Annotated in this window: 55 protein-coding genes and 1 tRNA gene (2 of these 56 running past the window's edge); 25 read left to right on the top strand and 31 right to left on the bottom strand. The window is 65.2% G+C overall.

Going from position 1 to position 56,145, the window contains the following annotated elements:
• Window positions 1-104, top strand: partial view of an AAA family ATPase gene (locus P2T57_RS15950; RefSeq protein ID WP_276300208.1) — the 3' portion only. 847 nt of this gene lie to the left of the window's left edge; the window shows 104 of its 951 coding nt (coding positions 848-951); its start codon lies off the left edge, out of view; its stop codon occupies window positions 102-104.
• A gap of 87 nt (window positions 105-191) precedes the next feature.
• Window positions 192-368 carry a hypothetical protein gene (locus P2T57_RS15945; protein ID WP_276300207.1) on the top strand — a complete coding sequence of 59 codons (177 nt, stop codon included), beginning with the start codon at window positions 192-194 and terminating at the stop codon, window positions 366-368.
• Between the two features lie 521 nt (window positions 369-889).
• Here P2T57_RS15945 and P2T57_RS15940 read toward each other — a convergent pair.
• The 6 genes from P2T57_RS15940 to P2T57_RS15915 form a co-directional block, all read right to left on the bottom strand.
• Window positions 890-1,390, bottom strand: coding sequence for a DUF7519 family protein (locus tag P2T57_RS15940; RefSeq protein ID WP_276300206.1), 501 nt, complete (start codon window positions 1,388-1,390; stop codon window positions 890-892).
• Window positions 1,387-2,664 carry a DUF58 domain-containing protein gene (locus P2T57_RS15935; RefSeq protein ID WP_276300205.1) on the bottom strand — a complete coding sequence of 426 codons (1,278 nt, stop codon included), beginning with the start codon at window positions 2,662-2,664 and terminating at the stop codon, window positions 1,387-1,389. Before P2T57_RS15935 ends, P2T57_RS15940 begins: the two co-directional genes overlap by 4 nt.
• Window positions 2,661-3,434 (bottom strand): DUF308 domain-containing protein, encoded by a 774-nt coding sequence (locus P2T57_RS15930; RefSeq protein WP_276300204.1) that lies wholly within the window; start codon window positions 3,432-3,434, stop codon window positions 2,661-2,663. The genes P2T57_RS15935 and P2T57_RS15930 overlap by 4 nt, the downstream gene beginning before the upstream one ends.
• Window positions 3,431-4,378 carry a DUF4129 domain-containing protein gene (locus P2T57_RS15925; protein ID WP_276300203.1) on the bottom strand — a complete coding sequence of 316 codons (948 nt, stop codon included), beginning with the start codon at window positions 4,376-4,378 and terminating at the stop codon, window positions 3,431-3,433. The genes P2T57_RS15930 and P2T57_RS15925 overlap by 4 nt, the downstream gene beginning before the upstream one ends.
• A gap of 447 nt (window positions 4,379-4,825) precedes the next feature.
• Window positions 4,826-6,436: a hydantoinase B/oxoprolinase family protein gene (locus tag P2T57_RS15920; RefSeq protein WP_276300202.1), complete on the bottom strand. Its 1,611-nt coding sequence runs from the start codon at window positions 6,434-6,436 to the stop codon at window positions 4,826-4,828.
• The gene (locus P2T57_RS15915) at window positions 6,433-8,442 is read right to left on the bottom strand and encodes a hydantoinase/oxoprolinase family protein (protein ID WP_276300201.1); all 2,010 of its coding nucleotides are present in this window, start codon (window positions 8,440-8,442) and stop codon (window positions 6,433-6,435) included. Before P2T57_RS15915 ends, P2T57_RS15920 begins: the two co-directional genes overlap by 4 nt.
• Window positions 8,443-8,832: 390 nt before the next feature.
• Between P2T57_RS15915 and P2T57_RS15910 the strand changes: the two genes are divergently transcribed.
• Window positions 8,833-8,955, top strand: coding sequence for a hypothetical protein (locus P2T57_RS15910; protein ID WP_276300200.1), 123 nt, complete (start codon window positions 8,833-8,835; stop codon window positions 8,953-8,955).
• Window positions 8,956-9,058: 103 nt separating this feature from the next.
• On the opposite strand, the gene P2T57_RS15905 is transcribed toward P2T57_RS15910, so the two are convergent.
• Entirely contained in the window at window positions 9,059-12,259 is a 3,201-nt protein-coding gene (locus P2T57_RS15905; RefSeq protein WP_276300199.1) for a type 2 lanthipeptide synthetase LanM family protein, read from the bottom strand.
• A gap of 274 nt (window positions 12,260-12,533) precedes the next feature.
• Here P2T57_RS15905 and P2T57_RS15900 point away from each other — a divergent pair, with 274 nt between their 5' ends.
• Window positions 12,534-12,683 carry a hypothetical protein gene (locus P2T57_RS15900; protein WP_276300198.1) on the top strand — a complete coding sequence of 50 codons (150 nt, stop codon included), beginning with the start codon at window positions 12,534-12,536 and terminating at the stop codon, window positions 12,681-12,683.
• Window positions 12,684-12,753: 70 nt separating this feature from the next.
• Here the strand turns inward: P2T57_RS15900 and lanM are convergent, their stop codons facing one another.
• The 3 genes from lanM to P2T57_RS15885 all read right to left on the bottom strand — a co-directional run bounded on the left by lanM (window position 12,754) and on the right by P2T57_RS15885 (window position 17,847).
• On the bottom strand, window positions 12,754-15,909 hold the full coding sequence (gene lanM, locus P2T57_RS15895) for a type 2 lanthipeptide synthetase LanM (protein ID WP_276300197.1): 3,156 nt from the start codon (window positions 15,907-15,909) through the stop codon (window positions 12,754-12,756).
• Between the two features lie 181 nt (window positions 15,910-16,090).
• Window positions 16,091-16,933 (bottom strand): ABC transporter permease subunit, encoded by an 843-nt coding sequence (locus P2T57_RS15890; RefSeq protein ID WP_276300196.1) that lies wholly within the window; start codon window positions 16,931-16,933, stop codon window positions 16,091-16,093.
• Window positions 16,930-17,847 (bottom strand): ABC transporter ATP-binding protein, encoded by a 918-nt coding sequence (locus tag P2T57_RS15885; protein WP_276300195.1) that lies wholly within the window; start codon window positions 17,845-17,847, stop codon window positions 16,930-16,932. The genes P2T57_RS15890 and P2T57_RS15885 overlap by 4 nt, the downstream gene beginning before the upstream one ends.
• A 163-nt stretch (window positions 17,848-18,010) precedes the next feature.
• Between P2T57_RS15885 and P2T57_RS15880 the strand changes: the two genes are divergently transcribed.
• Entirely contained in the window at window positions 18,011-20,227 is a 2,217-nt protein-coding gene (locus P2T57_RS15880; protein ID WP_276300194.1) for a type II/IV secretion system ATPase subunit, read from the top strand.
• 49 nt (window positions 20,228-20,276) lie between these two features.
• On the opposite strand, the gene P2T57_RS15875 is transcribed toward P2T57_RS15880, so the two are convergent.
• Window positions 20,277-20,744, bottom strand: coding sequence for a hypothetical protein (locus P2T57_RS15875; protein ID WP_276300193.1), 468 nt, complete (start codon window positions 20,742-20,744; stop codon window positions 20,277-20,279).
• Between the two features lie 93 nt (window positions 20,745-20,837).
• On the opposite strand from P2T57_RS15875, the gene P2T57_RS15870 reads away from it, so the two are divergent.
• A complete protein-coding gene (locus P2T57_RS15870) occupies window positions 20,838-21,944 on the top strand; it encodes a hypothetical protein (protein WP_276300192.1) in 1,107 nt (368 codons plus the stop codon).
• Between the two features lie 172 nt (window positions 21,945-22,116).
• Here P2T57_RS15870 and P2T57_RS15865 read toward each other — a convergent pair whose 3' ends face one another.
• Window positions 22,117-23,115: a GNAT family N-acetyltransferase gene (locus P2T57_RS15865; RefSeq protein ID WP_276300191.1), complete on the bottom strand. Its 999-nt coding sequence runs from the start codon at window positions 23,113-23,115 to the stop codon at window positions 22,117-22,119.
• 191 nt (window positions 23,116-23,306) lie between these two features.
• Between P2T57_RS15865 and P2T57_RS15860 the strand changes: the two genes are divergently transcribed.
• The 10 genes from P2T57_RS15860 to P2T57_RS15815 all read left to right on the top strand — a co-directional run bounded on the left by P2T57_RS15860 (window position 23,307) and on the right by P2T57_RS15815 (window position 31,580).
• Complete coding sequence (locus tag P2T57_RS15860; protein ID WP_276300190.1) at window positions 23,307-25,208, top strand: type II secretion system F family protein; 1,902 nt, start codon at window positions 23,307-23,309, stop codon at window positions 25,206-25,208.
• Complete coding sequence (locus P2T57_RS15855) at window positions 25,205-25,966, top strand: DUF7289 family protein (protein WP_276300189.1); 762 nt, start codon at window positions 25,205-25,207, stop codon at window positions 25,964-25,966. Before P2T57_RS15860 ends, P2T57_RS15855 begins: the two co-directional genes overlap by 4 nt.
• Window positions 25,959-26,426 (top strand): DUF7266 family protein, encoded by a 468-nt coding sequence (locus P2T57_RS15850; RefSeq protein WP_276300188.1) that lies wholly within the window; start codon window positions 25,959-25,961, stop codon window positions 26,424-26,426. The genes P2T57_RS15855 and P2T57_RS15850 overlap by 8 nt, the downstream gene beginning before the upstream one ends.
• Window positions 26,423-27,100: a DUF7263 family protein gene (locus tag P2T57_RS15845; RefSeq protein ID WP_276300187.1), complete on the top strand. Its 678-nt coding sequence runs from the start codon at window positions 26,423-26,425 to the stop codon at window positions 27,098-27,100. The genes P2T57_RS15850 and P2T57_RS15845 overlap by 4 nt, the downstream gene beginning before the upstream one ends.
• On the top strand, window positions 27,093-27,518 hold the full coding sequence (locus P2T57_RS15840) for a DUF7262 family protein (RefSeq protein WP_276300186.1): 426 nt from the start codon (window positions 27,093-27,095) through the stop codon (window positions 27,516-27,518). The genes P2T57_RS15845 and P2T57_RS15840 overlap by 8 nt, the downstream gene beginning before the upstream one ends.
• Window positions 27,506-28,057 carry a DUF7261 family protein gene (locus P2T57_RS15835; protein WP_276300185.1) on the top strand — a complete coding sequence of 184 codons (552 nt, stop codon included), beginning with the start codon at window positions 27,506-27,508 and terminating at the stop codon, window positions 28,055-28,057. The genes P2T57_RS15840 and P2T57_RS15835 overlap by 13 nt, the downstream gene beginning before the upstream one ends.
• Window positions 28,058-28,272: 215 nt before the next feature.
• Window positions 28,273-29,046 carry a hypothetical protein gene (locus tag P2T57_RS15830; protein ID WP_276300184.1) on the top strand — a complete coding sequence of 258 codons (774 nt, stop codon included), beginning with the start codon at window positions 28,273-28,275 and terminating at the stop codon, window positions 29,044-29,046.
• A 38-nt stretch (window positions 29,047-29,084) separates the two neighbouring features.
• Complete coding sequence (locus P2T57_RS15825; RefSeq protein WP_276300183.1) at window positions 29,085-29,900, top strand: hypothetical protein; 816 nt, start codon at window positions 29,085-29,087, stop codon at window positions 29,898-29,900.
• Window positions 29,890-30,450 (top strand): hypothetical protein, encoded by a 561-nt coding sequence (locus P2T57_RS15820; RefSeq protein WP_276300182.1) that lies wholly within the window; start codon window positions 29,890-29,892, stop codon window positions 30,448-30,450. The genes P2T57_RS15825 and P2T57_RS15820 overlap by 11 nt, the downstream gene beginning before the upstream one ends.
• A gap of 212 nt (window positions 30,451-30,662) precedes the next feature.
• Window positions 30,663-31,580 carry a lamin tail domain-containing protein gene (locus P2T57_RS15815; protein WP_276300181.1) on the top strand — a complete coding sequence of 306 codons (918 nt, stop codon included), beginning with the start codon at window positions 30,663-30,665 and terminating at the stop codon, window positions 31,578-31,580.
• A gap of 24 nt (window positions 31,581-31,604) precedes the next feature.
• On the opposite strand, the gene P2T57_RS15810 is transcribed toward P2T57_RS15815, so the two are convergent.
• From P2T57_RS15810 to P2T57_RS15750, 13 genes are all read right to left on the bottom strand, one after another.
• Window positions 31,605-31,766, bottom strand: a complete 162-nt coding sequence (locus P2T57_RS15810; RefSeq protein ID WP_276300180.1) for a DUF7535 family protein — start codon at window positions 31,764-31,766, stop codon at window positions 31,605-31,607.
• Between the two features lie 114 nt (window positions 31,767-31,880).
• Entirely contained in the window at window positions 31,881-36,296 is a 4,416-nt protein-coding gene (locus P2T57_RS15805; RefSeq protein WP_276300179.1) for an outer membrane protein assembly factor BamB family protein, read from the bottom strand.
• Between the two features lie 67 nt (window positions 36,297-36,363).
• The gene (locus P2T57_RS15800) at window positions 36,364-37,020 is read right to left on the bottom strand and encodes a DUF8054 family protein (protein ID WP_276300178.1); all 657 of its coding nucleotides are present in this window, start codon (window positions 37,018-37,020) and stop codon (window positions 36,364-36,366) included.
• A complete protein-coding gene (locus P2T57_RS15795) occupies window positions 37,017-37,790 on the bottom strand; it encodes a nucleotide-binding protein (protein ID WP_276300177.1) in 774 nt (257 codons plus the stop codon). Before P2T57_RS15795 ends, P2T57_RS15800 begins: the two co-directional genes overlap by 4 nt.
• 144 nt (window positions 37,791-37,934) lie before the next feature.
• Window positions 37,935-38,699 carry an adenosylcobinamide amidohydrolase gene (locus tag P2T57_RS15790; protein ID WP_276300176.1) on the bottom strand — a complete coding sequence of 255 codons (765 nt, stop codon included), beginning with the start codon at window positions 38,697-38,699 and terminating at the stop codon, window positions 37,935-37,937.
• The gene (locus P2T57_RS15785) at window positions 38,692-39,702 is read right to left on the bottom strand and encodes a threonine-phosphate decarboxylase (protein WP_276300175.1); all 1,011 of its coding nucleotides are present in this window, start codon (window positions 39,700-39,702) and stop codon (window positions 38,692-38,694) included. The genes P2T57_RS15790 and P2T57_RS15785 overlap by 8 nt, the downstream gene beginning before the upstream one ends.
• The gene (locus P2T57_RS15780; protein ID WP_276300174.1) at window positions 39,689-40,744 is read right to left on the bottom strand and encodes a nicotinate-nucleotide--dimethylbenzimidazole phosphoribosyltransferase; all 1,056 of its coding nucleotides are present in this window, start codon (window positions 40,742-40,744) and stop codon (window positions 39,689-39,691) included. Before P2T57_RS15780 ends, P2T57_RS15785 begins: the two co-directional genes overlap by 14 nt.
• Window positions 40,741-41,304 (bottom strand): NTP transferase domain-containing protein, encoded by a 564-nt coding sequence (locus tag P2T57_RS15775; protein WP_276302122.1) that lies wholly within the window; start codon window positions 41,302-41,304, stop codon window positions 40,741-40,743. The genes P2T57_RS15780 and P2T57_RS15775 overlap by 4 nt, the downstream gene beginning before the upstream one ends.
• Window positions 41,304-42,095 carry an adenosylcobinamide-GDP ribazoletransferase gene (locus P2T57_RS15770; protein ID WP_276300173.1) on the bottom strand — a complete coding sequence of 264 codons (792 nt, stop codon included), beginning with the start codon at window positions 42,093-42,095 and terminating at the stop codon, window positions 41,304-41,306. The genes P2T57_RS15775 and P2T57_RS15770 overlap by 1 nt, the downstream gene beginning before the upstream one ends.
• The gene (cbiB, locus tag P2T57_RS15765; protein ID WP_276300172.1) at window positions 42,086-43,030 is read right to left on the bottom strand and encodes an adenosylcobinamide-phosphate synthase CbiB; all 945 of its coding nucleotides are present in this window, start codon (window positions 43,028-43,030) and stop codon (window positions 42,086-42,088) included. The genes P2T57_RS15770 and cbiB overlap by 10 nt, the downstream gene beginning before the upstream one ends.
• Window positions 43,027-43,650: an HAD family hydrolase gene (locus P2T57_RS15760; protein ID WP_276300171.1), complete on the bottom strand. Its 624-nt coding sequence runs from the start codon at window positions 43,648-43,650 to the stop codon at window positions 43,027-43,029. The genes cbiB and P2T57_RS15760 overlap by 4 nt, the downstream gene beginning before the upstream one ends.
• 153 nt (window positions 43,651-43,803) lie before the next feature.
• Window positions 43,804-44,376 carry a cupredoxin domain-containing protein gene (locus P2T57_RS15755; protein WP_276300170.1) on the bottom strand — a complete coding sequence of 191 codons (573 nt, stop codon included), beginning with the start codon at window positions 44,374-44,376 and terminating at the stop codon, window positions 43,804-43,806.
• Between the two features lie 250 nt (window positions 44,377-44,626).
• On the bottom strand, window positions 44,627-45,829 hold the full coding sequence (locus P2T57_RS15750) for a M24 family metallopeptidase (RefSeq protein WP_276300169.1): 1,203 nt from the start codon (window positions 45,827-45,829) through the stop codon (window positions 44,627-44,629).
• 172 nt (window positions 45,830-46,001) lie between these two features.
• Between P2T57_RS15750 and P2T57_RS15745 the strand changes: the two genes are divergently transcribed.
• The 3 genes from P2T57_RS15745 to P2T57_RS15735 are packed head-to-tail and all read left to right on the top strand — an operon-like array spanning window position 46,002 to window position 47,581.
• Window positions 46,002-46,499, top strand: a complete 498-nt coding sequence (locus tag P2T57_RS15745) for a hypothetical protein (RefSeq protein ID WP_276300168.1) — start codon at window positions 46,002-46,004, stop codon at window positions 46,497-46,499.
• 1 nt (window position 46,500) lies between these two features.
• Window positions 46,501-47,163: a hypothetical protein gene (locus P2T57_RS15740; protein WP_276300167.1), complete on the top strand. Its 663-nt coding sequence runs from the start codon at window positions 46,501-46,503 to the stop codon at window positions 47,161-47,163.
• Between the two features lie 43 nt (window positions 47,164-47,206).
• A complete protein-coding gene (locus P2T57_RS15735; RefSeq protein WP_276300165.1) occupies window positions 47,207-47,581 on the top strand; it encodes an Ig-like domain-containing protein in 375 nt (124 codons plus the stop codon).
• 127 nt (window positions 47,582-47,708) lie between these two features.
• Here P2T57_RS15735 and P2T57_RS15730 read toward each other — a convergent pair whose 3' ends face one another.
• The gene (locus P2T57_RS15730) at window positions 47,709-48,050 is read right to left on the bottom strand and encodes a hypothetical protein (RefSeq protein ID WP_276300164.1); all 342 of its coding nucleotides are present in this window, start codon (window positions 48,048-48,050) and stop codon (window positions 47,709-47,711) included.
• A gap of 110 nt (window positions 48,051-48,160) precedes the next feature.
• Here P2T57_RS15730 and P2T57_RS15725 point away from each other — a divergent pair, with 110 nt between their 5' ends.
• Window positions 48,161-48,694, top strand: a complete 534-nt coding sequence (locus tag P2T57_RS15725) for a redoxin domain-containing protein (protein ID WP_276300162.1) — start codon at window positions 48,161-48,163, stop codon at window positions 48,692-48,694.
• A gap of 4 nt (window positions 48,695-48,698) precedes the next feature.
• Here P2T57_RS15725 and P2T57_RS15720 read toward each other — a convergent pair whose 3' ends face one another.
• Window positions 48,699-49,214, bottom strand: a complete 516-nt coding sequence (locus tag P2T57_RS15720) for a DUF21 domain-containing protein (protein WP_276300161.1) — start codon at window positions 49,212-49,214, stop codon at window positions 48,699-48,701.
• Between the two features lie 144 nt (window positions 49,215-49,358).
• On the opposite strand from P2T57_RS15720, the gene P2T57_RS15715 reads away from it, so the two are divergent.
• Complete coding sequence (locus P2T57_RS15715) at window positions 49,359-51,188, top strand: sodium:proton antiporter (RefSeq protein ID WP_276300160.1); 1,830 nt, start codon at window positions 49,359-49,361, stop codon at window positions 51,186-51,188.
• A 292-nt stretch (window positions 51,189-51,480) separates the two neighbouring features.
• Here the strand turns inward: P2T57_RS15715 and P2T57_RS15710 are convergent.
• Window positions 51,481-51,554, bottom strand: a tRNA-Tyr gene (locus tag P2T57_RS15710).
• Between the two features lie 312 nt (window positions 51,555-51,866).
• Between P2T57_RS15710 and P2T57_RS15705 the strand changes: the two genes are divergently transcribed.
• From P2T57_RS15705 to ftsZ, 3 genes are all read left to right on the top strand, one after another.
• Window positions 51,867-52,478 carry a double zinc ribbon domain-containing protein gene (locus tag P2T57_RS15705; protein WP_276300159.1) on the top strand — a complete coding sequence of 204 codons (612 nt, stop codon included), beginning with the start codon at window positions 51,867-51,869 and terminating at the stop codon, window positions 52,476-52,478.
• 186 nt (window positions 52,479-52,664) lie between these two features.
• Entirely contained in the window at window positions 52,665-52,847 is a 183-nt protein-coding gene (locus P2T57_RS15700) for a ribbon-helix-helix domain-containing protein (RefSeq protein ID WP_276300158.1), read from the top strand.
• Window positions 52,848-52,849: 2 nt separating this feature from the next.
• A complete protein-coding gene (gene ftsZ / locus P2T57_RS15695; protein WP_276300157.1) occupies window positions 52,850-54,163 on the top strand; it encodes a cell division protein FtsZ in 1,314 nt (437 codons plus the stop codon).
• 63 nt (window positions 54,164-54,226) lie between these two features.
• On the opposite strand, the gene P2T57_RS15690 is transcribed toward ftsZ, so the two are convergent.
• Complete coding sequence (locus tag P2T57_RS15690) at window positions 54,227-54,385, bottom strand: hypothetical protein (protein WP_276300156.1); 159 nt, start codon at window positions 54,383-54,385, stop codon at window positions 54,227-54,229.
• 19 nt (window positions 54,386-54,404) lie between these two features.
• Window positions 54,405-55,397, bottom strand: a complete 993-nt coding sequence (gene ncsA, locus P2T57_RS15685) for a tRNA 2-thiolation protein NcsA (RefSeq protein WP_276300155.1) — start codon at window positions 55,395-55,397, stop codon at window positions 54,405-54,407.
• A 276-nt stretch (window positions 55,398-55,673) separates the two neighbouring features.
• Here ncsA and P2T57_RS15680 point away from each other — a divergent pair, with 276 nt between their 5' ends.
• On the top strand, window positions 55,674-55,889 hold the full coding sequence (locus P2T57_RS15680; protein WP_276300154.1) for a DUF8027 family protein: 216 nt from the start codon (window positions 55,674-55,676) through the stop codon (window positions 55,887-55,889).
• Here P2T57_RS15680 and P2T57_RS15675 read toward each other — a convergent pair.
• Window positions 55,886-56,145: the 3' end of a Brp/Blh family beta-carotene 15,15'-dioxygenase gene (locus tag P2T57_RS15675; protein WP_276300153.1), read on the bottom strand. 832 nt of this gene lie beyond the right edge of the window; the window shows 260 of its 1,092 coding nt (coding positions 833-1,092); the start codon falls outside the window, past its right edge; its stop codon occupies window positions 55,886-55,888. The genes P2T57_RS15680 and P2T57_RS15675 overlap by 4 nt on opposite strands.

Here is a 56,145-nt window from a genome sequence, read left to right as displayed (position 1 = left end):
CGCACAGGGTTGTCCTCACGCCCGACGCGCAGGTCAACAACGTGGACAAGTCCGCCGTCGTGGACCGCGTGCTGGACGACGTGCCGGTGCCGACCGTCGAGTAGCGCCGGATTGCGCCGCGGCGTCCGACTCGGCTTTACTTTCACTCCGCTTGGCTCGGGTTTACATCAACTCCCCGACCACCTGCGGGTATGGACAGAGACGCCGACGGGGAGGAGGCGGAGGAGTCCGAGGAGCGAGAGGTAACAGACGACGAGGAGGTAACAGACGAAGACAAAGGACTCGCGGACCTCGACCCGAACGCCGAGGAGCAGGCCCGGAAGGTCGAGCGCCAACTGCGACGGCTTCAGCGTGAGATGCGCGGATAGCCAATTTGAGAATTGTATTTGTTTGTTTTGCTAGCTTAATTCGTTCTTTAGCTTGTGTCTCTATTGCTCTCAGATTTTGATTGCTCGGAGGTTTCGGTGGAGAATTTCGACTGCTCGGGAGACGCCGACACCGAGGAGGTAGCATCAGGCGTGAGCAAAGCCGTCTACCGCTCCGCGACCGCACCGCAACCGCGGGCCACACCCTCCCCAACCGATTGCGCTTCTCGGCCGGGGCCTGCGATGTCTGTGAACTGCGTTCACAGATCAGCGAGACGCGAAGCGTCTCGCAAGCCTCATCCCTCGCGCGGTTCGGCGCGGCACCGGAAGACAAACCGCGTCTTCCGAGCCCTGCTTCGCTTCGCTCAGCAGGACGACGAGACGCCGCGCCGTGGGAGACACGCTCCCACGAGCCTTGCCTCACTTCGTTCGGCAAGACGCCAGCACGCGCCGAGTTCTCAGTCACACCAAGCGCAATCAGGCTGAAAGACAGTCAGCGAAGGACGTGAAATCGAAACCGCGTCTCAGGTCCTGAGCGCCGAGGTCAGCACCACCGCGGCCAACAGCAGGAACACCAGCGCAGTCACCGGTTGCCCGCCCGAGGAGACCAGATACACCCCGTACCCAAGCGCCCCCGCGCCGACGCCGACCACGGTGCTACCCGCCGCGTGGGTGGCCTCCAGTTGGGTCGTGTCGGCTGTCCGGCCCAACTGCTCGCCGACGTTGATGGCCTGCTCGCCGAAGTCCCACGCCAGCACCGTGGCGATGACCCCCGGCAAGAGGAGGTAGGCCGCCCCCGAGAGCAGACCCCCGACGAGCGACCCGAGGAGCAACACCCCCGCGCCGAGCGTGATGCCGCGCCGGGACCCCGCGACCACGCCGACCGTCAGGAGCGCGAACCCGGCGAGGCCGCCCGCCAGCGCGGTGGTCGAGGACAGCGCACTGGCCCCCGCAGAGAGCGCCGCCGCGCTGATTGCCAGCGCCGACGAGAGGCGGGCGGGCGACCGGTCGATTTCGCGGGTCACACCGACCCTCCCGTGACGCGGGCCACCCGAGCCAACGCGACGCCGAATGTCTCGTCGGTGTCCCAGTCCACGACCCGGATGCCGGCCTGCCTGAGCTTCGAGACACGGTGTTTGCGCTGTGTCCGGGCGAACCGCTGGCCCGAGGTCGCGGTCGCAGTCGGGTCCGGACTCACCACCGTCACGAGGTGGCCCTCGGCGTCGATTCGCCGGGCGACCTCTGCCCCGAAGTCGTCGCACAGCGGCGTGACGAACACGACCTGCGTCGAGGCCGGCAGTCGCTTGCGAATCTGCTTGAGCCGAGTCGTCGGGTAGAACATCTGGTCGGAGGGGACCGGCGAGAAGGCCGGATGGGTCGCCAGCAGGCTCCGAGCGCGGGCCTGATGGTCGTGGCCAGCGCCGGGCGCGAGCCAGCACATCTCCGGGCCGAGCGACGCCAGCCCCACTCGGTCGCCCGCATCCAGCAGTTTGGTGACGATTTTGCCCGCGGCGTCCACGCCGAACTGGACCGCGTTGCGCTCGTCGTCGCCCCGCGAGAGATACGACTTCTCGCGGGTATCTACCAGCACGACCACGCTGGCCGCGCGCTCCTCGCGGAAATCGACGGTGGTCAACTCGCCGGTCCGAGCCAGTCGATTCCAGTCCACCCGCGAGAGTGGGTCGCCCGGCCGGTACTCTCTGGTCGCGTGGAACTCGACGCCCGACCCGCCGGTGTCGGTCGTGACCCGACCGGTGTACTGGGTGGTCTGGGCGCGGAGCGGCACGTCCACAGTGGTTCCGAGTTTCGGAACGCACCTGATGGCCGTCTCGCACTCGACCTCGGTCTCGACCTCGATTGCGCCGCTGAAGTCTCTGGTAATCGCAATCACGGGGTCGAACTCGTGTTCCCCGCGCTCGGCCTCGACGGTGTATTCGAGACTGGCGCGCTTGCCGGGCCTGAGTGCGGTCCCGAGGCGTGCCGACCCGCCAGTCACGGGCAGGGCGTCGGGAATCCCGTCTACGATTCGGAGGTCCGGGAGCATCGAGTCACCGACGTTCTCGACGGTGAGTCGGACCTCCACCTCGTCGCCCGGCAGGGGTTCGTCGTCGCTAATCGTCCGGGTCACGTCCAGTTGGGGTTCGGGCGTGCCTGCGGTCCGGGCGTAGGCCGCGAACGCGACGCCGACGACGCCCGACAGCAGGACCAGCGGGCGACTGAACAGCACCCCGAGCGACCCCGCCAGCAGTGCCACCGCGCTGACTCCTCGCCACCGGTTGGTTTCACGAATCGACTTCATGCTTCGACCTCCGTCTTCCGGGCCGAACCGTCGCGCTCTCTCCCAGTCGCCTCGGCGTCGTCAGTCGGACCGTCGCCTGCTCGGGTCGCTGACTCGTCGCTATCGGTTCCGTCGCCACCGGTCCTCCCGGTGCCGGACCTCCCGCTTCCATCGCTTCCGCCACCGCCATCGCTCCTGCCGCCTCCATCACTCGCGTCGGCCTCGACGCCGGCGGCCCGCGCCACCGCGTCGGCGGTCCGGCGAATCCGAAACTGGAAGGGCGACTCGCCGCTGGCCGCGATTTTCATCCGGTCGAGGAGGGGCGGGGAGGGCGCGTCGGAGCCACCGAGGAAGGTCGCGGCGTGCGGGTCGTCGGTCCACGTCCCGGCGTCGAGCAAGTCGGCGGCCTCGTCGCGCGAGCAGTTCTCCCGGTCGGCGACGGCGGTCAGCGCGGCCTCCTCCAGCGCGTCCCGGAGGTCGGCCCGCTCGCGGATGAGGACCCGGCGGGGTCCCGAGCGCAGTTCGGCGACCGTCTCGTCGAACTCGTCGCCGGGGGTCGGCATCGACTCGACTGTCTCCACGTCGGGGGTCTCGGCGGCCCGCAGGTCGGTGGCCTGCCGAGAGCGGACGACTCGAATCCCCTGAATCAGGGCCAGCAGGCCAATCATCGTGACTGCGGCGTAGCCCGTGCCGATGGCGCTGGCCAGTCCGGGTTGGAAGACGAATAGCAGGCCCACAGCGACCGCGACGATACCCGCAGTGGTCAGAATCGGGTGGTCGTCGTCGCTCATCGACCATCACCCGCGTACTCGTCCTCGATTCTGCGCAGGGCTTCGAGCGCCTGCTCCTCGCGTTCTTCGGTCGGGGCCTCGCCGCCGTACCGGACCTCCTCGAACAGCGAGGTCAGTCGGTCCACGTCCTCGCGGGCCATCCCGGCATCGACCGCCGCGCCGGCGAACTCGGCGGGCGTGCTGGACCGGGGATTGGGCACGTCGAGGTGGTCGGTCATCTCGTTCCACGCCCGGAAGACCTCGTTGTCCACGTCAGTCGTGGTCTCGATTCGGTCGGCGGCCTCGCCCGCGGCCCGACCGACCGCCGCCACGTCGGTCGAGTCGTCGGGTTCGGCGAACTCCTCGTCCGGTTCGGGGTCGTCGCCGCTGGAGGAGACGAACAGGAGCGCGACCGCCGCCAATAGGGCGACGGCTAACCCGGCCATCAGCAGGAACGAGGGGTCGGTCACCGTCGTCCCGGTGCTACTGCCGGGCGCGCCGCTCCCGCCGGAGGGGGCGAGCGAGACGTTGCCCCGGTTGAACAGCGAGGACCGAGCGTCTTGGGCGGGGTCGGTACAGAGGGTCAGGATGGCGTGGGCGAACAGCAGGGGGATGCCCACCGGCCCGGCGTAGGCCACGACCCCGATACCGCCGAGGCGGCGGTAGGCGACGTAGCCCCCGAGCGCGAATCCGCCGAGGATGGCCGCGATAGCCCACCACGTGTCCAAGACGGCGTAGCAGGGGATGTCCATCCCTAACGTCCCGGTCGCGTTCGTCGTCTGGTTGCCGAGTTCGAAACTGGGCTGACTGCCGTTCTGGACGCCCTGACTCGACGCGGGCGGCCCGATGCCGAATCCGCCCGACGAGTCGGTCGTCACCGCCGAGTTCAGCGTGGCGGCGGCGATGCCCAGAGCGACGACTGCCAACAGCGCGAGCGCGACGGGGCGTGCGGTATCACGGTCCACGGAGGGAGGTAGCAGGATTGATAACTTAGAGGTTCTGCCTCGTCTGCGAGAATCGACGTTCGTTTATCGGCTGTGAGTCGGAAATTATGTTTCGAGTCGTCGGAATCAGTCGCTTCGCGCCGACGATTTCTGGACCTCCCCGAGCGACGAGGAGCGTTCAGGTCCGGAAACGCTACTGGCGACTCAGCGCATCGCCGCACCGCACCGACCGCGACTGCGGTCCTCACGCCTCCCCAACCTCCTCGCTCACACCCTCACTTCGTTCGGTCGCTCACTCGTCGCTCGCACGCGAGGTGCGGCCTTCGGGCCGCACCAACGCGCGCCAGAAAGCGAAAGGACACAAAAAGCGGATACGAACATAACTAAGACAATCTCTAAGACTACTATTGTGGTGTTAAAAACACCAAATTATTTCTAAGAGAGAAGGAGGACGAGAATGTTCCCTACTCACGTTTCGTCAGTTACTTTCCCGTCTTCTCGGTCGCGCTCACGGGCCGCGTCGTCTCGTTCCTGCGGGTCGCCGTACCCGCCGCCGCCGGGCGTCAGCACGGTGACGGTGGTCCCCGCTTCGACTTCTCGGGTGGTCTTCGCGCCGACGCGCTCGCCGTCGATGCGGTTCTCCCCGAGCGCGCCCGATTCGCCACCGTTCCGGCCTTGAGGAGCGTGGCGTCTGCGCTCGGTGAGGAGCGACACGGTGGCGTCCTCCTCGACGGTCACGCTTCGCTCCAGTCCCAGACCGCCGCGGAACTCGCCCGCGCCGCCGCTGTCGGGCCGGACCGCGTAGCGTTCGACCCGGAGCGGGTACTCGGCTTCCAGCGCCTCGACCGGCGTGTTCAGCGTGTTGGTCATCCCGACCTGCACGGCGTCCATGCCGTCCTTGGTCGCTCTCGCGCCGAATCCGCCCGCGATGGTCTCGTAGTAGGTGAACCCGCCCGCTCTGCTTCCGATTATCAGGTTGTTCATCGTGCCCTGCCCCTCGGCCGGGACGCGCTCTGGGGCGGCCTCTGCCAGCGCCCGAAACACCGCGTCGGTGACGCGCTGACTCGTCTCGACGTTGCCCCCGACCACCGCCGCGGGCGGCGTCGGATTGAGCAGGCACCCCTCCGGCGCGCTGACAGAGACTGGCGCGTAGCAACCCTGATTCGGTGGAATCTCGGGATTTGTCACGCACCGGACCGCGAAGTAGACCGCGCTCTTGGCCACCGACAGCGGCGCGTTGAGGTTGCCCGCTACTTGGTCGGCGGTACCCGAGAAATCAACCGACAGCGAGGACCCCTCGATTTCGACCGCGACCTCGATTGGCACATCGTCGTCGGTCACGCCGTCGCCCTCCAAGAAATCGGTGGCCCGGTACTCGCCGTCGGGCAGGGCGGCCAGTTCCGCCTCGATTCGCTCGCGGGAGTAGTCGATTACGGCGTCGAACGCCGAGAGGAGTCGGTCGCCGTGGTCGCCGAGAAGTTCGCCGACGCGCTCGTCGGCCCGGTCGTTGGCCGCCATCTGGGCGCGGAGGTCGGCCCGGCGCTCGTCGGGTGTCCGGACGTTCGCCAGCAGGAGAGCCATCACGTCCTCGCAGATGTCGCCGTCCTCGGCGAGGCGGACCGGCGGCAGGCGCAGGCCCTCTTGATAAATCTCTCGCGCGCCCGCGGGCATGCTCCCCGGACTCATCCCGCCGACGTCGGCGTGGTGGGCGCGAGAGACCGCGTAGCCGACGATTTCGCCATCTGCTTCGTCGGGCGCGAGCGGCGACACCAGCGTCACGTCCGGCAGGTGGGTCCCGCCCTCGAAGGGGTCGTTGACGACGAAGGTATCGCCCGGTTTGGGGTCCAACTCCCGGACCGCTGTGACCGCTTCTGGCATCGCGCCGAGGTGGACCGGGATGTGTTCGGCCTGCGCAATCATCCGGCCCTCGGCGTCGAACAGCGCGGTCGAGCAGTCTCGGCGCTCCTTGATGTTCGGCGAGTACGCCCCCCGAATCAGGACTTGGCCCATCTCCTCGGCCACGCTCTCCAGTTGGTTCCGGAGGATTTCGAGTTCCACGGAGTCGATGTCTCCCGTCATTGTGCCACCTCCGTTTCCAGCACCAGCGTCCCGTCGGCCTGCACTTGTGCCCGCCACTCGGGCGGCACGACCACCGTGCTGTCGGCCTGCTCGCAGATGGCCGGTCCAGCGAACTCCTCGCCGGGCGGGAGCGCCTCTCGACGGTAGACCGGCGTCTCGCGGAACTCCCCGCCGAAGTTGGCCTCGCGGGAGGCGACTTTCGGGTCCTCGTCGGCCCGGTAGGCGACCGCTGGCGTCTCGCGGGCGACGGTGGCTCGCGCCCGGAGACCGACGAGTTCGACCTCCTCGTCCATCCGGTAGCCGTGGGCCGTCTCGTGGGCCTCGTGGAATCGCTCGGCGACCGCACGAGGGTCGAACGATTCGCCGACCTCGACCGGCAACTCGAAGCTCTGGCCCGAATACCGGAGGTCGGCGTGCCGCGAAAGTGCGGCGGCTTGGGGGTCGCGCAGGTCGGCCCGCGCCTCGTCGGCGAGGCCCGCGAGGACGGACTCGATGTCCTCGCCGTTGGCGTCGGCGAGAGGAGTCCGGTAGGTCCGAACCGCGTCGCGGGTCTCGTCCGCGGACAGCAGGCCGAACGCCGAGAGGACCCCGCAGGCCCGCGGAATCACGACTTGGCCCACGTCGAGGCGGTCGGCGAGTCCAACAGCGTGCATCGGTCCCGCGCCGCCGAACGCCGCCAGCGCGAAGTTCCGGGGGTCGTGGCCGCGCTCGACAGTCACGGCCCGGACAGCTCGGGTCATGCTAGCGTTGGCCACTCGGTAGACGCCGCGTGCGGCCTCGACAGGACCAGACAGGTCCGCCTCGTCGGCGAGTTCTGCGAGCGTCTCGCGCGCTGACTCGGCGTCTAGCGAGAGTTCGCCGCCCAGCGCAGTGTCACCACCGAGATAGCCCAGCACGACGTTCGCGTCGGTGACGGTGGGTTCGGTGCCGCCCTTCCCGTAGCACGCCGGGCCGGGGTTCGCGCCTGCCGACTCGGGGCCGACCCGGAGCGCGCCGCCCGAATCGACGTGGGCGAGGCTTCCGCCGCCAGCGCCGACCGTCGTCACGTCCACCATCGGCGTGCCGACCGGCCGACCGCCGATTTCGGCCTCGGTGGTGCGCTCGACTTCGCCGTCTCTGACGAGACTCACGTCGCTGGAGGTCCCGCCCATGTCGAAGGTGACGAGGCCCTTCGCGTCGGTCGCACCCTCTGCGGTCGCGTCCGCCCCGACCACGCCCGCCGCGGGACCGGAGAGACAGGTCGTGACGGCGTGGTCCCGGACCGTCTCGGCGTCGGCGATGCCCCCGTTCGACTGCATGATTGAAGGGGCCGGGACGCCGGCCTCCTCGGCGCGTTCGACCAGTCGGCCGAGGTAGGCGTCGATTTTCGGCGTCACGTAGGCGTCCACGACTGTCGTGGAGGTTCGTTCGTACTCCCGGAAAGCGGCTAAGACCTCGTGGGACGCCGAGACGGGGGCGTCCAACTCGTCTCGCAGAATCTCGGCGACCGTCTGCTCGTTTTCGGGAGCGGCGTAGGCGTGCAGAAGCGAGACGGCCACGCTGTCGGCGTCGGACTGGCGAATTCGGTCTGCGACCTCGCGGACCGAATCCGGGTCCGGAGTAGTTTCGACACCCTCGGGGGTCGCCCGCTCGGCGACCTCGAAGCGCCTGCGCCGGGGGACGAGAGGGTCTGGTTTCTCGGCGTCCAAATCGTAGAGCGCGGGCCGGTCCTGTCGGCCGATTTCCAGCACGTCGCCGAACCCCTCGGTTGTGACGAGCGCGGTCTTCGCGCCGGTCTCTTCGAGGAGCGCGTTCGTAGAGACAGTCATCGCGTGCGAGAAGGCGTCGATGTCTCGCGGTTCGAGGTCGGCCTTCTGACAGGCTTTCCGGATTCCCTCCAAGACGCCCGCGCTCTGGTCCTCGGTGGAGGGCACCTTCGCGGTGACGAGACGGTCCTCGGCGGTCAGAAGCACGACATCGGTGAAAGTGCCGCCGACGTCTGCGCCGACGCGGATGCGGTCGGTCACGGGACCGACCCCCCTGTGGAGCGGTGGCGGTGGTTCATGAGACTTGGATTTCGCCATGGGCGGTAATAGTTGACGTTTGCGGAACCCCACCCCGAGGGACGGCGGCCATCCGGTGGCGTCCGCTCCCGAATAGCGGCCCGACTACCGGATGGCTACGGCCGGATGGAGATAGTAAGAAATGATTTGGAGTCTTAAAGCAATAAATACGTTACTTTAGGAATTGAATTATTCTTTGAGGAAATGATAAAACGACGTGACCCGCTCACGGGAGTCCCCGAACCGCGGCCGCCGAGGGACAACGGCATCCGGAACGGTCGCGGGCTGACTCATCGAGACAGATAAATTTTATCCAAAAGTACTATGTTTAATTATAATCTAGCATGGCATGCAATGTCACAAGACGTTACCACTTCGCTCGAATCGCAGTACGAACAGAGCCACGACGAAACCGACGAGACGGTCGCGGGTTGCGACACGCTCTACGACCCGGTGTGTAGCTACAGTAGCGAGTAACGACCCGAATCGTCGGTCCGAAACCGACGTCGCCTTGGTCGGAGACGCCGAACTATTCTGCGAGGAATCGAGTCGAGGAGTCGTTGCTACGGGAGCGGCGCTCTCATAGCAGTCGCGTCACTCTCGGCAGGTCGGTTTCCGTCCCGCGGGTCGCCAACCGGAGCGCGACGTAGCCGACCCCCGCCAATCCGGTGAACAACCCGAGGTTAGGTAGTTCCGGAAGGTGGACGCCTAACCGAAGCCGACCTTCCCGGCGAGCGCGTTCGAGCGCCGCCGAAAACAGCGTCTCGCCCTGCTCGACAAGGGCTTGGTTGTCGAAGGCCTCGCCGGCCTCGACCATGAACAGCGCCCGACCGACGGAGCCACAGCACACCGAATCGTCCACGCTGAGGCCGGTCCGCAGACTGTCCCGGAGCGCGGCGTCGAGCGACTCGTCTCGGGCGTCCTCGGGGACCGCCATGCGACCGACGCCGACCCCCGCCGCACCCTTACACCATCCCCAGATGGTCTCGCTTTCGGCGTGCTGGTCGCCGTCCCGCCAGCTTTCGGCGTCGAATCGGAGCGCCTCACGACCGACTCGGGCGTACTCGTCGTCGCCGGTCGCCTCGCCGAGTCTGGCCAACGCGGTCCCGATGCCGCCGACGCCGTGCGCGAATCCGGGCCGGTAGTCGTCCGCTCGCCCGTTTCCGGTCGTCGGCACCCGGTAGCCCGCGTCGGTCTCGACGGCGGCGTCGAGGAGACGGTCGCCACACCACCGCGCTCGGTCCAGCGCCGCGCCGTCACCTGTTCGCTCGTGGACCGCCAGTTGGGCGAGGAGTTCGCCTGCCGCGCCACCCATCACGTCGAGGTCCTCGTCGGCGGCGACCTCCTCTCGCGTAGTCCGACCGGCGGCCCTCCGTCCCCAGTCCACCAAGTCGTCGTCGCCGAGGAGGTCGCCCGCCGCGACCAAGCCGTACGCGACTGACCCTTTTCCGGTCGTGCCGCCGATACCGAGGTGGTCGTCCTCGCCGGTTTCGAAGGTCGAACTGACGGGTTTCAGGACTCGCCTGCTCCGGTCTGCGAGTTCCTCCTCGCCGAGGACGACCGCCGCCGCCGCGAGAAACACGCCGACGCCCGCGGCCCCCTCGTAGAGGTTCAGTTTCGATTCGTGGACTCGAACGGGGTCGCTTCCCGGCGACCCGACCAGTTCCGCCCACTGCTCGCTCCCGTCGGAGTACGTCGTCGTGGCCTCGCCGAGCGCCGCCGCCGCGTTCGACGCGACTGCGGCCGGTTCGTCGGCGTCGGGCACCCACGTCCCTCGGTCAGCGGGCGGAGCAGATACCGGGTCGGGAACCGACGGTCCGTCGAACGCGAGGTCCAGAACGTGGAGTTGCGCGTCGATTCGGTGCCGGTCGAGGTCGGCGATTCGCTGACGAGCGCGGGCCAGCGGCGACCGGTCGGCGAACGCGCCCTGTGATTCGCCGCGGGCGTCCCGGAGTTCCCGCCCGGTGGCCGAAACCGTGAACCGGGGAACGGTGAACCGCCGGAGCGCCGACTTCTCGGCGTCCACGAGTTTCCAGAGGTCGTCGCCACTGTCACCGTCACCACCGCTACCGTCGCCCCCGCCAGCGTCGTCATCGCCACCGTCGCCGTCCCGCTCGGGAACGAACGTCTTGTAGAGCGATTCGAGCGCCAGCGACCGCTGGAGACCCGACCGGAGTTGCGACGAGTAGGTACACTCCACGAGTTTCGACCCGTAGTGGCGCGTCGGCCGGAGGAGGTACCGGAACTCACAGCCCTCGAACGCTTGAAGCGGCCCATCGGCGGCCAGTAACGCCTCTCGGTGGTCGCAGACGGTCGCCGTCACCTCGCTGAATCCGCGTTTGAGCGCCGGGAGGTGGGATTCTACAGGGACGATTTCGCCGTCGAGTCGGGGCAGGTTCGTCCCGTCCAGATGCTCGTCTGACCGGAAAATCAGGTCCATCGCGTCGGTGTTTGGCCGGACGAACGTGGTCGACTCGCGTTCGACCTCGACCGAATCCAGTTCCGAAAGTCCGTGGTCGGTGAACGGTTCGACGCCGTCGTCGTTCAGGTCGCTCGTGAACGGGACCAGCGTGGTTTCGAGGACCGTGTTCTCCACCAGCGACGACACCGCGGGCGACGTGGGACCGCTGGGGTCGTCGAACCCCGGCGAGAGGACCGTTTCGAGGTCCACGACGATTGGCTGGTCGCCCGACGCGACGACGTTCTCGCGGTGGAAGTCGGTCGAACCGAGGAGGAAGGCCAGTCCGGTCAGCACGCCCATCCGCTCGTAGTAGCGTTCGACCGCTGTCGAGGAGTCACACGGCCGGTGGGAGACGAACTCGGCCCACCCGTACTCGCCGCGGTCAAGCACCGTCGGCGCGTCGAGGTCCGGGGCCGAAACGCGGTCGTTCACCCAGTCGAGGAGTTCGCCGAACGCCGCTTCGTCGGCGACCGACCGCGGCTTGTACACCACCGAGCAGTCGGCCTCGAAGTGGACGCCCCACACGATTTCGCCGTCGCCGTGGGGGTCGTCGGACAGCGCGGTCAGGTCCGCGACTCGACCGAGGTCCTCGCCGTCGGCGAACGTCCGGGAGAGGGCGTCTCTGTCGGCCGAGATGCGGTCGGACAGTCGGCGGGCGAGTCGGACCCACTGGTCGGCGACGACGCCGAGGAGTTCGAGCAAGACGGGGTACGTCTCGAAGACGGGTTCGTAGTCGGCGTCTCGGACGCCAGCGACGAACTCGTCGTACACCGCCGTCGAATCCCCGCGGTCCTCGAAGTCGGTGTCGGGGTACTCGACCTGCTGGTGGGCCTTGAACTGAATGAACAGCGGATGCCGGAAAGCGGCCGTCAGGCGGTCGAACAGCCAGTCGTCCAGCGATTCGCGCGCGGTCGGTGCGAGGTCGGCCTCGGGCGAGAAACGGTCGCTCACGGCCACGGCAAGCGGCGCGACCAACTGGACGAACGGCGAGTCGGCGTGGCGCGCGACCAGCGACTCGACCGCCGCGGAATCGCACTCGACCGCGCGGTCCACGACTCGCTCGGCGGTCTCGAAGGCCGGCGGAATCGTCACGTCGGCGTCGGACGGCGCGTCGAGGTCCTCGCGGACAGTTTCGGGCGTGAGACCCGCGAGGCCGAGTCGGTCTCGGAAGGCCGCTTCGGAGTCGAAGACCTCGCGCCAGTCTGCCACGAGGTCGGCGGGAGCGGTGTCGGCCGGAAGTGGGGTCTCCTCGGTCGCATCCACGAGTGCGGCCAGCGAGCGAGACCGGACTGCGCAGTCGGCGAGAAGGCTCTGTCGCATTCGTGGCCGGAACGTGACCCGGAGCGTGGTTAAGTATTTTCCGTCGCCATCGGAGAAATAAACGAGGTCCGTCCGGAGAACCCTCGACAAGAGAAATAATAAGCATGCCTAAATAAATTAGTATATTGCTATAAGCAGTATTTATATTTCCTAGATTTCCATTCTTCCCACAGAGCGATAGCTTGTCGTCCGATAGACAACTACCGCTTCGTGATATATTTCTATTATTTTATAGAAAACTTTTATTGTTACTCGTACCCAATCATGAGATGCGATGACACGAGACATTAGTGACTCCCTCGAAGCACAGTACGAACCGGCCCACGACGAAACCGACGACCGCGCAGTCATCGGCAATTCGAACTGTCACATCTCCGACGACCCGGTGTGTATGGGTACGGACGACGACCGGATGGAGTTCTGAACCGGCCACGACCGAAAATCGGCGCTTCGGACGGTCGGAATCTATTTTGTGTCGTTCGGCGACCCCCGTCTCATTCGAGTCGCATCACGTTCGGCAGTTCGACTCCCGCATCGTTCGCCTCGATAGCGAGCGCGACGTACCCGATACCCGCGACGCCGGTGAACAGGCCGAGTCGAGGGAGCATCGGGAGGTGGTTCGCAAGTCGGAGGCGACCCTCGCGTTCGGCCCGGTCTAGCATCCGCTCAAACAGTGCTTCGCCGCGTTCGGTCAGCGATGGCTCCTCGAACACGTCCCCCGCGTCGAGCAGGAACAGCGCGCGGCCCGCCGACCCGCAACACAGCGAGTCTTCTCGGCTCAGTTCCGTCCTGAGGTCCGAGCGGACGGCAGACCACTCCGCCGACGAGGCGCTGGCAACTCCCATCTGACTCGTCCCGACTCCCGCGACACCGTTGCACCACCCCCAGATGGTTCCGTCGCCGGTCTCGCCAGCGTGTTCGTCCTCGGCCGCGTCGTTCGCCGGCTTTCGGCCGCGTCGCCAGAGTTCGAGGTCGAACCCGAGCGCATCCCGTCCGACTCGGACGTAGCGTTCGTCGCCGGTAGCGTCTCCGAGTCGGACGAGGGCGTTCCCGATGCCGCCGACACCGTGGGCGAACGCGAACCGCGAGTCCGAGTCGGCGGTCGTCGGCACTCGATAGCCGGACGCCGTGTCGGTGGTCGCGCCGAGGAGCCGGTCGCCGCACCACCGCGCTCGTTCGAGGGCTTCGCTGTCGCCGGTGCGCTCGTAGACCGCGAGTTGGGCGAGGAGTTCGCCCGCCGCACCCTCCATCACGTCGAGGTCCTCGTCGGCGGCGACCTCCTCGCGGGTCGTCCGACCGGCGACGGTGCGAGCGCGTTCTGTGAGGTCGGCGTCGCCGAGCAGGTCGCCCGCCGTCGCCAACCCGTAGGCGACCGACCCCCGACCGACGATGCCACCGATGCCTCCCACGACGGAGGCCTCCTCGGTCTCGGGTGCGGTCGGTTTCAGGAGGCGTCGGCTCTGTTCGGCGAGGCCGGCGTCGTCCCGGACCGCGGCGACCGCCGCGAGGAACAGTCCGACCCCGACGTGGCCTCGATAGAGGTCGAGGGTCGGCTCACGAACGCGGAACTGCCCCGCTGACGACGACCGGGCTAGCTCCGCCCACCGGAGGCTTCCGTCCGGATAGCGAGTCGTCGCGTCGTCTATCGACTCCACGACGTTCGAGACGACTGCCTCCGCCGAGTCGGCGCTCGGTACGGCGTTCGACCGGTCGGACTTGGGGGCTGAGACCGGGTCCGAAACCGTCGAATCGGTGAACGCGAGGTCCACGAGTCGGAGTTGGGTCTCGACCCGGTGGTCGTCGAGGGCCGAGACGCGGCGACGAGCGTGGTCGAGCGGCGACTCCGCTACGGTCACACCCTGTAGATTCCCCCGGCCATCACGGAGTTCGTGACCGGTCGCCGGGACCGTGAATCGCGGAATCGTGAGCCGACTAATCGACTCTTTCTCGGTCGGGACGAGGCCCGCAAGCTCCTCGTCGTCCGTCCGAGGCACGTACACCGAGTACAGCGACTCCAGCGCGAGCGACCGCTGGAGGCCCGACCGAAGCCGCGACGAGTAGAGGCTCTGGGACAGTTTCGAAGCGTAGTGGCTCGTCGGTCGCGGCAGGTACCGGACCGGACACCCCTCGAACGCGGCGAGCGGTCCCAACGGTCCGAGAAACGCCTCGCGGTCGGCAAGTATCGCGTCGGTCACCGCTCGGAACCCGCGTTTCAGGTGGTCGAGATGCGCCGACACGCTTCGGACCTCGCCGTCGAATCGCGGGAGGTTCTCCCCGTCGAGTCGGTACGGCTTGTCGAACCCGAGGTCCATCGCGTCGGTGTTCGGCCGTCGGAAATTCGGTCGCTTCTCCCGGCGCTGTTCGCCCGCGAGGTCGGTCAGTCCGGCGCTGGTCTGTCCGTCGTTCTGGTCGCCAGTCTCCTTTGCGAACGGAATCAGTACCGTGTTCAGCACCGAGTCCTCCATCAGCGAGTCCATAGCCGGCGAGACCGGCTTGTTCGAGGACCCGACCTGCGGAGAGAGCGCGGTCTCTTGGTCCACGACGACCGGATGCTCGCCCGACGCAACGACGTTCTCGTGGTGGAGGTCGGTCGAACCGAGAACGAACGCCAGCGCGGTCAGCGCACCCATTCGCTCGTAGAATCGCTCGACGCCGCCCGGCGAATCGCACTCGGAATGGCTCACGAACTCCATCCAGCCGTATTCGCCGCGGTCCAGCACCGCCGGGGCGTACAGGGCCGGGATTTCGGCGTGGGCGTTCGTCCAGTCGAGGACCGCGCCGAACGCCGCTTCACCGCCGACAGACCGCGGTTTGTAGACGACGGTGCAGTTCTCGAAGTCGAGTCGGAGGACGACCTCACCCTCGCCGTGGGGGTCGTCCGAGAGCGGCGTCACGTCCGTCAATCGGCCGAGGTCCTCGCCGTCGGCAAATGTTCGTTCGAGAGCGTCCCTGTCGGCCGGTATTCGCTGGCCGAGGCGGCGGAGTAGCTCGTGCCACTGGTTGGTGACGACGCCCAGCAGTTCGAGCAAGACAGGGTACTCCTCGAAGATGGGTTCGTAGTCCGCGTCTCGGACGCCAGCGACGAACTCGTCGTAGGTCACGGTCGAACCACTCGCATCCGAAAACTCCCGGTCGGGATACTCGCGCTTCTGGTACGTCTTGAACAGGATGAACAGCGGGTGCTGAAACACCGTCGTCAGGCGGTCGAACAACCAATCGACCAGCGACTCGAACGCGGCAGTGTCGTGGGCAACGTCCAGCGAAACCGAGTCGCGGGCGGCGGCGGCCAGCGGCGCGACCAGATGGACGAACGGCGAGTCGGCGTGGCGCGCGACCAGCGACTCGGCCGCCGCGGAATCGTACTCGACCGCGCGGTCCACGACTCGCTCGGCGGTCTCGAACTGCTCGGGAATCGACTCGTCCGAGGACGACTCGTCGGCGCGGAGGCTTTTGCGGACATCTTCCACCGAGCGGTCCGCGAAGTCGAGTCGCTCCCGGAACTCGTCGTCGGAGTCGAAAACCTCGCGCCAGTCGGCGAGCAGGTCGTCGGGGTCCTCGTCGGGCGGAAGTGAGGTCTCCTCGGTCGAATCGAGACGTGCGGCCAGCGAACGCGACCGGGCCGCACAGTCCGCGAGAAGCGTCTGTCGCATGAGTGACCACGTGTCCCGGAAGTCGGTTAAGTATTTTGTCGGTCCGCGTCCGGGAAATAAATCCGGTGTCGGCACCTGATTCCGGGTCGAATTCCCAATTAGAAACAATCGAGTGCCTTAGAAAAATAAAGAGATTTTCTAAACATAATTTCGTATTGCTCTCGGAGCGAGTCGAATCGGTTCATCCGATGTCGGCCCGCTGGAACCGCCAGTAGCCAAGTGCCACCGGCACGACCAGCCAGACCACCAGAATCACCAGTCCGAACCAGTTCTGGACGTAGAACGGGGCCGACGACCCCACCAGCGACTCGACCGGAACGACGGGACCGGCACCCGAGAACACGATGTCCGCGCCCTGCGAGTAGGCGTTTTTGGGGTTCAGGACCTGCACGAGGTAGTACCACGCCGGAAGCTGGGTCGTGGTCGGACCCGGCAGACTGCCCTCCGCGAAGTAGTAGACGCCGAGCGGTACGAAGTCCCAGACGACCTGAAACAGGAAAAACGCGCCGATGGCCAGCGCCATCGCCCGCGACCGGGTGGCGGTGAACGCCGACGCGCCGATGGCGATGCCGACGAAGGTCAGGCCGAACAGCACCGTCACGAGCGTCAACAGGAGGAAATCGACGATTGCGAGTTCGCCGAACAGCACGAGGAGCGTCACGGCCGCGCCGGCAAAGGCCACGAGGATGCCGGCGGTCACGACCAGCGTTCGCCCGACCAACTTCCCGAATACCACGTCCCAGCGGGTGTGTGGCAGACCCAGCAGAATCTTGATGCTCCCCGACTCGCGCTCCCCGGCGATGGCCAGATACGCGACCACCAGCGCCGTCAGCGGGATGATGAGACCCGAGGGCGCGGTCAGGAACTGGGTTGCGTCGGGCAGACCGGGCGTCCCGCCGAGGACCGCCTTTCGAATGTAGACCGCGCCCGCGGTGAAAAGCAGGAAGACCGCGGTGATTGCCCAAAGCATCCGGGAGCGCACCGCGTCCTCGAAGTCCTTGCGCGCGACCACCACCCAACTCATGCCGTGACCTCCTCGGTGGTGTAGGCCGCGAACAGGTCTTCGAGCGACGCCTGCTGTGTCGAGATGTCGGTGACAGTTGCGCCCTGCTCCTCGACGCGGTTGATGACCTGCGATTTCACCGTCGGGTCGGTGACTGTCACGCGAATCACGTCGCCGCCCGCCGTCACGTCGCTGACGGCCTCGATTCCGTCGAGGGTGAGATTTTCGGGCACTCGGTCAACCGCGAGTTCCAGCGTCGAACCGGACCCCATCGACTCCCGCAGGCCCTCGATTGTGTCCTCGGCGACCAGTCGGCCCTCGCTCATGATGCCCACCCGGTCACAGACCGCTTCGACCTGTCCGAGGATGTGACTGGAGAAGAAGACAGTCGTGCCCGCGCTGGCCTCGTCGCGGACGAGTTGACGCATCTGGCGCGCGCCGTTGGGGTCCAACCCGGAGGAGGGTTCGTCCAAAATCAACAAATCCGGGTCACCGACCAGCGCCATCCCGAGCGCGAGTCGCTGGGCCATTCCGGTCGAGTATCCGCCGGCCTTCCGGTCTGCGGCCTCCGGCGAGAGGCCTACCCGGTCCAGAATCTCGGCGGGGTCGTCGTCGGCCTCCTTCGAGTCCACCGCGAACTGGACGTGCTTGCGCCCGGTGAGTCGGTCGTAGAGGTCGAAGCCCTCCGGCAAAATCCCGATTCGCTCGTGAATCCGCTGGGTCTCGTCTTGGGCGTCGTGGCCTAACACGGTCGCGGTCCCCTCGGTCGGCCTAAGGTAGTCGAGCAGGACGTTGATGGTCGTGGACTTACCCGCGCCGTTCGGGCCGAGGTAGCCGAACACCTCGCCCTCTTTCACGGTCAAATCGAGGTCCTCGACCGCGACCACCTCGTCGCCGAACCGCTTGGTCAGGCCTTCGGTCTGGATAGCGGCCATGTACCCATTTCAACGTGTTTCGCTTCAAACTTCCCTTCAGTTTTCCCACACTCCAGAGCGAGATTTTTCGACCGAAAGCGGCCGACTCTCTCACGGCGTCCGCGTTCGGTTCCCAGTAGCCCAAACTAAAGGTTTAAATTAAGGCACGTCACGAACGCAGGGTATGGACGACGCCTCGTCGGTGACCTCCTCGGACGCCGACACCGCTTCACCCGGTCGCGTTCCACCGCCGAAACCGCCCGACGACCCCGAGGCGTGGTACGCGCCGGACGTTCGCGCTCAGTACGAACTCCTCCCCGGCGTGGTCGCCACCATCACCGAGACTGACGAGGAGTTCGACTATCACGTTCGAGAACCCCCGCTGTCGCCCGTCGGCGAGGACGCCCTCGCCCGAGTCGAAGACCACTTCGCCGACGCCAACCTCGCCCGGCCGCTGACCCGCGAGGGGGCCGACGAGCGCATGACCGCCGGGTTCGACCCCAAATACCGCAGAATCGTGGACCGCCTGACCGACCTGCCGCCCGAGGCCCGTCGGCGCGTCGAGTACTACGCCCTCCGGAATCTGCGGTGTCTCGGCGAGTTGACGCCGCTCGCGCTGGACGAGGACATCGAGGTGGCCGACACGGCGGGCGACCGACTGGTCGTCCACACCGACGACTACGCGCCCGCCGACACCGACCTGCCCGCCGACGCCGACTTTCTGGAGCGGTTCGCCAGCGAGCGCGTCGAGACCCACACCGTCGATTTCCGGGAGTTTCAGGTGCCAGTGGTTATCTACCGCGAACACTTGCTGGCCAACGACTCTTTTACCACCAAGTACGCAGTACAGGAGCCAGACCTGCTTCCCGGCGACGAGGAGCTAATTCAGGAGTGCAAGGACCGAATCTGGGAGACCAACGTCGATGGCGTGGTCGAGGACCGGGCCGGGTTCGTCCGCGAGCGTGCCAGAACGTTCCTCTCGCGCCGACTTACGGCCCGGAATACGCGGGCATGGCTAGACGCCGCCAGATACCGAGTCCGGACTGCACTGGCGGAGTACGAGTTGGCGGTACCGCCCGTTGACCATCGGTTTTCGACCGACCGACTCTCGGATTTGGTCTACTACGTGATGCGGGATTTCGTCGGGCACGGCAAGTTGACGGTCCCGATTCGTGACGACCTGTTGGAGGACATCGAGGCCAACCGGGTCGGCGAGCGAATCAAGGTCGTGCCGCGGGGCCGGGAAATCGGCCACGGCGAGCGCGCGCCGACCAACCTCCAGTTCGACGACGAAGCCGAGTTCGCCAACGTCGTGACCCAGATGGCGGCCTCCGACGGGACCGAGTTGAACGCCTCGAACCCGAGCGCGAAGGTGAACCTTCAACCCGAGGGTGTCCCCGAGGAAGTCACGATTCGGGCCGCCGTCGCGCTCGGGGTCATCAGCGAGGACGGCCCCCACATCTCCATCCGGAAGCAGGCACCCGAGGCCATGACGCCCGTGGACCTGCTGGAGTCGGACAGCCTCTCGACCGAAATCGTGACCCTGCTGTGGCAGGTCTACGAGCATCACGGCGTCGTCCTCTTTTCAGGACCGACCGGGGCCGGAAAGACGACGCTGATGAATTCGCACATGCCGTTCATCCCCTACCGCGACCGGCCGATTTCGATAGACGAAGGCTCGCGCGAGGTCCGTCTGCCCCACGAGACCGGCGTTTCGCTGACGACGCGGGACCACGAGAGCGACTACAAGCGCGTCACGATGGCCGACCTCATGACCGAGTGCAACTACCTCAACCCGGACGTGGAGGTCATCGCCGAAATCAACACGCCCGCGAGTTTCCAGACCTTCGCTGAAAGTCTGAACACCGGTCACGGCATCATCGGCACGACCCACGCTGAGGACGTGGAGAAACTGGTCAATCGCGTGGTCGAGCAGGGCCTGCCGCCGTACCTCTTGCAGGAGTTGGACCTCGTGGTCTTCCCCCGCAAGGTCGATGGCGACCGCTACGTCGGCGAGGTCGTAGAGCTACTGACCGAATCGGAGTACGCGGACCTCGACACGCAACGAGCGCGGTGCGGTGCCATCGAGAAGGACGAGACCACCGTCTACTGGAACACCGTAGCGTGGCGCGACACCGAGGGCAATTTCCACGTTGCTTTCGACAATTCAGAGTTGGGTGACGACGGGTCGGAAGGTCGCTTCCGGTTCTTCGAGCGGTTGGCGGAACGGACCGACCGCCCCGTCGCGGAGGTCGAACGCGAGTTCCAGCGCAAGCACCAGTACGTCCAGTACATGGCTCGGGAGGGCATGGACGACTTCGACGAGTTGTTCGAGTTCCTCGCCGATTTGCGCAACGACGAGGCCGCGACGGTGGAGCGGGTGAAACGGGGAGAGGTTTGAGATATATTAAATAAAAATATTTAGATTACTTTAACCGCTCTGATTCTGCCTATTTTGTTCTAGCTTCATTATAGAAATCAGCATATATACCAAACGTATCATCGGAGCGACTGAGAACCGAATACTCAATATATTTATAATCATGAATGGAATTGTCCCATTGGTCCAAGACTTCTGATAACGAGAGCGATATGGAATTTCCTTCTGCAGTTATAACTTCTATTCCGTATCTTCCCTCTTTTTCCATCCATGGTTTTTCTATTGTTTTGTAGTCCGCCTTACCTTCTTTTAGGGGCGCCAACTGTATATCATCCTTATACATTAGTCTATCCCCATTGTATATTTTAAGTCTAAATTTTGTGTGAGAATTATTTGAATTCTCAAGATAGACACTATCAAGAATATAACTAACTGACTTTTCATTTAATTCATGGTAGATTCCAGAACAACCGGCAGATACTGTTAGTCCAAAGGTAGCGAGGTTTCTGATCATATTCCTTCGGGAGCAAGAATTCATGTTAGTTAGTTATCTATAGATGGTCTTATGTCTTTCTATGAAGTTTATTTCACATATTAAGATATATATTTATCTGGTAGGATTCTACATGTGATGCGAGAAGAAAGTGATTCCATCAACCGTCGAAGCGCATTAAAGAAAATCGGTCTAAGTGGGGTAGCTCTCACTACGGCGGGAATAAAATTCAGCCGAAATGCTACCGCGGCAAAGGGTAGCTGTGAGACTGATTTCCCGAAAACACCGCAGGAACAGTGGTCAACTGAAGCAGTCCACAACTATGCATACAGCAAATACGACTTGTACCAATCAACCGCAGTCTCTTGGTACTGTTCATGGGACGGTGGAAGGGGCTGGACTCACGATGTAGACGTTGGCACTGCTGCCAGTGGTCAATGGGACGATGGAGCCCCCTACGGAGCCATCAGCCGGAATAAGCTTGAGGTTTACCCTAGTGACTACGACAAAGGCGGTTACGTAAACCCAGATAGCAGAGACGATCTCCAAGGAATGTATCCTTCTCCCCAGACCGGCGCGCTAGAGGATTTCATTGAAGTCACTACCGACCTAGCAATTGGAACGTTAGGTGCTCCGGCGGCCTTCGCTGTCGCTGTAGACGATGTCGCTGAAACGTTCGAGCCGTATCCTGATGGACAATCGAGTATCTACAACGGGAACGGCTTCCGGCTTAAGAATAATACTGGGACTTTCCAAGATCCGTGGACTGATGCGGGCCACTACCAACGGATGATTTACTATTCTGGTAGTGAGTCAGAAATTGATGACGAACTCAACATCATCTCGGAGATGTTTGACCAATCGGGCATCTACACACGGATAAAATACCAGATGCTGTTCAATAAAACGGATCAGCCGGGTACGATTGCTAACGACGAGTCCAGCCAATCTAGTACTTCGTCGGTAGAAGCGAAAGACGAAGAACAGACACAGATTAGAAAAGCCTCTGAAATGACACCCGAGGAGCGTGAAACATATGGCGTTAAAAAAGTCAACAAGGATTCGCCTTCCGCAATAGCTCGCAGGGCAAAGAGGGTAGACGGAGAACTACCGGAGTGGATCGCAACTAACCTGCCGGTTTCAGTTCGGGCCTACAAGCAAGAAATAGACAGTGGAGAGGTAGTTTCTGAAACGGAGATTCCCGTCACAGCTCACAAGGAATCCGATTGTAATGCTAACAACTGATTCTATCCGGACGACGTCATAAGACCAGAGCGAACGTAGCTGAATATTTTTTGTGACGGCTGAGATTTTACTGGCGGATTAGAGTCAAGTGGCATGATTGTAATAATACCGAGTGACAGATAGATCATAAATTCCTCGCCCCCATCTGGACCTACAGCTTATTCCAATCGACTTACAACTCCACCGCCATCATCACCTCGTCCACGAACTCGCCGTCGATGCGGTAGTGGTCGGGCCGAACCGCCTCGACCCGCCAGCCGTGATTCCTGAGGAAGTCGATAGCCGCCCGGTTCGTGCCGGGGAGGCTCTGGTAGACCTTCCGGTAGCCGTTGGCCGCGGCCCAAGCGACCGCGATTCCCGAGAGCCGGCTTCCGATACCCCGCCGTCGGAAGTCGGGACGTACGCCGACGGTCAGTTCGGCGGTGTGGTCGAGGTACTCGATTCTGGGCAGGGTCAGGTGCGCCCAGCCGACGAGTTGGGAGTCGCTCGTCCGTCCATTTCCCGTCGGTCTGTCGCCGGTCAGCCCGTTGCCCGTCGTCCTGTCACCCATTTCCCCGTCACCCACCGCCCTGTCCTCGACGGTGGCGACGAAGAACAGCCGCGAGCGAGTGTCGGTGTCGCGGATGACTGTCTCCTCGGAAGCGAGTTGCGCGGCCACGCTCTCGGCGACGACGTAGGTCCGGTCGTCGGTGACGGTCCGGATGAGGCCCACGAGGCCAGCGAGGTCCTCCTGTCTGGCCGGGCGAATCGTCACGTCGAGGCCGCCGAGCCGGTAGGTTCGCTCGACTTCGGTTCCATGGGCGACCCGGAAAGTCCCGGCGTCCGCTTCGAGATAGCCGTGCTGGACGAGCCACTGGATGGCGATGGCAACCTCCTCGGTCGGCAGGTCGATTCGCTCGTGAATCTCGTCGTCGGACGCGACGCCCTGCCGTTCGACGTAGCGGTAGACGCGCTTCTGGGCCTCGGTCTCGAAGTCGAGGACCGCGAACGCTTCCAGAAGGTCGTCCTCGACCGGCGACTCGAACGCCGATGCTCCTCCGCGTGGACGCGGTTCGGAACGGGTGGCGCGAGGAGGCCCGTCTGACCGTCGCCACGCCGGACCCGTTCGCTGGCGGTCCCTCGGCCCGCCGTACTTGGGCAGTCGAGTCGGGTCGTCGGACTGGTCGTTCATAGAACCCGGTTCGACGCGCCCGCTTAGAAACGTTGCTTGTCGGTGACATTGCACACGGTCCTGACGTGTGCATTCGCTGACCTCGAACCGACCGGGAGTCTCCTCGGTCGGAGCCTCGAATTATTACGAGACCTTAAATACCAGAACGAGTGCAGTTACTCGCATGAACACCACGCGAGGAGGACCCCCGAGTGAACACGTCCCCTAGCGCCAACCAAGCGACGCCGGCGCTCTCGGTCCTCGACCGTGCGCTCTACGCCCTCTTTTCTCGGCACGCCGATTCGTCGCGCCACGACGCCGACCGCAAGCACTACCGGGCGACCGGCGTGACGACGAGTTTCGACGTGTACCTCTCGCGGACCTACGGCCTGTCGTGGTTGGCCTTCGCGCTCGTCGCGGGGTGGACGTTCGTCGCGGTGGTCGCGCTCCCCGACGCAACTCTCACAGCGGTCGCCGACTTCCTGCGCCGAGGAGTCCCCGGTCTCGAAGCTATCGGCGTCCCCGCAGTCTCCCGAACGACCACTGCCGCTGGGGCGGGCCTCGCGGTCGGATTCGCCGGTAAGCGAGCAATCGTCGCGCTGGGCGGGCGCTACCTCAAGTGGACCGCCGACGCTCGCCGGTCGAACATCGAATCGACCCTGCCCGGCGCGGTCCGGTACCTCCACGCGCTCTCGTCGGGGAGCGACGACGGGTCGGCGATGCTCCGGAAGGTCGCCGACCGCGAGCAGGCATACGGCGAAACCGCGGTGGCCTTCCGGAAGGCGCTGAACAAGGCGACCCTGACAGGGAGTCTCGGCGAGGGCCTGCGAATCGTGGCCCGCGACACGCCCTCTCGGGACGCGCTGGCCCCTTTCCTCGTGAAGTTCCGCGAACACTCCCAGCAGGGACCCGATGCGCTGGCCCAGTACCTCCAGATGGAGAGTCGGATGCTGTCGAATCGGCAGTCCAGAAGCCGAGAGCAGGCCAGCGACTTCCTCGAACTGCTGGCGGAGATGTTCGTGGTTCTGCTCGTCCTGCCGGCCCTGCTGGTCATCGTCGTGACCGTGATGAGCGTCCTCGCACCCGGTTTGAGCCAGACGACCGCCACGCCGGCCGGTCCCGTCTCGGCCCGAGCGATGCTGGTCTACGGGAGCGCCGGGTTCATCCTCGTGGTCGGTGCCGGTGCGGCCCTCGTGGTCGCTACCCTCCGGCCACACGACCAGTCGGGCCGGGGCTACGAGCGTCCGGAATCAGCGCTCGGGACGCTCACCAGCACCCTCCGGAATCCGGCGAGCGCGCTGGTCGTCGTGGCTCCGCTCGCGGTCGTCTTCGCGGCGGGCCTCTGGACGCTCGACTACCGACCCGTGAACGTCGCGCTGTTGGGATACGTCGCGTTCGCGCTTCCGGTCGGACTGGTCGCGCTCCGGCGGGCCAAACTGGACGACGCGAAAGACCGGGAAATCAAGGACTTCGTTCACACCGTCTCGGGCCACGTCAGCCTCGGCAGACCGTTCTCGGAGGCCGTCGAGCGAGTCGCGGACGACGTGGATTTGGGCGCGTTGGACGACGACGTGGCGGACCTCGCGTTCAACGCGAACTTGACGACGAGGGATGGCGACTTGCAGGCCGACGCGCTCTCGAAGTTCGTCGGACAGGTCGGGACGCCGCTGGCCGACCAGACCATCGGTCTCGTCACCGGGGCGCTCGACGCCGGCGGCGATGCCGAGGCCGTCTTCGAGACGCTACAGGTCGAAATCGGGCGACTCTACCACGAGCGCAAGGCTCTGCGGTCGAACATGCTGGTCTACGTCGCGGTCGGGTGGACCACGGCCCTGCTGGTCGTCGCTATCATGGTCGCGGTCAACGCCTACGTCCTCGATAGCTTCGCGCAACTCTCGTCGGTCTCGACCGCCGACTCGGGCCTCGCGCTCGACGCCGACGCGGTGCAACCGGCCCGCGACCGACAGCGATTCTACGTCGTCACGCAGGCGACGATGCTCGCCTCCGGGTGGTTCGCGGGTTATGCGAGCAGGGGGTTCTACGAGGCCCTCCTCCACTCGGCGGCGCTGGTCGGTGTCGCCTACTTCGTGTTCGCGGGGGTCGGAATGATATGACGGGACGGAGGCCCTCAAACCGCGCCCAGTCGAACGTCGTCGGCGTCGCCATCCTGCTCGGCGTGGTCGTGGTCGCACTCGGGACGCTGACCGCGGGTATCGGCACCGTGGTCGAGCAGAACGCCGCGTCGGCAGACGCCGCCCGAGTCGCTACCGACCTCGACGACGCACTCGAACCCGTGGCGGCGACTGGGGTCCACCGCGGTCGGGTCTCGTTCAGCGACGGCGAACTGCAAACCGTCGAGCGCGAACTTCGGGTGCTGAACGAGTCGGGCGCGGTTCGGACGGTAGAAGCCGACTCGCTGGTGTTTACCGCGGGTCAGCGCCGGGTCGCCTTCCTCGCCGGAGCGGTCGTCCGCGGACCGCCGGGGAACGCCAAGGTCCGGACGCCACCGCCGATTACGGCCTCCCGCGGTGCAGACGGCGGGGACGACCCCGACGCCAAGGGCGTCCTCGTCGTCGGCGCGCCGAAACTCGACGGTACGGTCGGGTTCTCGGCGACCGGCGGCGGGTCGGTGGTTCTTCGGACCAACGTCTCGCACCACCGGACCGCACTCGGCGACGGCAAGTATCGGGTCGCAGTCGAGACGGCAACGCCCGGCGCGTGGCGGCGGCACTTCGAGGCCCAGAACGCGACCGTCACGACCCGCGACTTCGACGGCGACGGCGTGACGAGCGTCGTCGCGGCCTATCCCGGCGAGCGCGTGGGCTACCTCGTGGTCCACGACCTGCGACTGGAGGTCGGTCACGGTGGATAGATTCGACACGCGTGCGGTCTCGCCGGTCGTCGGCAAGGCGATGGAGGCCAGCATCGTCGTCCTCTACGTCGGCGTGCTGACAGCGACGCTCTACGGCGGCGTCGTTCCGGAGTATCGGACCGCGGCAGGCGCGGAGGTCGGCGAGCGCGTGCTGGCCCAGTCGGCCGAGCGAGTCCAGCAGGCCGTGCCGACCGAGACCCGCGCGGTCCGCGTCCGGGCGGAGGTCTCGCTTCCCCGAACCATTCGCGGCGAGACGTACGCAATCCGAACCGAGAATCGCACGCTGGTCCTCGACCACCCCGAGGACCGCGTGGGCGGCCGCGTCACCCTCGCGCTCCCTGAGACGGTCGAATCGGTCGCGGGCGAGTGGTCGAGTCGGGACCCCGCGGTCGTCGCGGTGCGAAACAGCGAGGAGGGCCTCGAAGTCCGACTCGAATCTCGTGAGGAGGCGGACTCGTGAATCGCGCCCAGATGAACCTGCCCGCGCTGGCGGTGGCGCTCCTCGTCGTGACCACGGTGACGGTCGTGAGTTTCGGGATGGCCGACCGGGCGTATCTGAGCGCCGAGCGAGACGCCGACGAGCGCCGGATTGCGGTCGCGCTCTCGGAGCGACTCGTCTCGCCCGAGTCTGACCTGACCGCCCGCGCCAACGTCCTCGACGCCGGCGAAATCGAAGGCCTCGACGCCACTCGACTTCGGGAGTCGTTCCCCGTGAGCGACGGGACCGACGTGCGGGTCCGCCTCGGCGACCGGACGCTCGCAGGCGCTGGCGACCCGACCGGCGGGACGACGATTCGGCGCATCGTGCTGGTCGAGCGTCGGTCGGCGGTGACGACCGCGCCGACCCTCTCGGCGACGGAGCCATTGGTGACGTTGCCCCGCCGGTCTCCTCGGGTGGAGATTCGACTGAACCCGCCCGGCGAGAGCAATGTAACTGTTGTGAAAGCAAACGAAAAGGTTGTTCTACGCAACTCGTCGGGCCTGCGCGGGACGTTCACGGTCGAACTCTCGCGGTTCGAGACCACCACGCTGGCCTTCGAGGCCGACGGCCCCCTGCCGACCGGGAGCGTCGAACTCACCAACTACCCTGCCGAGACCAGAAAGGCTGTGCTGGCGGTGACGGTCGATGCGTAGCGGGAACAACGCGGGCGAGCGAGGACAACTCTCGCTGTCGGTCGTCGAGGCCGGAATCGGCGTCGTATTGATTCTGGCTGTGGCGATGGGGTTCGCGCTCGGGGTGTCGTCGCCCGACGACCGGTCTGCCCAGTTGGACCTCTACGCCGAGGACGCCGTGACGGTCCTCGCGGGCGAACCCCCGCGTCACGGTGGCGCGACCCGACTCTCGGAAGTCGTGCGCTCGCCCGACGCCTTCGACCGCGAGCGGGCGGACCTCCGTCGGCGGGTCGCCCGCATCTTGCCCGACAATCTCATGTTCCGGGTGCGGACGCCCCGCGGTGCGGTCGGGTTCCGCAAGCCAGCGGGCGTGGCACTCGGGTCGGCGACGGTAACGACCGCACACGGCGACGTGACGATTTGGGTGTGGTACGCGTGACCGACCACCCGCGGTTCGACCGCGAGCGCGCCCAACTCGTCCTCACGGCGGCCGCGCTGGTCGCCATCGCGCTCGCGCCGGTCGTGGTGGCCTACCTCCAGTTGGGCTTTCAGGCCGACGTGACCGCGAGCGCCGAGTACGACGCGCCGGACCGGAACGCCGAGCGAGTCCTCTCGCGGGCGGTCCACGACGCCGGAACCGACGTGCCCGCGACGTTCGCGTGGGACCAACGCGAGGCCGCAGTGGCCGGTGTTCGGTCCGCGCTGGGGCCGAGATTGGACGCGCTTCGCTCCTCGCGGGTCGAGTCGGGCACGGTGTATCAGGTCGAGTACAACCGGACCGCGGCCGAGGAGTGGCGTCAATCGAACTGCCCCGGTGGGCCGAACCGGCAGTTCGGGGCGTGCGAGGACCGGCGGGGCGTGGTCGTCCAAGAGCGGGCCGGTCGGACGCACGCGCTGGCAGTCGCGTTCGACGTGCGGATAACGACAGAGCGCGCGACCACCGAACTGACGCTGGTCGTCCAAACGGTCGGTGGGTGAGAGAGCGTCGATTCGGGGCCTCGCGGAAACAATCCTGATTCTGTCACACCTAGGAATCTGATACGCCGTTCGGATATGACACCGGCTGAGTAGAAATAAGTCGGTGTTTTCCCAGCCTTCATGACCTGAAACGGCGTTTTACTCGTAAAGTATATTCGTAATCTTACTCGTAAAAATATATATGTGGGGAGTGTCTTGTCCGAAACGAGATAGAAATGACAGGCACGAAGTTCAAGCGGACGGTCGCCGTCTTCGCGGCTCTCGTCGTTCTCGCGTCGGGAATCGCGGCTCCCGCGGCCGGACAGATTCAGAACAGCGCGTCAGCCGCCAACTCCACCCAGACGACGGCCGCCCAGACGGGTGCGCAAGACGAGTGTGGCTCGATGTCGTCGCCGCCGAGCATGTCGCAGGCACAGCTCTACGCGCCCCAGAAGACCATCAAGGCGTCCCAGCCCGGTAAAATCTCGGGCGGCTTCCAAGTGGACCCGACCGCGACCTGCCCCGTCGTCGTCCACATCACGATGAGCGTCCCGAGCGGCATGAGCATCGAAGGCTCGTCGGACCTGTTCTCCGGCGGTGCCGGCATGGTGTCGGGCAACTTCGAGGTCCGACCCTCGGGCGGCATCAAGGACATCAGCGCGGACGTTTACAGTTCCAACACCGGCAAGCGCACGGTGACCGCGGACATCACCTACTGGCCCAAGGGCCACAAGGACATGGCGCAGGAAATCGACGGCATGTCGTTCACCTTCGACGTGCAGGAACCCATCGAGTCCTCGGGCACTGGCGGTAGCACCGAAGGCGGCGAGGGCGGCGACAAGACGACGGCCGCCGGCACCGGCGGCAGTGACGGCGGCGAGGACGGGAACGGTCTCCCCCTCCCGACCAACGTGATAGTCATCCTCGGCCTGATGACCCTCATCGGCGTCGCCTTCCTCACCATGACCAAGATGAGTCCCCGCGACATCAACATCGGAGTCAACAAGTGACTGTCCGCTCCGGGCAGACAAACTCACGGTAACAACCGATGTTCGACCGCTTCTTCGGAGACGACGACTCCGACGACGACCCGACCCCCGACGTGGAAGTGCAGACCAACGCCGACGCGTGGGGAACCAACGTGAACGTCGGGACCGGCGACCCCTCGGGCGTGCTGGACAGCGATTCGTGGTTCACGACCCACACGTTCGACGTGGACGCCGAGGAGTCCTCGGCAGGAACTGCACCCCGGACCGACACGGAACCCGAGGTGTCTCCTCGGGGGCCGCCGGTCGGGACCACCGAACCACGTGGCACGTTCGCCTTCCCGGCGTCGAAGCCGTTCATGCAGGCGCTCGAAACGCGAGGCAAGAACGGTGCCCACGAGCGCGTCGAGACGGTGTACGTCTTGACCGGCCAGTCGGAGACCACGCCGACCGAACTGTTCGGACTCGACGACCCCGAGTTCTACCAGTCGGCGACCCGGAGTAGCGTGACCACGCTCGAAGGGAAAGTCGCGCGCCGGGTCGCGGCGTCGTACCCCGACGGCGAGACGCCCAACGTCGTCGCCCGGTTCCACACCCATCCGGGCGGGACGACGACGCCGAGCGACGTGGACGTGAAGAACGCCGAGGACGTCAGAAAGTGCTACGAGCAGGCGTTTGGCACCGACGACTTCGAGTTCTTCCACGGCATCCACGCCTACGTCGAGCAGTCGGGCGTCCCCTCGGTCGGCGAGCGACACGACCCCACGACGGCCGGCGGCGGCCTCTCGTGGCGGGGCGAGCAGTACCGCCACGAACTCGCGGTGTTCGGTCCGCAGTTCCGAAAGACGCGAGACGTGGTGATTGCAGATGAGTCGTGACGATTCGGCCGGGACCAAACTCGAATCCGCGCTCGGGGCGCTCGACCCCGAGACGCGGACCGCGCTCGAACGACTCGCCGAGAACGACCCGGCGCTACTGCGCGAGACCCTCTCGGATTTGGGCTACCTCGACGCCGAGTCCGAATCGGTCGAGACCGTCGAGAATCGGGAGGCCGTCGAACTCACGCCGGTCCAGCGACGCCTCGGGGAACTCCTCTCGGCGATGGGGAACCCGCGAAGCACGACCGACATCATCGAACTGCTCGGCGACGAACACCCGTCGTTCTTCGACGAGTACCAGTCGGCGAAACACCGGCCGTGGATGTCGAACCAACTGAACGCGCTGGTTGACGCCGGGGAACTCGGCCGGTATCGGGACGGGCGGACCGTCCTCTACACGCCGAGCATCGCCGACGCGATTCGCCACTGGGCGCTCAACAACGACTACTTCGTGTCGGATTTGACCGTCCGGCACGTCGGGCGAATCACGTCCGACACCAACATGCCCCGCTTCGCGGTGCGCGAGGGCCTCGAAGAACTGACGGAGTAGTCCGAGCGCGGCGTCGGACCGGCGGGAGTGATTCTCCGCCCGCCGTCGCCCCGCGCCGGCAGTACTACCTCGACCTTCTCGAAAGAAATGCGGATGTTGCTTAGAAGTCTAATTACAAGTTCGAAGCACGTCGTTACCATTCTCTATTGGTAACGATACTCGCATTTTATTTCATAGAAAAGGATAAGAAACTAACGCTCCTTCGACAGCGTGTGCAATTCGACACGCACTCCTTCACGGTCTTCGTCGTTGCCCTGCTGGTCGCCAGCGTGGCGGCCCCGGCGGGCGCAGTGAGCGTACAGCCAGCAGACTACTCGACCAGTTCCATCAGCGGCACCCAAGAGGCCACCGTCGTCGAGGTGACGGACGGCGACACTGTTACCGTCGAGTACGACAACGGAAGTACCGACGAGGTTCGTCTCCTCGGCGTTGACACGCCCGAAGTCTACGGCGACAACTCCCCGAGCGAGTTCGAGGGCGTCCCGGACACCGAAGACGGCGCGACTTGTCTCGGCTACGAGGGCGAAGTTGCCAGCGCGATGGCGAAGAACCGCCTCCTCGGCGAGCGCGTCACCCTGAAGTTCGATTCGGAGGCCGACCGGCGGGGCTACTACGGTCGCCTGCTGGCCTACGTCTACATCGACGGCGAGAACTTTAACTACCAACTCATCGACCACGGTCACGCGCGGGTCTACGACAGCACGTTCAGCAAGAGCGGCGAGTTCTACGCGGCCGAGGACGACGCCCAGAACGCGGGCATCGGCGTCTGGGCCTGCACCGACCCGGCGAGCCAACTCGGCGAGGTCACCATCGAGCGGTTCCACCCCGACCCGGTGGGCGACGACTACGCGAACATGAACGAGGAGTTCGTCGTCCTCCAGAACCGCCAGAGTTCCAGCGTGGACCTCTCCGACTGGCGAATCCGGGACGAGGCCGGGAACGATTACGACGTGCCCGCCGGCTTCGACCTCAATTCGGGCGAGGTCGTGACCCTCCACACCGGAACCGGGTCAGACACCGCCACCCACCTCTACTGGGGTCGGACCGACTACACCGTCTGGAACAACGGCGGCGACACCGGCTACCTGTACGACGAACACGGCGATTACGTCAACTCGAAATCGTACTGACGACGCCGGAATCCCCAATTTTTCCTATTCGCTTTCGCCGCCCATCCCGGTCGCGAGCCATAGCACGAGCAGGAAAGGCGAGACCGGGAGCAGGATGAGCGCGACGCCTGCGGCGATGATGTAGCCGATGAGGCCCATCTGGCTGTTCGGTGTTTGGCCCTCCATCTTAGACACTTGTTCTGTCATGATATCGGCGCTACGCATTCGACCGGGAAAGGCGTTACTTTAACTCTCCGTCCAACCCCACTGTTCCGCCCGGCCATCGGTGGACGAACGGCAGGACCGCGAAAAGTACCGACGCTACTCGCGGTGTGCCCTGACGACTACTGCGACCGCCAGTGCCACCGCGGCGACCACGGGACCGAATCCCGGAACCGACTCGGAGCTATCGCGGGTCTGCTCACCGATTGCCGTCCGCGTCGCGGTCTCGTTCGCGTCCTGTAGCGGGGCTTCCGTGGTCGCCTCGCTCCCGGCCGTCGTCGCGTTCGTCGTTTCGCCCCCCGATGCCGCGACGGACTGGTTCGCGCCGACGCCGACCAGTCCGAGACTGTCCGCACTCGCGCGGAAGGCGTATTTCCCGCCGCGTTCGCCGAGAGATACGGTTTCCAGTGCATGCCACGACCCGTTGCGGTAGCGATAGGCCGTCACCTCCTCGGGGTCGGTGTCGTCTGCGGGCACGCGAAACTCGACGGTCGCGTCCGCGAGTTCGTCGTTCTCGACGTACGTCGGAGCGGTTTGCAGGAATCCCAGCGACTCGTCACTCGGGAGCGAGGAGGCACTCGGCGCGGACGCCGCAGTCGCCTCGACGAAGAACCGGGGTTCGGGGTCCTCGCTCTCCGGCGTAATCCGGAGTTCGTGGAAGGTGGCAAACCCGGTGCCGAGACCCGACAGCGAGACGCTGGCCGGAGCGCCGGCCCGCGCACTCGTAATTCTGGCTCTGACGTGCGTCTCGGTTTGCTCGGCGACTTCGACCGACACCGAGGGCGGCGGAACCGAAGAACCGCCACCACCGCCGCCACCGCCGCCACCACCGCCACTCTCGCCGTTACCACCGCCGCCGGACTCCTCGACCGTGACCGACCAGATACCGTTCACGGTGTTGCTGACGTTGTCGGTCGCTGTCACCGCAACGTTGTGGGTGCCGGGCGTCACGTTCTGGCTGTAGACCACGCTGTCACCGCTGACGGTCAGGTTCGCAGAGACGTTCTGTCCGTCCACGGCGACTGAGACGTTCTCGGGGTCGAGACCGGCACGCGTGTCTGTCACGCTCACGTCGAGCGTCGTGTCCCCCGAGTTACCGGCAGTCTCGACGCTAACGTCGGGCGCTGTCTCGTCAACGTAGACGGTCGCGTACCGGGCCGGACCGAACAGCGACATGTTATCGACCGGGACGAATTGGAAGGTGTGGCGGCCGGTCGAGAACGACGAGAACGACAGGGTAACGTTCGGCTTCTCGGGAGTTCGGGTGGAACTCCCGTCGATGCTCACCTGATACCGGTCGAATCCGCTGTGGGGGTCGGTCGCGTTACTGGCCGTGACCGTGAAGTCGCCGTCCACCCACCCGTCCGGAACCGAGAGGTTCGGTGCGGTCGGTGGTTCCGTATCCACCTTGACGGTGGTGTTATCCACGAAACCGGCGTTACCGCCTTCGTCTACGGCTCTGACCTGCATTTCGAGTCTTCCGCTCTGGTCGGTATCGAACGTGTTCCAGCCACTCGTGTCGCCGACGTTTCGCCACTCGCCGTTCCCGAATCGAATCTCGTAATAGTCAACTGCGGTCTGGTGGTCGAACGCATCGTCCCAGTACACTTTGGCGTCCGTGGACCAGTCACCGCCTGACGTCAGGTCGCCGACTGCCGACGGCGGCGTCTGGTCGCTGACCGTGACGGTCGTCCGAGCAGAGGTCGAGACTCCATCGCTGTCGGTGACCCGGAGCGTGACTTGCTGGTTGCCGATTACGTGGAAGGTGTGTTCGACCGTCTCGCCGGTCTTCTCGAACGTGTCGTCGTCGTCGAGGTCCCACTCGTAGGTAGCTATCGGTCCGTCGAAATCGGTGGAGCCAGTGGCGTCGAGCGTCGTCTCCTTGCCTTTCCCGACCTCCGACGGCACGTCGATTTCTGCGACCGGCGCGTGGTCGGACTCCTCACCAGTGAGTTTGTACACCGAATCGTTCGTGCGGTCGAGACCGACGTAGACCGATTCGTTTCCGAGTGCGGGGGCCGACGCGACCGAGGGCGTGCCGTCGTCGGGAATCTCGTGGAAGTACCGACTACTCCCGGTGGTCGCGTTCGCCGCGAGGATTCCGTTTTCGGTGCCGACGAAGACGGTCCGCTCGGCGACGACCGGCGACGTTTGGATGTCGTAGGGCTTGTCGGTAACCGACCCGTTCCCGGTCTGCAGGTCCAGTTGGAGTATCCCGTTCGAGTTCGAGTCGGACAACGGGACGTACACCGTTCCGTGAGCGATGGCCCCAGACCCGATAGGTTCAGTGGACACGTCGTGGCTCCACTCGACCTTCCCAGTTTTAGAACTGAGTGCGTAAACCGTTCCATTCTCGGCCGACGGGTTCCGGTCCACGACGACCACTCTGTCGTTCACCATCGAAGTCGGCGTGGTGAGTCCGCCCGACTGGTCGAGGACACTCGTCCACTCGTGGTTCCCCCTCACTCTGTCGAGGGCGTGGACCGCCCCGTCGATGCTGACGAAGGCGGTATCGTCGCCGACTGTCGGCGCGGACGCCGTGTTCCCGCTGACCGAGTACTGCCAGTGAGAGTGGCCTTCGCTCATGCTGAGTCGCCACAAACTGACATTCCCGTCGTTTGCGGTCGTGACGTACCCGTCGTAGTGTGCGAAGATGGGCGACCCGACAACCGGGTCATCGAGCGACAGGTTCCAGACGAGCGACCCGTTTCGTGCATCGACGGCGTAGAGGTCGCCGTTGGCGTCGCCGACGTAAACGGTATCGTATCCGAGCGTCGGCGACCGAAGCGAGGAGTTGGCCTCGAACGCCCACTGCTCGGTTCCGTTTGTCGCGTTCAGACCGTAGAGCCATCCGTTCGTACTCCCAGCGTAGATAGCGTCGTTGGCAACTGCGGCCGACGTCACAACCGGGTCGTTCTGTACTGCGCTCCATCCGGTCGAAGGGTTGTTCGCCGGCGGAGCGATGCCCGAGATGTACCCCGTTCTGGCGTTGCCCGCTTGCTTGGTCTCCCATATCGGATTCACGGGTTCGCGGACCGTGACTGTCCTCCGAGTCGAGTTCGTTACCCCGTCATCGTCAGTGACCCGGAGCGTGATCGGATATTCGCCCGTCGTATCGAACGTGTGTTCGGTGTTCATGCCGGTCGCCTCGAACGTGCCGTCGTCGTCGAGGTCCCACTCGGCCGAGACTATCGAACCGTCGAAGTCGGAACCGCCCTCGCCGAGGAAAACCGTCTCACCGACCACGTACTCGTTCTCGGCCTCGATGACCGCGTTCGGCGCGTAATCGAAGTCCTCGCCAGTGAGTTTGTACACCGAGTCGTTCGTGCGGTCGAGGCCGACGTAGACCGATTCGTTTCCGACTGCGGGGGCCGACGCGACCGAGGGCGTGCCGTCGTCGGGAATCTCGTGGAAGTACCGACTACTCCCGGTGGTCGCGTTCGCCGCGAGGATTCCGTTTTCGGTGCCGACGAAGACGGTCCGCTCGGCGACGACCGGCGACGTTCGGAGGTCAGAGGCCGTCGGAGTCACGGACCCGCTCCCGGTCCGCAGGTCCAGTCGGAGTATCGCGTTCGAGTTCGAGTCTGACAGCGAGACGTACCCCGTTCCGTGCGCGGCGGCACCGGACCCGACGGGTTCGGTCGTGGTCTCGTGAGACCACTCGACGTTACCCGCCTGCATACCGAGGGAGTACACGGCTCCGGTCTCCGCAGACGGATTTCGGTCGGCGACCATAATGGCGTCCTCGCTGGGAATCTTCGTCGGCGCGGTGAGTCCGCCCGACTGGTCGAGGACGGTCGTCCACTCGTCGTTCCCCGAGGCCCTGTCGAGGGCGTGGACTCCCCCGGTGGCGCTGAAGAAAACAGTATCGTGGCCGACTGCGGGCGCGGATGCCGCGTTCCCGCTAACCGAGTACTGCCACTCCGAGCGACCATCGTCCGCGCCGAGTCGCCACAAACTGACCGTCCCGTCGTTTGCGGCCGCGACGTACATCGTCTGTTCGGCGACGACCGGCGAACCGACGATGCGCGTCCCGAGCGACCGATTCCAGACGAGTGACCCGTTTCGCGCATCGACGGCGTAGAGGTCGCCGTTCGCGCCGCCGACGTAGACCGTCCCACCAGCGACCGTCGGCGACCGGAGCGAACTGTTGGTCTCGAACGCCCACTGCTCGGTCCCGTCGGTCACGTTCAGACTATACAACCGTCCGTTCGCACTCCCGGCGTAGACGGCCTCGTTGGCGACTGCGGGCGAGGAGCGCACCGGGTCGCTCTGGACCGCCGTCCACGCGGCCACCGGGTTGTTCGCTGGCGGGGCGACGCCCGAGACGTACCCCGTTCTAGCGTCGTCGCCTTGCCACGTCCCCCAGACCGCGGAGACGTTGGCGGTCGTGTTTCCCGTGTTTCCGGCCGCGACGACGCCGGTAAAGACCAGCGGTGAACTGAACGCCGACGCGACGAGGAGAGACGCGAGGAGAATCGAGAGAACGTTACGAAGCGGGTACTTATCCGACATATACTGATTCAGATATGACAGAGAGTGTAATATCTTTCGGCCTCCACCCGGTCCTCATCCCGACCGTTCACCGTAGCTGTCCGTCCAATCCCCACTGTTCGGCCCGGTCTCGGGCCTCCTCGCGGGCACGGTCCCGAATCGCCTCGATTTTCTCGTCGTCCTCGAGAAACGCCTCCACGGCGTCCAGCGACTCGTCGGTCCCAGTTGGTGTCTCGTCGGTGTCACGACTCTCGCCGTCGGGACCGCCGGACCACTCCGGCGGTGCCACTGCGCGAGTTCGCTCGGCCAAGTCCGGGTCGCCCGCCAACCTGTCGGCGGGCATGCCGGGCGGGACTCGCAGGTCTGGCCGAGTACCGTCCGCAGAGTCCTCGAACGCATCGAACTCGGTGAGGTCGTCTCCCGGCAGTTCCCGGAGTGCAACGTCGTAGGGTCCCGGTCCGGCGGCGTCGGCCAGCGCCTTCGGCCCGACCCGGCCGGTTCCGGTGTGGTAGGCGAAGCGCGGCACGCCCTTCTCGAAGGCAACCACGCCCGCGCCGTCGGCGTCCAACAAGAGCGCGTCCTGCGGTTCGAGGACCGCGTAGCCAGTCAATTCCCGGTCGAGTGCGGTCGAGAGCGGACCTGACAGGTCGGACTCGACCCGCGAACGGACGAGGGTCCCCGCCGGCAGGTCGGGCAAGTCCGACCCTGCCGAACTGTCACGCTGGTCTGTCTGCGAGCGAGTCATGGCGAGTCGGGGACGACCGCGCTCCGGAATCGGTCGGCCACCTCGCCCGACTGGCCCGCCCGCACGTCGAGACTCCCAGCGGCCTCGCGGTAGGCCTGCGCCGCCTCGCAGTCCGGGGCGTGAGCAAGCAGGGGTTCGCCCGCCCGGCGGGCCGACCGCGCGGCGTCGGCGTCGGGCACCGTCGCCAGCGTCGGCCCGTCGAAGTAGCGTTCGGTCTTCTCGGCGACACCGGCGGCCTCCTCGGGGTCGTGGACCTTGTTGAACACGACGCCCGCGGTGTCGGTGCCGTAGGAGTGGGCGTACTCCTGCACCTTGAGACCGTCGCTGAGCGCCGGAATCGTCGGTTGGAGGACCACCACCACGCGGTCGGCGAGGACGACGGGCAGAACCGCGCTCTTGGACCCGAGCGCGGCGGGCGAGTCCAACAGGAGAACGTCAGTGCCGTCCGCGAGTTCGGCGACGACCGACCGGAGTCGCTCGGGGTCGGCCTTCTCGAACGCTGAGAGACTGGTTCCGCAGGGGACGACCGACATGCCGAACCGGTCGTAGACCGCCTGTGAGACCTCTGCGTCGGCGTCCTCGACCAGCAGGTCGTGGAGGGTCACGTCCACGTCGGTCAGGCCGGTGTGAAACAGCAGGTTGGCCATCCCGGTGTCGGTGTCCACGATAGTCACGTCGTACTCGTCGGCAAGCGCCATCCCGAGCGCCACCGTCGTCGTGGTCTTGCCAGTCCCGCCCTTGCCGCTCGCCACCGCGAAGGCCTCGACCATCGAACCGAGATTGCGCGCGATGCGTTAAAAACCTACGTGTACGAAAATTAGTCTGCAGTGTGGGTTGTCGGGTCGGTTCGCGGATGGGCCGACCGGCCCGCAGATGGAACTGTTTACAGATTCTCCGGCATTAAATACGTTTTCTTAAGCAATATCTACATTTGTCTCCGACGGCGCGAACACCTCTGCCCGCCGGTCGGTCACGACGCCGTGGTCGGCGTCGGCGACCGACTCGGGAATCGTCGCCTCGGTCGCCTCGCTGTAGCGCGATTCGAGGCCCGCCCGGACCGCTTCCCTGACGCAGGCCCGAGTACAGGCACCGACTTCGGTCGCGGCCCCGGAGAAGGCGGCCTGCTCGCCCGCCGGGTCGCAGGCGACGATAGCGGCGTCACTGGTCGTCCCGGTAAACCCGGTCTCGGCCAGCAGAACTGCGGTCTTGGCCTCGGTGGCGACCGCCAGCAGGTTCGCCAGCGCGCCATCCGCCAGCGACCGCTCGGTGCCGACCAGCAGGTTGACGGTTCCGATGTCGGGCGTCGTGCCGGAATCGAGGTCGGGCCGACTCCTCGCACCGGTCGAGAGGTCGTCCGAGTCCATCGGGAGCGCGGCCGGGTTCGAGATACCGACGGTCGCTACCGCCGAGACCGGACCGCATCGGGCACCCCGAGCGTGCCGGAGTTCGACGCCAGTAAGCAAGCACGGGCCGGATTCGCCGAACCCGGCGCGCTCGCGGCGCTCGGTGAGGTACGAATCGAGGTCGGTCCGGTCGAAGCCCTCGGGCACTGAGACGTTGTACGCAGAGTCGCCCCGTCGCTCGCCGCCGTTCCACCCCGACGAGAGCCACCGCGCTCCCTCTCGGCGCACCCGGAGGACGCCCTCGCTGACCGTGGTTCCGAAAACCTCCTCAGACACCCGCCAGCACCTCCAGCAGGCGGTCGTTCTCGTCGGGCGCTCGGACCGCGACCCGGACGTGCGAGTCGAGACTGCGGAAGGTGGTCGCGTCCCGGATTGCGACGCCCGCCCGTCTGGCGCGCTCGACGACTTCCGCCGGGTCGCGCTCGCCCGTGTCGAGCAGGAGGAAGGGGGCCTCGGACGACCGGACCTCGAACTCGTCGGCGAGCGCGTCGGCCATCCGGGACCGCTCCCGGCGGACGCGCTCGCGGGTCTCAGCGACGAACTCGCGCTGTCGCAGACAGTACGCGCCTACCTTCGCCGACGGGGTGCCGAGGCTCCACGCCCGCCGGACGGTGGCCAAATCGTCGCCCACCGTCCCCGCACCGACCGCGAATCCGGCCCGCAGACCCGGCAGACCGAACAGTTTGGTCAGCGAGCGCGCGACGGCGACGCCCTCGGTGCCCGCCATCGAGGACCGGTCGGTGAACCCCAGAAAGGCCTCGTCTACGACCAGCAGGGTGTCGCTCGCCCGGCACCGGTCGGCGAACTCGCGGAGCGCGCCGGAGTCGTAGGCGTCGCCGGTCGGGTTGTTGGGGTTGCAGACCACCGCCGCGGCGAAGTTCTTCGGGTCAACATCGAGCAGTTCGTCGTGGGGGACGAACTCGGGGACCCCGCCCTGCAGTCGGACCTCGCGGGCGTACTCGCCGAAACTCGGGTAGGGAATCGCCACGGCGTCGCCGGGCGAGACGCCGGTGGCGAACGCGAGGCGAAGCGCCGCCAGACCGCCCGGCGTGGGGACGACCTCCTCGGGATTGCACCCTGCGAAATCGGCGGCGGCAGTCCGGAACTCGGGGTAGTCGTCGTCGGGGTACGACCGGGCCGAATCGAGCGCGTCGGCGTAGACCGATTCGGTTCCCTCCGGCGTCCGCGGGTTGGTGTTGGCGCTGAAATCCAGCAGGTCCGGGTCGTCGCTCCCGCCGTGGGGCACCCGACCGACCTCGCGGACGCTATCGGGGTCCATCGGCGGATTCCGGGGCCTCGGCCGTCTCCGGGCGGTCCAGCAGGTCGTCGTACACGGCCCGAACTCGGTCGCGGACCGCGCCCATCTCGATTCCGGCCCGGTCGGCCAGCGCCAGCGACCCGCCCATCCCGACGCCCTCCTTGGCCTCGCCCGCGACGAACCGCGCCAGCGCGGGGTGATTCGTCCCGTCGAATCCGGGGTCGGTGACGGTCAGTTCGAGGTCGAAATCGGGGACCGCCCCGCGCAGGTCGGCGCTCTCGTCGTCGGCCAAGAACTTGGTCGTGGCCAGCGAGAGGGGCGCGTCGAGTCCGGCGTGACGGGCGAGCGCGGCGACTGCGACCATCTGCGTGCCGCCCGCCAGCGTGACCGCCGTTCCGGACCGGACAGCGCCGACGACGAATCCCGCGGCGCTCGCAAGCACCGGGTCGCCGACCCGCCGGACCGCGAGTCGGGGGTCGCTCTCTGCGTCGCCGGGGGCCAGTCCACTGGCGTCGAGGGCGTCGGCGACCACCTCGCGCTTCCGGTCAAGGGGGTTGTCAGGGAGCGACGACGAGACCCCGCGCTCCTCGCCGAGCGCGGTCAGCACCCCGAGCGCGGTGGTGGTCCCGCCCGGAATCGTCTCGGCGACGAGGACCTCCTCGTCGGGAATCTGGCGACCGAACTCGCGGGCCGCAGTGAACGCGCCGGGCGCGGTCGGCACCGGGTCCTCCTGCCGGATGTCCTCGCCTGCTCGCGCCCCGACCGTCACCGTCGGCGCGGCGGTCGGTTCTGCCAGTCCGGCGTCCACCACGGTCGTCTCGAAGTCCGCCAACTCCCGGACCGCGCGGGTCACGACCGCCGGGGTCGGACACCCAGTCGGACTGACCGGGACCTCGGGCGCGCGGACCGGTTCGCCGTACTCCAGAATCTCGGCGTCCGCGCTCGGCGTGTGGACCATGGCCTCGGGGTCGGCCCCCGCGGCGCTCAGCCCCTCGATTTCGGCGGTCCGGGTGGTCCCGGCGAACAGCACCAGTCTCGGCGAGGAGTCGGCCGTGTCGGTCACAGCAACTCCTCCGCTAGCTCTGCGTCTGAAAGTCGATTCACGTTGACAGCCAAGCGTGCGTCGTATGTCTCGTACATGGTATCCTCCGTCGATTCCGCGACGACGTTGACCCCGGTCGGCGCGAGTTCCCGGCCGTCGGCCTCGCGCTCGAAGGTCGTGTCCGCACTCGCGCCGAGCGCCCGCTTGAGCGAGGCCGGGACGCAGACGGTTGTCGAACAGTGTTCCCCGCTTCCGTGCGCATCGAGGACCGCGTTCACGGCGTCGTCAGCCAGCAGGGGCAGGTCGGCCGCGACCGTGAGAACCGGGAGTTCGACCGCTTCGAGCGCGACCTGCAAGTCCTCGACGTAGCCCTCGCCCGGCGTCTCGATAGCCGCCAGCGAGTCCTCGTTGGCGACGAACTCGCGGGTCTCGGGGGCGTCGGGCGAAACGACCGCGTGGACGGTCTCGACTCTGCTGGCTTCGAGGGCGTCGGCGACGCGGGCGACCATCGGTCTCTCGCCGACCTCGAACAAGGGTTTCTCAACTTCCGTGTCGAGTCTGGTCCCCCGGCCACCGCACATCACGAGAGCGTCCACGCGACCACCCCCAGATGCAGACCCGCGATTCTGCCCAGTTCGTTGGCCGCGCCGAACACGTCGCCGTTGACGCCGCCGAGGTTCGCCCGAGACCACCCCAACAGCGCCATCGCTGTGGCGACGGCCCCGGCGAGCGCCGCGATTGCCGGGACCCCCAGCAGGCCGACCGGCACCGCGGCCAGCGCCGGAGCGACCAGTGCTGTCGGGGCGTTGTCGGTGAACGCCGACCCCAATCCCTCGAAGGCGGGCGACCCGAGGCACGCCAGCGCGGCCATCCCGAACTTCGCGCCGACCTCGGCGGAGACGGCGATTCCGACCGCGACCGGGACGCCGACCGCGGCAGTCGGCGGCGCGACCGGGGGCGCGTCGGCCAGCGCGAGACCGGCAAGTCCGAGACCGACCAACACCGCGCCCAGCGCCAGCACAGCGCCGACGCCGACCTCGGTGTCTTTCAGTACGTCCCGGCGGTCGTCGGGGTCGCCGTGGACCACCGCGGCGTCTCCGAGGTCGGCCACCCCGTCTGCGTGGTTGATGCCCGTGACGGCGTAGACCGCCAGCAGGTAGCCGAACGCGACTGTCGGGGCCGGAACCGGGCCGAGCGTCCTCGCTGTGAGTACGGCCCCGAGCAGTGGGACCGCCGAAAGGAGGCCCACGACCCACCCGGCCAGCGGAAATGCTGTCGGGGTCTCGCTGAACGCGACCCACGCCTCCTCGGACCGCCCGGTCGGAATCCGGGTGAGGAAACCGACCGCACCCTTCGTGGCTGTCAGAACCACGCGACCACCCCCGAACCGAGCGCCGGCGCGAGCTCCTCGCCGACCGCTGTCAGCAGGCCAGCGAGGAGGAACGCCAGCAGACCGGCCAGTCCCGCGATTCGAACGCCGGACCGGGCGGTCTCGACCGAGGGAAGTCGGGCCTCGGGGTTCAGCACGTAGACGCCGGGCTTTTCGAGGCGGGCGTCGATGGCCCCCGCGAGGGTCGCCATCGGCCACCCCGAGTTCGGCGAGGGCGGCGCGTCGGCCCACCGAGACCCGGCGGAGAGGGACGCAGGCGCGACTGCGGCGAGCGCGACGAGACCGGCGCTCACGCGCGCGGGAATCCACATAACTATGTCGTCGAGACGGGCGCTGGTGGTGCCGTGGGGCTTGTCGGGGTAGCCCAGCATCGAGTCGAGGGTGTTGACCGCCTTGACCCACACAGCGGCCCCCGCGCCGACGGCGGGCGAGACCGGCCCGAGGAGGGCGAACGCCAACAGCGAGGCCACCACGCCGTCGGCCAGATTCTCCGCAGTGCTCTCGACTGCGGCGCTCCGGACCTCGCCCGCCGAGAGGTCCTCAGCGTCCCGGCCCGCTAGCCACTTGAGTCGCTCGCGGGCGGTCGGGAGGTCGGTCTCGGTCACAGCGACTACCTCCTCGGCCTTCCCCGCGAGCATCCGGAGGCTAGTGGTGGCGAAGACGACGAGTCCCGCTGTGAGGACGCCGGCGAGAGGGTGAAGACGGTCGGCGATTCCGACCGCGAGCGCGACGATTCCGCCAGCGAGCAGGGGCAGGAGTGCGGCGACCGCAGTGCCCGCGAGTCGGGGTCGGGACCACTCGCGGTCGAAGCGGGCGACGGCCGACCCGAACCACGCGACGGGGTGGAGTCGGCGCGGGGGTTCGGCGAGCGCGGCGTCGAGGACCAGCGCGACAGCGATGGCGAGTGCGGGATTCACTGCTGGGCCTCCAACCACGCGGGAAACTCGGTGAGCGGGACGTCCGACACGAGGAGCGCCGTCCCGCCGCAGTTCTCGATTCCGGCGTCGGTTCGGGGGTCGTCGCCGACGTGGAGCAGGTCGGCGGTCGAGACGCCCAGTCGGTCGGCGCAGGTCTCGAAGGCTCTGGCGTCGGGCTTGCGCCACCCGGAGGCCACGCTGGTCACGATTGCGTCGAAGGTGTCGCGGTCCACGTCCGACCGAATCAGGGCCTTGCGGGCGAGTTGGGGCACCGCGCAGTTCGAGAGAACCGCGACCGGACCGCGCTCGCTCGCTGTCTCGACTGCTTCGAGCGCGCCGTCTCTGGTCGTCACCTCGGGGTCGAACGCGGAGACGACCGCCCGGCGCGCGGCGTTGCCGGGGGCCTCGACGCCGCGACTGGCGAGCGCGGCGCTGACGTGGGCCATGAGGGGGATTTCGGCTCCCTCGGGCGCGTCGATGTGGACCTCGCGGTAGGCGTCGGCCCAGTCGTCGGGCACCGCCACGTCGCGCGCTCGGAGTTCGTCGGCGACCGCACTGGCGGGGTCGTCGGGTCGGTCGGCGTCCACGAGCGTACCGAACAGGTCGAACGATACTGCCACTATCTCGGGATTAGTGCAAGCGAACTTGAATCGGTCGGACTGCGGCCAGCGCCCGACGGAAACAGTCAGTTCAGAAGGAGGTCCGGCCGAGTATCGTCAGCGACCGGCGAAGGGCGAGACGCCGTTGGCGGCCGACGACATCGATTCGGCGGGTCAGGAATCGAGCGCCGACCGAACCTTGGCGTTCAGGGCCTCGATTTTCGACGCCGCCTTGTCGGAGCGCCCGTCGCCCGGCGGGGTCAGTCCGGGTTGGTCCTCGGGGTCGGGGTCGCCGACGACCACGGTGCCGACCATGCCGAACGGTTCGTGGGGCGTACAGTAGTAGTCGTAGACGCCCGGCGTCTCGAAGGTGTGGGACGCCGACGCGCCGTTTTCCACGAGGACGCCGGTGTCCCACGGGGCGGCCTCGTCGGGGATGCGCTGGGGGTAGTCGGTGGCGGGCGCGTAGGCCGTCGCGGAGTGGTTGGCCGAGACGTTGGTCCACGTCACGGTGCCCCCGGCCTCGACGCGGACGATTTCGGGCGCGAACAGGTTGGTCCCGTCCGGTCCCATCTCGACCTCGGCGCTTTCGGTCTCCTCGGGGAGCGTGTAGTCTACGGTGGTCTGTTGGCCGGTTCCGTCCTCCTCGGAGAGGACGCCCGCGCACCCGGCCAGCGCGGCGAGCGAGGCGGTCGCAGTGGCAGTGGTCGCGCTCCGGAGGAACTGGCGGCGCGTCGAGTCGGTCATTGCCGGCGGTTCGGAGGGGCGTCTTACGTAGTTTTTGTTCGGGGAAGGACGGAGAGAGTGAGCGTGAGCGCGGGACTAAAGACAGTTATTTGTTTTGTAAACAATCTTTATTCTATCTTCCACAATTGTATAGGATTCCTTCTGGGCGGGTGACGCGAACGGACAAAAAATCTAACCAACAGCACGCGCCGAGGACCGAAATCGGTCACAGCGCGCGTAGAATCGAACCCCGTCTAGCGACCGACCTCGACTACTCGACGCTGATGATGTTCGATTCCAAATCTCGCGGGAAGTAGGTCAACCAGTCCACGCCGTCGTCGGTGATGGCGATAGTGTCCGAGTGGCGGTAGCCGTACTCGTCGGTGTAGATGCCGGGTTCGATGGTGTAGATGTGGCCCGGTTCCATCTCGGCGTCGGTCTCCTCGCGGCCACCGCGGTCCTCGCAGTGGGTGGTCCACCCGCGGTCGATGTACGGCGGTTCGTGGCCGCCCATGCCGATGTTGTGCCCGACGTGGTGCTGGGCGAGGTCCGCGACCCCTTGCTCCTCGAAGAAGTCCCAGACCTGCTCGTCCACGTAAGACAACTCGACGCCCGGCCCGAGCGCGTCGATGGCGATGGTCTGGGCCTCCAGCATGAGTTCGAAGTAGTGGGCCTGCTCGTCTTCGGGTTCGCCGAGGAACATGGTGCGCTCCAGTTCCGAGTGGTAGCCGTCCACGTCGGCGCTCGCGCCCGTCACCAGCACGTCGCCCTCCTGCAAGCGCCGATTGGCGGTGTGGCCGTGGGGCAGAGCGGTCTGCTCGCCCGTGATGAACCCCGCCATCGCCGGGCCGTCTCCTCGGGTCCGAGGGACGTACTCGTCGCCGAGGGTGTCGAGCATGGCCCGCGAGGCCTCCAGCGAAGCGCGTTGGCTCACGGTCGCCGGATGCTCGCCGACCTCGGTGAAGTCCGCTAGATAGCGGTGGGCGAGGTTGCCCCACCGGGCGGATTCGCGGACCAGTTCGACCTCCACATCGGACTTGGCCCACCGCATCCTATCGACCCAGCTCTGGGTCTCGACTTCGACGAACTCCGAGAGTTGCGGCCCCTCGTAGCCCATCACGCCGGGCGCACCGTCGGCGTCCGTGGCGACCGATTCGACGCCCATCTCCGACAGCATCCCGACTGCGGTCTCGATTGGGTTCCCGCCGGGGTAGTCGAAGTAATGATGCACCGCGTCGATGCGCGGGTTGGTCTCGACGCGCTCGACCTCCAGTCGGGGCACCGTAATCGCCACCTCGTCGTCCGTCACCGCGAGGACGACCGGACGCTCGGTCTGGATGTGGTCGAAGCCGGTGAGATACTCGATACTCGTCGCGCCGAACCAGACGCCGGCGTCGCCGCCGGACTCGGCGATTCGGTCGCGGACCTCGGCGAGTCTGTCTCGGAACTCGGAATCGGGTACTCGTGTGGGCATATAAACCGAACCACGCAATCCGACCGGATAAACGTTGACGTGGGGGCAACCCAATATAAGATAACATAATATAATTAACTAATATAAGTTTAAATTTCTTTTCCATTATAGTTAGATAAGTATAAAGATTTAATATCTAACTATTTCTATCCGGGGATAGGGTTAGACACCAATGGAATCTAATAGGAGAAAAACCCTGAAGGCCCTAGGAATTACTGGACTGAGTACCATAGGGTTCACAAGTAACAGCGTTGGAAGGACAAACAAGTACGTAGGTGTTGCTTACAATCCTGAGACACACGAAGTACTCGGTGATGCTTCTGGACAATTCAACGCAAAACTTGATCAAATGGTTGGGGCTTTGAACGTCATGGGTGAAAAATACCAGATCTCCCAAGAAAGTCCAGAGATGAGTAGCAAAAATAAGCTAGGGAAGAGAACTAGGTTCGTAAAGCAAATCCCAGCTAAACAACCAGAGAAATGGGGATTCAAAAACCCGAAATACACTTTGAAAATCTTTACTGCTGAAGGGACTGGAATTACCGGATACATTGCAAATCCGGTTTATCAGAAAGTTGCGTTTTCATTAGCACCGAATTCACCGAATGTGAAAGCAGAAATGAAGAAACATCTGAAGAGAACGGCCCCGAATAACGAGGTGAACTCATAACATGGATGTCAAAGATCTCACGTGGTCAAAGTGGTACGGTTCTAATGATTACACTGATGACTTCGAGTACGTAGGTTACGTTACCGCAGACGCAGAGAACGATGCCCACGAGTACGACGAGATTCCAAGCCTCGGGTACAATCGATGGCAGATTCAGGGTTACTTCACCGACCCACCGACTTGGGACTGTAGTTGTGAACCAGAAGGCAGTGGTAACTACTATGCGTTAGCCAGCCAAGCAGAATACGAAATAGATGCCGCTTACGACCTTAGCGGGGAAAACTCAAACATTGACTTCCAATCAGAAGATCCGACAAATGAATCTGACGTAGAGTTCTCTGTCTCAATAGCAGCAGGTTTTGGTCCGGTTAGTGTAGGTCTCTCAAAAGCGATCGACACTTACTACACCACATTTGATGACAATCCTCATAATCGGGCTCACTGGACGATTGATTGTGAGGTCTTCCCTGATGAACAAGATAATAATCGTGGGGTGAGGTTTGACGTGGAAGCAGGAGGCGATTACAGAACTGAAAAATTCAAATCTCTAACTAAATTTGCATGGAATTATAGATACACAAATGATAATCGAGAAAACTACGCTTTTTACAGTGATTCTGTGAGCATGAATCACTACTTTGACGTCCCGGTAGTGAGTGTATAAACCGAACGTTTGGCTTTTGTTTTTGCCGTTCCAACGAATAGCTATGTACTCAAAGCGAGAAATCTTACGAAGACTCACATCAGTCGGAACCATTTCAATATCTGGTTGCACACAACTCCTTCAGGAAGGAAACGTAGATCTATACGTAGTAAATTGGTGCCAAGACGTTGCAGATGTGGAAATATCCATACTTTCACGGTCAGAGAAGGTGGCATTTGAAACAGAGTATCAGATTTCCCCAAATGAAGATAGGAAATCAAAGAAAGTTGTAGGGGGGGGAGAATATAAAGTGATCGTTAATTTAGATGGCGAATACCATTTCGAGTATGAATTTACTATGGGAAGTTGCAAAAACCAAAAATTGGTAGTACGTATAGAGAGATGCAATCTCATCGAATTCGAAAAGAAATATTGTTAAACTAAGGAGTTATATGGTTGATGGTGCCGGAATTTTTGACTAACCGACAGGAGGCTTGACCACAAGACAATTCACACCTACAGCGACAAGCGTATCCACAATAAACAAGAGTGAAGACATCAACGACTTACCGCTGGGGCAGGTTCAGTCCGATTCGGAGGAGGACGGCGTAGACTGCGACCCCGAACCGGAAGAACAGGCCGAACACGACCGCAAACAGGAGACTGAATCCGACCGCGGACGTGCTGACAGCGAACGTCCCGCCGTCCATCCGCCAGACCTTGACCGAGACAGTCGCTAGCGACAACAGCACCGCGACTCCTCCCGCGACGTACACCCCGAGCGAAAGCCCCAGTCCGAGACGCCGGTCCAGCAGGTCCGTGGTCGGCGCGAGGTCCCGCGCGAGGCCGCCGTAGAACCCGACCAACCCCACCAAGACCAGCGTGTCGGCGAGAAGCGGCGAAACCATGGACCCGACCTTGCTGGCCGACCGTGATAAACGAGTCGGAACCGAGCGTGAGAACGAAACCCACGCGAACGAAGGTAATTTTAAAACAATCCGCGCGCAAGAAGACAGTAATGGAAGATTCGGGCGGTCCGACCGTCGGTTCGAAGGCTCCGGAGTTCGCCGCACCGCTGGCGATGCCCGACGGGTCGGTGTCGGAGGTCACGTTGTCGTCGCTCTTATCCGACGGTGCGGTTCTGCTGGTGTTTCAGCCGACGAACTTCGAGTTAGAGGAGTTCGCGGAGCGCCACGCGCTCGGCGAGTACGACTGGTTCAGGACGGACGACCGCCTCGAAGTCGTCGGCGTCAACTGTGCGAACCCCCAGACCAATCAGGAGTTCGTGGACTACCTCGACGTGACCTACCCCTTCTGCTCGGACCGCGACCTCTCGATAGCCGAGGACTACGGCGTGACCTACCGGGCACTCGGGGTCACCCGCCGGGCGCGCCGCGCCTGCTTCTTCGTGGACGAGGAGGGCGTCGTCCAGTACCGGTGGGTGAGCGAGCGCAACCACACCGGGCGTCCTCGGCCGCAGGTCCGGGACCTCTACGAGGTGGTGACCGACGTGCTGGGTCGGCCCGAACCCGAGTCGTTCGGCTTCGCCTGACCTCTCAGTCGTCGAGGTACGGTTCCTCGATGTCGGTGTCGCCGCCGAGTCGCCGACTCGCGCCTCGCGTAATCGCGTCGAACAGCGCCACCAGCGGGTAGAGGACGCGCTCAACCACGGCTATCGGCCGGGCCACGGCGAGCGCCCACTCCTCGGCCTTGCCGAGTCCGTAGGACTTGGGGACGATTTCGCCGAACACGAGGACCAGCGACGTGACGCCGAGCGTCGCGGCGGTCACGGCCGCGCCCGGCGGAAGCACGTCGGTCAGAAAGAGCGTCACGACGCTCGACAGCGCGACGTTCACGAGGTTGTTGCCGACCAGCAGGGTCACGAGGAGCCGATGGGGGTCCTCGCGGAGTCGTTCGAGGAGGACGGCGCGGCGCTCGCCCGTCGCCGCGCGCTCGGTTATCCACTCGACGCGGAGCGAGAAGATTGCGGTCTCGCTACTGGAGAAGAAGGCGCTGAGCGAGACGAGTGCGACGACGACGCCGGCGAGCAGGGGCGGCGAGAGTTCGACCATGCTGGTCCGACCACGACGGATTCGGACAAAAATCGGGGGGACGGAGCGGCGGGCGGAGAACTCGGGGTCTGCCCGACCAAAGCGGTAGAATCGACCGTCCCCCGACCGCAACGCTAACTTGCCGGTTCGCCGATACTCTGGACGATGCTACAGGGAGGACCGGCGCTGAGTATCGACGTACTCGTCGTGTTCGGGGTGGTGGCCGGTGCGGTCGCCCTGTTCGTCACCGAGAAGATTCCGACCGACACGACCGCACTGGCGGTGCTGGTCTCGCTGGTGGTCCTCCGAGAGTTCACCCACGTCTCGGCCGACGAGGCCATCTCGGGCTTTGCGAGTCCGGCGACGGTGACCATCGTGGCGATGTACATCCTGAGCGCCGGGGTCGAGGAGACCGGCGCGGTGAAGCAGTTGGAGGTGCTGGTCGCTCGCCTGACGCAGGGGGACCGCGATAGGCTTCTGACCGCGACGGTGGGCATCACGGGACCGCTGGCGGGCGTCGTCAACAACACGCCGGTCGTCGCGCTCTTTATCCCGATGATAACCGACCTCGCCGACAGGACGCACACCTCGCCGTCGAAACTGCTGATTCCGCTGTCGTACGCCGCGATGCTCGGCGGGACCTTGACGCTGGTCGGGACCGCGACGAATCTGGTGGCGAGTTCCATCGCGGACGACCTCGGAGTGGCGGGCGCGCCCTTCTCGATGTTTCAGTTCACGCCCCTCGGGGTGCTGGTACTGGTCGTCGGGTCGGTCTATCTGCTGACGGTGGGCCAGTGGTTGCTTCCCGCCAGAATCGCGCCCCACGACCTGACCGAGGAGTTCGGACTGAAGGGGCGATTGGCTCGGGTGTACGTCCCGCCGTCGTCGTCGCTGGTGGGCCGGACCGTCGCCGAGGCCCGGACCGACGACGTGAAAATTCTCCAAGTCGTCCGGGGCGACCAGACCCTCGTCGCGTCCCGGACCGACCGGGAAATCGAGGCCGGCGACGTGCTGACGGTCCGGGCGGACGACGAGACGGTCCGAGCGTTCGTAGACGAGTCGGGCCTGCGACGACTCCCCCGCGCCGAGGTCACCGAGGAGGAACTCGCGCTTGGCGAGGGCCGGGGGACGCTCGCCGAAGTCATCGTGCCCGAGGGTTCGGGGCTGGTCGGGCGGGCGGTCGGCGAGACCAAGATGGGCGAGCGATTCGACGCGACCGTGTTGGCGGTCCGACGCGGCGAGAATCTGGTCGTCGAGGACGTGTCCGACGCGGTGCTGAACGAGGGCGACGGCCTGCTGGTCCACGCGACCCGGAACGGGCTAGACCATCTGGAGGAGTCGGGCGACCTCCTCGTAACCGAGCGCGTCGGCGGGGGCCTCGACATCGAACCCGAACCCATCGACGTTCGGCAGGCGCTCCTCGCCATCGGCATCGTGGTCGGCGTCATCACGGTTGCGGCGGCCGATTTGCTCCCCATCGCCATCGCGGCGCTCGGCGGCGTGGTGGCGATGGTCGTCGGCGACGTGGTGCGGCCCGCGGACGCCTACGATGCGGTGAACTGGGAAGTCATCTTCCTGCTGGCCGGCGTGATTCCGCTCGGCATCGCGATGGAGCAGACCGGGGCCGCCGCCCTGCTGGCGTCTTACGTGACGGCTGTCTCGGCCTCCCTGCCCGCAATCGCCACGCTGGCGCTGTTCTACCTGCTGACTGGCCTGCTAGCCAACCTCATCACGCCGGTCGCCAGCGTGGCGCTGGTCCTGCCCATCGCGGTCAGCACCGCGAACGAGGTCGGTGCGAACGCTTTCGCCTTCGTCCTCGCGGTGACGTTCGCGGCCTCGACGGCCTTCATGACGCCGATGGGCTACCAGACCAACCTGATGGTCTACAGCCCCGGCGGGTACCGGTTCACCGACTACGTGAGAGTGGGCGCGCCCCTGCAACTGCTTCTGACGGTCGTGACGACGCTCGGCATCGCGCTCCTCTGGGGCGTGTAAGACGGGAGTCGCTGGTGTGGCGAGCCTCAGAGATATGCAGAATCGTGTCGGTTGACTTTTGACTGCTCACGCCGTTCGCACGAAAAACGGTTTGAACTCGCCGAGACGGTCCGGGCATGCGGCCTTCGCTCGCGGTTTCACCGCTCGCATTCCGAGGCCCTCGGCCTCGCTCGGGCCGTTCCGGGCGTGCGACTCGTCTGCTCAAATCGGCTCGGAATTGCGAATTTCTGGGGACGGTTCACTCGCACCTCGCTACGCTCGTCGCTCGCTCACGTTGTTCCGAGAAAATCAGTCCGCCCTCCCCGATTTGAACGGGGGGCAAGTCGATCTACAGTCGACTGCTCTACCAGTCTGAGCTAAGGGCGGGCACGCAGTTTTACGTAGGAGGCCTGTCGGACTTAAGGGTTATTATTCGATGGGAGCGTGGCACCGTCCAGCGAATCACATCCTCGTCCGACGGGCCGGACCGACGGAGTGTAGACAGACCGCGCGTGCGCGCTCGGCGGCATGAGAAACACAAACCCATATTTAACATAGAAATAGTTGTTGATAAGAAACGTAAACACGTCTTTCGCCGAGGACCCGACCCAACCTCACACCCGTCGCTCGTCGGACGCTCCAGTCGTCGGAGCCATAGTTTGAAATACGAGGAGCATCTTAGCCCAGACGAACAGCGCCATGAGTAAAATCACCTTCCGCGCGGACGACGACCTCGTGGAGCAAATCGAGGCCCTCGACGCCTCCAAGAGCGAGGTCATGCGCGAGGCGCTTCGGGAGTACCTCGACCGCGCCGGCGAGGAGTCCCCCGCGACCGAAGCGCGGGACGGAAGCCTCGACGCCCTCCTCGCGGAACGGGTGGACGAACTCGTGGCCGAGCGACTCGCCGAACGCGAGTCACGACAGCGAGACCGAGCGCAGACGAACCAGCGACCGCAGGACGTGACGGTCAACGTCAATCTCGAAACCGACGCGCCGGTCCGAACGAGCGCCGAGAGCGAAGTCGAGCGCGGACGAGTGTCCGACACCGAGCGGACGGACCGCCGCGGGGCCGAATCGACCGCAGACGCCGGGAAACCGCGGGCAGACGCGCCGGAGGCCATCTCGGAAGACCAGTCGTGCGGTCAGTGCGGCGAGTCGCTGTCCGACGACCACGTGTACTGCCCCAACTGCGGCGAAAAAGCCGCCCGCCGAGTGTTCTGCGAGTGCGGCGACGAAGTGCGGTCCGACTGGGGTTTCTGCCCGAGTTGCGGCCGCAGGACTCCGACAGCAGATGTTCTCGACCGGGCGTAAGACATCGTTTTACACCCGCCGTTAATTATTTAAGCTCTGACTATGTGGATACTCCCGCGTAAGACGGTCGTCTTACACCATCACCCCGAACCGGCTGAAACGCCCGTGTTCCGGGGTGACACGCCGTAAGACAGGACGCGTGGGAAGTCGCGTGCCGTCTTACTACAACAGGGGAAATTACAAACTATGGAGCGTGTGACACTTCGCATTCCGAAACAGCAGATCGAGGAGGTCGAACAGATGGTCGAGACCGGGGAGTTCCCGAACCGGAGCGAAGCGATTCGGGCCGCCGTTCGAGACATGTTGAACGAACACGACGAAGACACGACCGAGCAGACGTCTAGCAAGCGGTCGTGGGCGAAGGTGTAAACATGCAGGATATCGTTCAGGACGCCTTGGAGAACGCCGAGGAGGAGAGCCGTGAGATGGATGCGTCGGTCAACGGAGACGAGTTCGGAGACCCCCGAATCGTCATCGTCGGCTGTGGCGGTGCCGGTAACAACACCGTCAATCGGCTCTACAACATCGGCGTCGAAGGGGCCGACACCGTCGCCATCAACACGGACAAACAGCACCTCAAGATGATTGAGGCCGACACCAAGATTCTGGTCGGCAAAAGCCTGACCAACGGTCTCGGTGCCGGAGGCGACCCGTCGATGGGCGAGCGCGCCACCGAGATGGCTCAGGGGACCATCAAGGAGGTACTCGGCGATGCGGACCTCGTTTTCGTCACCGCAGGCATGGGCGGCGGCACGGGGACCGGTGCGGCACCGGTCGTCTCGAAAATCGCCAAAGAGCAGGGCGCTATCGTCGTCGGCATGGTCTCGACGCCGTTCAACGTCGAGCGCGCGCGGACGGTGAAAGCAGAGGAGGGCCTCGAAAAGCTCCGTAACGAGGCCGACTCCATCATCGTCCTCGACAACAACCGACTGCTCGACTACGTGCCGAACCTGCCCATCGGCAAGGCGTTCTCGGTGATGGATCAGATTATCGCCGAGACGGTCAAGGGCATCTCCGAGACGATTACCCAGCCCTCGCTCATCAACCTCGACTACGCCGACATGACCTCTATCATGAATCAGGGCGGAGTCGCGGTAATGCTGGTCGGCGAGACCCAAGACAAGAACAAGACCGAGGAGGTCGTCCGCGACGCGATGAACCACCCGCTGTTGGACGTGGACTACCGCGGGGCCTCGGGCGGACTGGTCCACATCACGGGCGGTCCGGACCTCACGCTCAAAGAGGCCGAATCCATCGCCAGCAACATCACCGAGCGCCTCGAAGCCAGCGCGAACGTCATCTGGGGCGCACGGATTCAGGACAACTACAAGGGCAAGGTCCGGGTCATGGCCATCATGACCGGCGTCCAGAGCGCGCAGGTCCTCGGTCCCTCGACCCAGAAGCAGGCCGACAAGTCCCGCAAGCAGATGCGCGACGTTGACGCCCAGTCGTTCGACGCCAGCCAGCACCTCGAGGACGCCGCGAACTTCGGCGGGAACGGCGGTTCGTCGGGGACCGGTGGCAGTATGGGTACGGGCGGTACCGGCACCACCGGCGGGACGGGCACCACCGGCGGCACTCACGACGCGATGGGCGGGTCGAGTTCCGACGATTCGTGGGGCACCAAGAGCGACGGCGGACAGGACGAAGTCGAGAAGAACAACGGTCTCGACGTAATCCGCTAACTGCGTTCGGTTTTTTCGGCTCGACGGCGCTCGAACTACCGACTGCGGTCTTTTTCGGGGTAGTTACTCCACGATGTCGAAGGTAGCGACGGACTCCTCAGTCACCACGCTCTTGGGCGACGGGTTCGGATTGCTACCGAACTGGTCGATGCGTTCGACCAGATACAACTCGTTGTTGCGTTGGAACCCGAGGCTCTCGCAGAAAGAGGGGCCGGAAAGCAACCGAGTGCGACCCGAAGAATCAGACCGCGTGAATCGCGTCTAACAGCGAACACTTCCGGCAGAGGTCCCGCGTGGTCGAGGACCCACACCGTTCGCACTCGCCGAGTTCGGCCCGGCCCTCGTCGCGCGCGCCGAACTCCTTGGCGGCCAGTTCCGCGAGTTCTTCGTACCCGGCCATGATGGAGTGGCGCGTGCCGGGGTGGTTCTCCTCGAGTTGGTAGAGGAGTTCCTGTATCTCGCCGCGGTAGGCTTCTTCGGCGTGGGGGCACTCGGTGATGTGGGCGGGCAGGTCCGCGACGTGGGCGTAGAGGGCGACTTCCTTCTCGGGCACGTCCCGGAGGGGTTTGGCCCGCGGCACGAAGTCGTCCTGTTCTTCGCGCGCGCCCGACCCGTCGTCGCGCTCCTCGAACCCGCCGAGACTGGCGTCGAAGTGCTTGGCGATTTGGGCCACGTCGCCCTCCAAGAAGTTCATCAGCGCGGTTTCGGCCTCGTCGTCCAGATTGTGGCCCGTCAGGAGTTTGTCCGCGCCCAGTTTTTCGGCGTAGCGCGACAGCAGGTCACGGCGGAACACCCCGCAGTAGGCGCAGGCGGCCATGTTCTCGGGGTCTTTCTCCACCACGTCGTCCATCTGGACGCCGAACTCGTCTTCGTAGGTCACGAGTTCGTGGCGGATGCCCAACTCGTCGGTCAACTCCTCGCAGGCGTCCACGCTCTCGTCGCGGTAGCCCTCGATGCCCTCGTGAATCGTGAGCGCGACGAGTTCGATGCGCGGGTCCTTCTCGAAGGTTCGGTAGAGGATGTCGGTCAACACCACGCTGTCCTTGCCGCCAGACAGGCCGATGACCCACGTCTGGGGGTTGTCGGGCGTGGCGTCGCTCGGAACTAAATCGTCCTCTCGAATCCGACGCCGGACCCGCTTGTCCACGGAGGCGACGAAGTGGTCCTCGCAGAGGTGCAACCCCGAGTAGGCGGCGTGCATCACCGACTCGCGGTCGCATTTGTCGCAGTCCATCGCCCGATGCTTTCGGTTCCGGGCGTTTGTCGGTTTCGCCTCGCACCGATAAACCGGATTTCGATATAGCAAATCTATTTCCAGTGGGAAACTGGCGGCGCGGATTTTCGCTCACGGAGGAGCCTCCTCGCTTTAGCGGACCCCATAATCGGACATCTCCATGAGTGGAAAAGAATTACGCCCCTGTGTTTGAGAAACGTATTTGTTTCTTTCTCCGAACGGGCCGCCGACGGAACGGCCCCGAGGGCTAAGGAGGCTGAAACCGTAGCCGACGGTATGCCTGTGGGTGGGTACGACCCGGAAGACTTGGACGACAAGCTCTCGGGACTGATGGAAGCGAAGGGACGAGACCCCTCGAACTGGCTGACCGCCGAGGAGATAGCCGCGTGGGAGAACGGCGAGAGTCTGGTGGACCTCCTCGACGAGGACGACATCCACGAGTTGCTCCAGAAGGACGACGACCCCGAGGACGACGAGAGCGCCGCGAGTTAGCCCCGACCTGACGCCTCGACCGACCAGACACCCTCGCGGTGGTCCATCCACGTGACGACGGCAGTGTGGGGGAGCGTCAGCACCGCTAACAGCACGAGATAGAGGCCGAGGAGCGACAGCAGTCCCTCCTCGGGTGGGGCGACAACCGCCAGACCGCCCAGCACCGCCAGCGCGCCGACCGTGTTCGGGAGCGCGTCCCGGCCAAACCCAGCGAGCGCGGGGCCGAGTCGGTCGGGTTCGAGCGCCGACTCGTCTT

Origin of the sequence: Halorussus lipolyticus, assembly GCF_029338375.1 — an archaeon.
Taxonomy (GTDB): Archaea; Halobacteriota; Halobacteria; order Halobacteriales; family Haladaptataceae; genus Halorussus; species Halorussus lipolyticus.
This window is presented reverse-complemented; position numbering and strand designations above follow the sequence as displayed.

Bases quoted from the DNA above. Each gene is read 5' to 3' on its own strand.
- P2T57_RS15715 (WP_276300160.1), top strand. From the start codon at position 49,359: ATGCTACAGGGAGGACCGGCGCTGAGTATCGACGTACTCGTCGTGTTC.
- P2T57_RS15935 (WP_276300205.1), bottom strand. From the start codon at position 2,664: ATGAAGTCGATTCGTGAAACCAACCGGTGGCGAGGAGTCAGCGCGGTG.
- P2T57_RS15725 (WP_276300162.1), top strand. From the start codon at position 48,161: ATGGAAGATTCGGGCGGTCCGACCGTCGGTTCGAAGGCTCCGGAGTTC.
- P2T57_RS15805 (WP_276300179.1), bottom strand. From the start codon at position 36,296: ATGTCGGATAAGTACCCGCTTCGTAACGTTCTCTCGATTCTCCTCGCG.
- ftsZ (WP_276300157.1), top strand. From the start codon at position 52,850: ATGCAGGATATCGTTCAGGACGCCTTGGAGAACGCCGAGGAGGAGAGC.
- P2T57_RS15945 (WP_276300207.1), top strand. From the start codon at position 192: ATGGACAGAGACGCCGACGGGGAGGAGGCGGAGGAGTCCGAGGAGCGA.
- P2T57_RS15810 (WP_276300180.1), bottom strand. From the start codon at position 31,766: ATGACAGAACAAGTGTCTAAGATGGAGGGCCAAACACCGAACAGCCAG.
- P2T57_RS15870 (WP_276300192.1), top strand. From the start codon at position 20,838: ATGCGAGAAGAAAGTGATTCCATCAACCGTCGAAGCGCATTAAAGAAA.
- P2T57_RS15785 (WP_276300175.1), bottom strand. From the start codon at position 39,702: ATGGACCCCGATAGCGTCCGCGAGGTCGGTCGGGTGCCCCACGGCGGG.
- P2T57_RS15680 (WP_276300154.1), top strand. From the start codon at position 55,674: ATGCCTGTGGGTGGGTACGACCCGGAAGACTTGGACGACAAGCTCTCG.
- P2T57_RS15855 (WP_276300189.1), top strand. From the start codon at position 25,205: ATGACGGGACGGAGGCCCTCAAACCGCGCCCAGTCGAACGTCGTCGGC.
- P2T57_RS15840 (WP_276300186.1), top strand. From the start codon at position 27,093: ATGCGTAGCGGGAACAACGCGGGCGAGCGAGGACAACTCTCGCTGTCG.
- P2T57_RS15750 (WP_276300169.1), bottom strand. From the start codon at position 45,829: ATGCCCACACGAGTACCCGATTCCGAGTTCCGAGACAGACTCGCCGAG.
- P2T57_RS15875 (WP_276300193.1), bottom strand. From the start codon at position 20,744: ATGAATTCTTGCTCCCGAAGGAATATGATCAGAAACCTCGCTACCTTT.
- P2T57_RS15820 (WP_276300182.1), top strand. From the start codon at position 29,890: ATGAGTCGTGACGATTCGGCCGGGACCAAACTCGAATCCGCGCTCGGG.
- P2T57_RS15880 (WP_276300194.1), top strand. From the start codon at position 18,011: ATGGACGACGCCTCGTCGGTGACCTCCTCGGACGCCGACACCGCTTCA.
- P2T57_RS15705 (WP_276300159.1), top strand. From the start codon at position 51,867: ATGAGTAAAATCACCTTCCGCGCGGACGACGACCTCGTGGAGCAAATC.
- P2T57_RS15795 (WP_276300177.1), bottom strand. From the start codon at position 37,790: ATGGTCGAGGCCTTCGCGGTGGCGAGCGGCAAGGGCGGGACTGGCAAG.
- P2T57_RS15905 (WP_276300199.1), bottom strand. From the start codon at position 12,259: ATGCGACAGAGCCTTCTCGCCGACTGCGCAGTCCGGTCTCGCTCGCTG.
- P2T57_RS15720 (WP_276300161.1), bottom strand. From the start codon at position 49,214: ATGGTCGAACTCTCGCCGCCCCTGCTCGCCGGCGTCGTCGTCGCACTC.
- P2T57_RS15745 (WP_276300168.1), top strand. From the start codon at position 46,002: ATGGAATCTAATAGGAGAAAAACCCTGAAGGCCCTAGGAATTACTGGA.
- ncsA (WP_276300155.1), bottom strand. From the start codon at position 55,397: ATGGACTGCGACAAATGCGACCGCGAGTCGGTGATGCACGCCGCCTAC.
- P2T57_RS15700 (WP_276300158.1), top strand. From the start codon at position 52,665: ATGGAGCGTGTGACACTTCGCATTCCGAAACAGCAGATCGAGGAGGTC.
- P2T57_RS15865 (WP_276300191.1), bottom strand. From the start codon at position 23,115: ATGAACGACCAGTCCGACGACCCGACTCGACTGCCCAAGTACGGCGGG.
- P2T57_RS15900 (WP_276300198.1), top strand. From the start codon at position 12,534: ATGACACGAGACATTAGTGACTCCCTCGAAGCACAGTACGAACCGGCC.
- P2T57_RS15755 (WP_276300170.1), bottom strand. From the start codon at position 44,376: ATGACCGACTCGACGCGCCGCCAGTTCCTCCGGAGCGCGACCACTGCC.
- P2T57_RS15735 (WP_276300165.1), top strand. From the start codon at position 47,207: ATGTACTCAAAGCGAGAAATCTTACGAAGACTCACATCAGTCGGAACC.
- P2T57_RS15910 (WP_276300200.1), top strand. From the start codon at position 8,833: ATGTCACAAGACGTTACCACTTCGCTCGAATCGCAGTACGAACAGAGC.
- P2T57_RS15740 (WP_276300167.1), top strand. From the start codon at position 46,501: ATGGATGTCAAAGATCTCACGTGGTCAAAGTGGTACGGTTCTAATGAT.
- P2T57_RS15775 (WP_276302122.1), bottom strand. From the start codon at position 41,304: ATGTGCGGTGGCCGGGGGACCAGACTCGACACGGAAGTTGAGAAACCC.
- P2T57_RS15730 (WP_276300164.1), bottom strand. From the start codon at position 48,050: ATGGTTTCGCCGCTTCTCGCCGACACGCTGGTCTTGGTGGGGTTGGTC.
- P2T57_RS15885 (WP_276300195.1), bottom strand. From the start codon at position 17,847: ATGGCCGCTATCCAGACCGAAGGCCTGACCAAGCGGTTCGGCGACGAG.
- P2T57_RS15830 (WP_276300184.1), top strand. From the start codon at position 28,273: ATGACAGGCACGAAGTTCAAGCGGACGGTCGCCGTCTTCGCGGCTCTC.
- P2T57_RS15920 (WP_276300202.1), bottom strand. From the start codon at position 6,436: ATGACGGGAGACATCGACTCCGTGGAACTCGAAATCCTCCGGAACCAA.
- lanM (WP_276300197.1), bottom strand. From the start codon at position 15,909: ATGCGACAGACGCTTCTCGCGGACTGTGCGGCCCGGTCGCGTTCGCTG.
- P2T57_RS15825 (WP_276300183.1), top strand. From the start codon at position 29,085: ATGTTCGACCGCTTCTTCGGAGACGACGACTCCGACGACGACCCGACC.
- P2T57_RS15930 (WP_276300204.1), bottom strand. From the start codon at position 3,434: ATGAGCGACGACGACCACCCGATTCTGACCACTGCGGGTATCGTCGCG.
- P2T57_RS15800 (WP_276300178.1), bottom strand. From the start codon at position 37,020: ATGACTCGCTCGCAGACAGACCAGCGTGACAGTTCGGCAGGGTCGGAC.
- P2T57_RS15890 (WP_276300196.1), bottom strand. From the start codon at position 16,933: ATGAGTTGGGTGGTGGTCGCGCGCAAGGACTTCGAGGACGCGGTGCGC.